Genomic DNA, 55,427 nt, shown 5'->3' with positions numbered 1-55,427 from the left:
GGCGATCAAAATCCTGCTGCGCAGCGGCGATCCGGTCCTGCGCGGCGGTGATGTCAGCCGATGTGCCGCGATAGCTGGATTGCAGCGTGGCGACATTGACCTGAGCGGCGGCAATCGCGGCATTGGCCTGTTCTACGGCAATTCGATAAGGAGCAGGGTCGATGCGGAACAACAGATCGCCAGCCTTGACGCGCTGATTCTCCTTGACCGCAACGTCAACGATCCGGCCGGCGACATCGGCGGAGACGGCGACTTTGTCCTGCTGAACATAGGCATTGTCGGTCGACACGAATTGGCCCGACGTCAGCCAGAGGTAGCCGGCAATCGCGGCAATGATCAGCGGCACCGCGATCAATGCTGCCGTCCGCCGCCACTTGCCCGGCGCCACCACGGGCGTTGTCTTCTGAGCGGCGAGATTCTGGGCGGTCAGATTTCGGGCGGGATCGGCTTCAGCCATGTTGTGCCTCTTGGGTGTCGTCAGTTTCAGCCAGATTGGCGCGAATGTCGTTGAGGGTGGCGATGAACGCTGCTTGGCGTGTCGGATCGATGCCAGCGAGCGCGGAATCGAACATGGCATCAGCAATGGTACGCAGCTGATCGATCAACGGGCGCGCGGAGTCGGTGAGATAGATTTGCCAAGCCCGGCGATCATGCGGGTCGCGGCGACGCTCGACATGGCCGGCTTCCTCAAGCCGATCGACCATCCGGCATAAGGTAATTGGTTCGACTTCCAGTAGCTCGGCGAGCTTGCCCTGGTTGATGCCTTCATTGCGGATGAGCGTTGTCAGCGTACGCCACTGCGCGCGGGTAACGCCGATCGCGCGGGCACGCTCGTCAAAACGCCGACGCATCAGGCGCGACACATCGCTGATCAGGAAGCCGATACTGTCCGTCATATGGCGCATATAGTAAGTAGGCTTATTAATAACAATACATACTAATGGCGGTAGCAGTGCCTTTGCGGCAAGAGCGCTGGATATTCATTGCGGAACCGAACGATTTGCCGCACGTTGAGGCGGTCGATTGCCCCAGATGTGCCGGGGCCTGATTGCCGACAGGGGCCAACAATCATTCTCACCAAGCCAACCGTGAAATTGCCTTTTTTGGACGGTGATCAACCGGGTGTCGCGCTGATCCGCGATTTTGATTGGGGCAGCACGGCGCTGGGCCCGATCATGCACTGGTCTGCGCCGCTGCGGACCGTTGTGGGGATGCTGTGCCGGGCGCCCAATCCACTGGCATTATTGTGGGGGGCAGACGGCATTATGATTTATAATGACGCCTATGCCGTCATCGCTGGCAAGCGCCACCCGGCAATGCTGGGCAGCAAAGTCCGCGAAGCTTGGCCGGAAGCTGCCGACTTTAACGATCATATTATGACCGAGGGGCTGGCAGGGCGATCGCTGTACTATCGCGATCTCGCCATGGATATTGAGCGCAATGGGGAACGCGAACAGGCATGGTTCAACCTGGATTATGCGCCGGTATGGGGCGACGATGACTGCCCTGCCGGGGTGATCGCTTTCGTCGCCGAAACAACGAGCCGAATCAAGGATAACGCTGCGCTGCGCGAGACCGAAAATGCGCTGCGGATTGCCAATGATACGCTGGAAGCCCAGGTCAATGCGCGCATGGCCGAACTCCAGGCAAAAGAAGCGCGGTTGCGTACCGTGTTCGAAACCAGCTTTGGTTTTCAGGGGCTGCTCGATCCCGATGGCCGGTTGCTCGATGCCAACGCAACGTCGCTGACGGCGATCGACGCTGCGTTAGATGATATTGCTGGTCTCTCCTTTTGGGAGACCCCCTGGTTTGCCGGTACGCCGGGAATGGACGAAACGATCCGCGACGCGGTGGCGCTTGTTGCGCGCGGTGACGTGGTGCGCCAGGAATTGCTGATCAATCTGCCGGTTGGCGGCTGGCGCTGGTTTGATTTTGTCCTGCGACCGATTTTTTCGACGCAAGGTGACGTCATCGCGATCGTCCCCGAAGCGCTTGAGACGACGGAGCGCCGCGCTGCCGAAGAAGCGCTGCGGCAATCGCAAAAGCTGGAGGCGATGGGGCAACTCACCGGCGGTGTCGCGCATGATTTCAACAATTTGCTTACGCCCATCATCGGCACGCTTGATTTGCTCAGCCGCCGCGAAATCGGCGGGGAGCGGGAACAGCGGCTGATTGGCGGCGGGCTGCAATCGGCAGAGCGCGCCAAGATGCTGGTGCAGCGGTTGCTGGCCTTTGCCCGGCGCCAGCCGCTTCAGCCGCAGCCCGTTGACGTGGCCGCGCTGATCGCTTCGATGAGCGATTTGATTGCCAGCACATCGGGGCCGCGCATCCACATCGCCATGGATATTGCAGCGTGGCTGCCGGCAGCCACGGCAGAGGTCAACCAGCTGGAAATGGCCTTGCTCAACCTGGCTGTGAACGCACGCGATGCGATGCCGGAGGGCGGCACGCTGACCATCGCCGCAGCAACGGCGGACATCATCGAAGGCGCGGTTCCCGGCCTGGCGGCGGGGCGCTATGTGAAAATTACCGTCAGCGACACCGGCACCGGCATGGACGAGCATACCAAGCGGCACGCGATCGAACCGTTTTTCTCGACCAAGGGCATTGGCAAGGGCACCGGGCTTGGTCTGTCGATGGTGCATGGGCTTGCCTCTCAGCTTGGCGGCGCGCTCAACATTTCAAGCAAGTTGGGGCTGGGGACAAGCATCGAGCTGCTGTTACCAGCCACGGCAGCGTCAGTAGTGCCGATCGACCAACCGACCGATCCTGCTAACGCCGCCATTGGGGCCGGCACCGTTTTGCTGGTCGATGATGAAGATCCGGTGCGGCAGACGACCGCTGAAATGCTCATCGAGCTTGGCTATCAGGTGATCGAAGCCCATTCCGGCGAGGCAGCGATTGAGCTGATCGATCAGCATGCCATCGATATGATCGTCACTGATCATTTGATGGGCGGCATGACCGGGACGGCATTGATCGAGCACGTTCGCCAAACCGCACCGGACCTGCCAGTGCTGGTGATTTCCGGCTATGCGGATGCCGCTGGAATCGCTGCGGATGTGCCGCGCCTGACCAAGCCATTTCGCAGCGCCGAACTTGCCGCCATGCTGGCGACGATCCAGCAGCGCTGACCGGCTTTGTCCAAGACAGCGATGCAGCAGCGGTTCGATTTTCGGACGAAGCTACACCCTACCGCATAACGACCAGTGGATTCGCCCGCAGTCTTGTCCTAATGACCATCGCCGTGCCGTCGATTCATGCCCTTGCCAATCCTGCGCGCTTCCTGAAGCTAGCGCGCCCCCTGACCCCGGCGTTGTTCTGGGCAGGGGCGTTGTTGATCGCCTTTGGCAGCTGGGCTGGCCTGACGCAGACGCCGCCCGATTACCTGCAGGGCGAAACGGTGCGCATCCTGTACATCCATGTGCCAACCGCTTGGCTGGGCATGGCCGGGTGGAGCGGCATTGCCGTGTCGAGCCTGACTTTTCTGATCTGGCGGCATCCGCTGGCCATGCTTGCCGCGCGCGCCATGGCGCTGCCCGGCGCGTTGTTTGCAGGCCTTTGCCTGGCGACCGGATCGATCTGGGGCCGGCCGACCTGGGGGACCTGGTGGGAGTGGGATGGGCGGCTGACATCGATGCTGCTGCTGTTTTTCGTCTATCTGGGCTTTATGGGGCTGGCGCGCGCCGATGCCGATCGCGGTGGCGATGGCCGCATCCCGGCGCTTTATGGTGTTGCTGGTTCAGTGTTGCTGCCAATCATTCGCTATTCGGTGGTGTGGTGGAATACGCTGCATCAGGGCCAGAGCATCGGCATCAACAAGCAGACGATCGATGGATCGCTGATCTGGCCGCTCTGGTATACGCTGGGCGGCTTTACCTTGTTCTTCGCGGCGATCGTGCTGATGCGGATGCGCGCTTCGCTGGCGCTGACCAAGGCAGAAGCGCGGATGCGGCGGATGGCGAATAGCGGGGAAATGGCCGCATGAACCCCTGGCCATTCGTTACCGCCGCATATGCGATCACGCTGACCGCCACGGCGGTGATCGCGCTTATCAGTTGGTTGGCGATGCGTAACGCCGAAAAGGGCAGCAAATGAAGGCGAAGCATCATCGACTGACATTGGGGCTGCTCGCGCTCGCCGCGATCGGCGGGGCAAGCGGGTTGGCGCTGTCAGCGTTGAAGGATCAGGCGGCATTTTTCTATGCGCCGGGCGATGTCGCCACAAAGGGGCTGCCGCTTGGTCGCGGCGTGCGGCTGGGCGGGATGGTTGAAGGCGGATCGATCAAAAAGCAGGCCGATGGCGTCACGATTCGCTTCCTGGTGACCGACGGCAAGGCGACCGTGCCGGTGACCTTCAAGGGCATCACGCCCGATCTGTTCAAGGAAAGGTCCGGCGTCGTCGCCGAGGGCGAATTTCAGGCCGATGGCAGCTTTGTCGCCAGCAACCTGCTCGCCAAGCATGACGAACGCTATATGCCGCCCGAAATGGCGGGCAAAATGGCTGCCAATATGCCCGCCAAGCTGCCAGCCGGGAAAATGCCACCACAATGATTGCTGAAGCGGGGCTCGCCGCACTCTGGATCGCCGCCGCGCTTGCGGCATTGCAATTTGTCCTGGCTGCACTCGGGGTCGCGCGCGGCGATCCTGATGTAATGCGCGCGGTGCGACCTGTTGCAGTGGTGCAGGGCCTGGTCGTGCTTGGCGCATTGGCGGCGCTGATGTGGCTATTCGTCCAGTCGGATATGTCGGTGTTGCTGGTTGCCACCAACAGCCATTCAGCCAAGCCGTTGATTTACAAGATCGCGGGTACCTGGGGCAATCATGAAGGATCGATGCTGCTTTGGGTGACGATCCTGGGGCTCGCTGGTGGCGCGGTGGCACTCCTCGAACATCGGCTGAAGATCGCGACGCTGGTTGCAACGCTTGGCGCGCAGGCGCTGATTGCGCTGGGTTTTTATGCCTTTCTGTTGTTTTCTTCCAACCCGTTTTCGCGGCTGAATCCGGCGCCAGTGGACGGCAACGGGCTGAACCCACTGCTGCAAGATCCTGGCCTCGCCTTCCATCCGCCCACCTTGTACATCGGCTATGTCGGCATTTCGGTGGCGTTTTCCTTCGCGGTTGGCGCGATGGTGACGCGCGATGTCGGCCCCGCCTTTGCGCGCGCGATGCGGCCCTGGGTGCTGGGGGCTTGGATATTCCTGACGCTTGGTATCACGGCCGGCAGCTATTGGGCTTATTATGAGCTTGGCTGGGGCGGCTGGTGGTTTTGGGACCCGGTTGAAAATGCGTCGCTGATGCCGTGGCTTGCGGCGACCGCTTTGCTCCATTCGGTGACGGTGCTGGCGACACGCGATGGGTTGCGGGCCTGGACGATCATGCTGGCCGTCGTTGCCTTTTCAATGTCGATGATTGGCACCTTCCTGGTGCGATCGGGGATTTTGACGAGCGTCCACGCCTTTGCCGTCGATCCGGAGCGCGGTAGTTTCATCCTGGCGTTGCTCGCCCTCTATATCGGTGGCGCGCTGGCGCTGTTCGCGCTGCGGGTGGGCACGATCCGGTCGGGCAATACTTTTGAACTGGTCAGCCGCGAAGGCGCGCTGGTTGCGAACAACCTGCTGCTGTCGGTCATTTTGGGGATTGTGCTGATCGGCACGCTGTACCCGATTGTGGCGGCGGGCCTGTTCGGGCTGCAACTGTCGATTGGCCCGCCCTTCTTCAACAAGGCGGCGGGGCCGGTGGCACTAGCGCTGGTCGCGATCATGGCGGCCGGGCCGCTGGTGCGCTGGCGCCGTGATGAGGCTGGCGCGGTGGTGTTCCGCATGATTGTGCCGATCGCGATTGCCGCAGTTGCGTTGATCGCGCTGGTCGTCTTTGCCGCGAACGCTGGTGTCTTGCCGATCCTGGGGCTGGCCCTTGCGGCCGGGCTGGCGGTGGCGAGCTTGGCGCCGCTGTGGAAGCGCAATCTGCGCCGCACACCAATGTTCACTTATGGCATGGTCTTGTCGCATCTTGGCATTGCCGTCAGCCTGGCGGGCATGGCGTCCGAAACTGCCTTCACTCAGCAGACGTTGGTGGCCGCCAGCATCGGCGAGCCGCAACGGGTTGGGCCCTATACGGTGACCTTGCAGGGGATCACGCCTGTGATTGGTCCGAACTGGTCGGCGCTGCAGGCGCGCCTGAAGATTCAGCGCGATGGTGGGGCGCCCTTTACGATGACCCCGCAATCGCGCTTCTTTTCAAATCCCGTAACCGTCACCAGCGAATCCGCGATCGCGACTGTGTTTGATGGTCAGCTCTATACCGTGCTCGGTCAGCCCGATCCTGCGGGGCGCTGGCAATTGCGGCTGTGGTGGAAGCCATTTGTGACGCTGATCTGGCTGGGCGGTGCGCTGGTTGCGCTGGGCGGCGCGCTGTCGCTGATCGGGCGGGTCAGCCGTGATCGCAAAACAGCATTGCGCGAGCTTTGGGCATGAAGCGCGTGGTGCTCTGGCTGCCGCTGGCGCTGTTCGCCGGGCTGTTCATCGTTGCCGGTTACGCGCTCTACAAGCCAGCCGACCGCACCGTGCGATCGGCCATGATCGGTCGTTCCGTCCCAGAGTTCAAGTTGGCCCCGATCATTCCTGGAAAGCCGGGCGTCGAGACCGCTATCTTCCACCAGGGCCAGCCAAGGCTGATTAATGTCTTTGCGAGCTGGTGCGTTCCTTGTGCGGCTGAAGCACCGGCGCTCGCGCGGCTGAAGGCGATGGGGGTGGCGATCGATGCCGTGGCGATCCGTGACCAGCCCGATGATTTGCGCGGTTTCTTGGCGCGCTACGGCGATCCGTTTGAACGCATTGGTGACGATCCCGAAAGCGCGGTGCAGCTGGCGCTTGGTTCGGCTGGGGTGCCCGAAACCTTCGTGGTCGATGGCCAGGGCAAAATTTTGCTGCAGCATGTCGGCGAAATTCGCGATGAGGATATCCCCAAGATCCTTGAAGCCATGGGCAAATCATCATGATGCGCTGGTTTCTGGCCTTGTTGCTGATCGCCATTAGTGGTCCCGCACTGGCGGATTCGGCGCGCCCACCGGCGCGGCTTGCCGATACCCAATTGCCCGATCCGAAACAGGAAGCCGAAGCGCAAAAGCTGATGGTCACGCTGCGGTGCCTGGTCTGCCAGGGTCAATCGATCGCGGACAGTAATGCCGAGATGGCGGGGGATATGCGCGCGCTGGTCCGCCGACAAATTTCGGATGGATCGAGCCCAGCCCAGGTCCGTGACTGGCTGATCGCGCGCTATGGCGATTATGTCACCTATGATCCGCCGCTATCGAGCGCGACCTTGCCGCTCTGGATTGCGCCAATCGCCTTTATCGCGATTGGGCTGCTGCTGGCGCGGGCGAGCTTCAAACGGCGAAAGCGGGTCTGATGGGCTGGGTAATGCTGCTGCTGATCGGGTTGGCGTCCGGAGTGTTGCTCTGGCGGCTGTCGCTGCCGCGACTGGTCTGGACAATGGCCGGGGCCGCGTTGCTGTTCGGTGCCACGGGCTATGCGTTGCAGGGCACGCCGACCCTGCCCGCCAGCCCGGCCAAGCCGCAATCAAACAAGCTGGATGTCGCTGCGGACATTGTCGAGCTGCGCGGGGCGTTTTTCGGTCGGTACACTGCTGACGCCGCCTATCAGACAGCGGCCGATGCGATGATCCGCATCAGCGACCCCGCCAGCGCCGTAAAGGTCACGCTGGGGGGCATTAATCGCAACCCGCGCAGTCCTTCTTTGTGGACTGAACTGGGCAGTGTGCTCGTCACGCATGATGCCGGTAATGTCTCGCCCGCTGCGCTGTTTGCGTTCCGCCGCGCGATGATTTTGGCCCCACGCCATCCCGGTCCGCCATTCTTTCTGGGGCTCGGTTATGCGCAATCGGGCCAGCTCGAAAATGCCCGGATTTGGTGGCAACGTTCGCTGCAGCTCACTCCGCCAGGGGCCAGCTATCGCAACGCGATTGCCGAGCGGCTGATGCTGCTCGATCAGTTTATTGCGATGAACAAGGCGCAGCAACAGCAATAACCTGCCTAACCGAACGGGCGGTTGAGCTTCACGATCGCACTATTAAGCCAGGCGGCGAAGGTGACCCAGGCGAGATAGGGCATGACAAGCGCGCTGGCGAAGGGCGAGATCGGCCAGAGCAGGGTAACGAGCAGCACCAGCGATACCCACAGGAACACCACTTCCACCAGCGCCCAATCGGGTCGCTGCGCGCGGAAGAAGAGCGGGCTCCACAGAAAATGGCAGACTGCATTGGTGCTGAACAGGCAGATCACACGCGCCTGCTCAGGCCGCGTGTCGGCGGCATACCAGGCGGTAATTGCCGACCAGGCGGCCAGGCCCAGGATGATACTCCAAGCCGGACCGAACAGCCAGTTGGGCGGTTGCAGGCTGGGCTTTTTCAGATTGTGATACCAGGGGCCGATCGGCGTCATCAGGCCGCCCGCGCCGCCCAAGAAGACGGCGACGCCAATCGCGATGATGACAGGAATTTCCATAAGCTGCTGGCCGGTCCGTATTGTGGAGTGTCAAACTCCTGTTACACGCAAAGGATGCGTGCGTCCTTTCCATTCTCCGCCATCGTCGGCCAAGACGAAATGAAACTTGCCCTGCTGATCGCTGCGATCGATGCGCGGATTGGCGGGGTGATGGTGTTTGGTGACCGCGGCACTGGCAAGTCGACGGCGGTGCGTGCGCTCGCCGCGCTGCTGCCGCCAATGCCCGTGGTGGCGGGGTGCCGCTATAACTGCGCGCCGGGCCAGTCGGTTTGCCCGACGCCCGAAACCCACTTGCCCGGCAAGGCGACCGCGCCGGTGCCGTTTGTCGATCTGCCGTTGGGCGCGACCGAGGACCGGGTGGTCGGCGCGCTCGATCTGGAAAAGGCGCTGGCGCATGGCGAAAAGGCGTTCGAGCCAGGGCTGCTCGCGCGCGCGCACCGGGGGTTTCTCTATATCGATGAGATTAACCTGCTTGAGGATCATATCGTCGATCTGCTGCTCGACGTGGCGGCATCCGGCGAAAATGTGGTCGAGCGCGAGGGGTTGAGCGTGCGGCATGCGGCGCGCTTCGTGCTGGTCGGCAGCGGCAACCCCGAAGAAGGCGAATTGCGGCCGCAGCTGCTCGACCGGTTCGGGCTGTCGGTCGAAGTGCGTACGCCGCAAGATTTGAAGCAGCGCGTCGAGATTTTGAAGCGCTGCGATGCGTTCGAGCGCACGCCCGATGAATTTGCTGAGCTATGGTCGAAAGCCGAGCGCAAAACGCTGAAGCGGATCGCCAAGGGCAAGGAGTTGCTGGCGAGCGTGACGATGCCCGACGCGGTCCTCACGCGCGCATCGGAGCTGTGCATGGTGGTGGGCGCGGATGGCCTGCGTGGCGAGCTCACGCTGATGCGTTCGGCGCGTGCGCTGGCAGCGCTGGAGGGCGATGAGATCGTCACCGAGGTGCATTTGAAGCGGGTCGCGCCGCTCGCGTTGCGCCACCGGCTGCGGCGTAATGTTCTTGATGAGACCGGCTCGACCGCGCGGATTGAGCGCGCGATGGAAACGATGTTCGCGGCATGACCGACACGGGCGAGATGTCGTCCGCGGTTTTGGCGCCCGATATCTGGTCGGATGCACTGCTGGCGGCGCGGCTGTGCGCTGTTGATCCTCGGCTTGGCGGGCTGGTGCTGCGCGGCGGCGGCGAGGCGCGCGATGCGGTAGTTGCGGCCCTTATGGCCGGGCTGGGCGACGGCGCGCCGATCAAACGCCTCCCCGCGCATATCGATGACGAACGGCTGCTCGGCGGGCTTGATCTGGGGGCGACGCTCTCGACCGGGCGCGCGGTGTCGCGCACGGGCGTGCTGGCGGAGGCCAATGGCGGGCTGCTGATCGTGCCGATGGCCGAGCGGCTGGCGGAGTCGGTCGCGGCACCCATAGCGGCGGCGCTCGATACCGGCGAAGTGATTGCCGAGCGCGAGGGGATGACGTTGCGCTCCCCGGCGCGCTTTGCGGTGGTCGCGCTGGATGATGGCGTGGAGCCGGACGAGCGGCCTCCAGTAGCGCTGGCGGAGCGACTGGCGTTTTGGCTGGACCTGGGGGAGGTGCGCCCGCTCAAAACGCTTCCCGGCGCTATCGATCAAGGGAAAGATTTGGGTGCAGTGGCGCCGCCCGCGACCGATGTGCTGGAGGCAATTGCTGTTACTACGCTGGCTTTGGGTATCGATTCCGGGCGCGCGCCGATCTTTGCATTGCGGGCAGCGCGGGCATCGGCGGTGCTGCACGGGCGGTCGGTGATCGGCGAGGATGATGTGATGATCGCCGCGCGCCTTGTGCTCGGCCCGCGCGCGACGCGGATGCCACCGCCGCCTGAGGCTGAGCCAGCGCCCGAGACCGAGGCACCGCCGCCGCCGCCGTCCGACAGCGATACCAGCGAGCAAGAAAGTAGTGAACCGCAGCCACTGGAGGATGTGGTGCTGGAAGCGGCGCTCGCCTCGTTGCCCAAGGATGTACTCGCGCAGATTGCTGCGGGCAGCGGCAGGCGAGCCCCAAAGGCAGGCGGGCAGGGCAAGGGCGCCAAGCAACGCTCCGCGACGCGTGGTCGGCCCGTGGGCGTGCGGGCGGGCATCCCGCGCGGCGGCTTGCGGCTGAGCCTGATCGATACCTTGCGCGCCGCCGCCCCCTGGCAGCGGGTGCGCGGTGCGGACGCGAGCCGCGTGCAGGTGCGGCTCGACGATCTCCGCATCCGGCGGTTCGAAAAGAAGATGGAGGCGACAACGATCTTTGCGGTCGATGCGTCGGGGTCATCGGCGATGGCGCGGCTGGCTGAGGCCAAGGGGGCGGTCGAACTGCTGCTGGCCGAGGCTTATGTGAAGCGCGCGCAGGTGGCGCTGGTGGCGTTTCGCGGGACCGAGGCCGAGTTGATCCTGCCACCGACGCGCTCGCTGGCGCGGGCGCGCAAATCGCTGGGCGCGCTACCGGGCGGGGGTGGCACGCCGCTCGCCGCCGGGCTTAACGCTGCGCGCGAATTGGGCGAGGCAGCGCGCAAGCGGGGACGCACGCCGTTTCTGGTGATCCTGACCGATGGCCGCGCCAATATCGCCGCCGACGGATCGATGGTGCGGCAAGCGGCGGAGGATGATGCCGAGGCGGCGGCGCGCGCGATCGGCCTGTCGGGGATCGCCTCTGCCTTTGTCGATATTTCCGCGCGACCGCGGCCGGAGGGGGCGACGATCGCCGCTGCGATGCGCGCACGCTATCTGCCGCTGCCACGAGCGGATGCGCGGACAATGCACGCGGCGGTGAAGGGGGTTCAGGATGCTGAGCGATAAGCCGCGCTGGGAGGCCGAAGGACGCGACTGGCCCAACCGTGAGGTGAGCCGCTTTGTCGATGTCGGGCGGTTGCGTTGGCATGTGCAGGTCACCGGAAGCGGCCCCGTGCTGCTGCTGCTCCACGGCACAGGGGCGGCAACGCATAGCTGGCGGACGATGCTGCCGCTGCTGGCCGAGCATTTTACCGTCGTGGCGCCCGATCTGCCGGGGCATGGCTTTACGACTGGGCGGCCAATGGGCGGGCTGGCGATGCCCTCAATGGCCAAGGCGGTGGGCGAGTTGATGGCGGCGCTGGAGATGCCACCCGCGCTGATCGTCGGCCATTCGGCGGGGGCAGCGATTGCGATCCGGATGGTGCTGGATGGGTTCGCGGCACCCAGGGGCGTGATCGGGCTCAATTCGGCGCTGCTGCCCTTTCCGGGGCTGGCGGCCAAGCTGTTCCCGACGCTGGCGCGGATGCTGTTCGTCAACCCGTTCGCGCCGCATATCTTTGCCGGCATTGCGCGGCAGCGCGGCGAGGCGGGGCGGTTTCTGGCGCGATCAACGGGCTCCACGATCGATGCGGCGGGGGCGGATTTTTACGGGCGGCTGTTCGCAACGCCGGGGCATTGCGCGGGCGCGATCACGATGATGGCCGACTGGGACCTGGAATCGCTGGCGCGCGACCTGCCCAAGCTGGCGGTGCCGCTGCTGCTGATCCACGGCGCGGGCGATTCGGCGATCCCGGCGGCGACTGCCGAGGGTGCGGCGGCGCTGGTGCCTGGCGCGATGCTCGAGACGCTGCCGGGGCTGGGGCATCTGGCGCATGAAGAAGCGCCCGAGCGAGTGGCGGCGATGATCGGGGCGTTTGCTGGCGGGGTTGGATTGGTTTCGTAAACCAAACACATCGTCACCCCGGGCTGGACCCGGGGTCCCGCTTCTTCTTCTGCTTCTTCCTCAAGCAAGCATGTCGAAAAGATCCAGCCAGTCAGGATTGCCTTGCTAAATCAACGCGAATTTCCATTCGCGTCGCCAGCGTTTGACGCGCTTTTCATGTTCAATGCAGGCAAGGATATCGTCGCCGCGCTCGGCCCAGACGAGCCGGGTCAGCACATATCTCGCGCAGAAATCAGAACCGTCGCCAGATCGGTGCTGATCGATTCGTGCGGCGAGGTGGGAGGTAACGCCAACATACATCGTGCCCCGATAGTGATCGGCCATGATGTAAACCCAGCCGCCCTTCGTTTCGCGCTCCATCTCCGTCGGATGAGAAAAGCGGGACCCCGGGTCAAGCCCGGGGTGACGAGTGGGGGGGGAAGGAGCGGGATTCGCCCACTTGCGGACATAGCCGACGCCGGCCACCATTGCTTAATGGATCGAGCCGACTTCCTGCGCACCCAGACGCCACACCTCATTGCGGACGTTCGGATGTTCGAAACCGTCGAAGGCGGTCGGAAAGGGCCAGCCTATCCGGGCTGGGGGTGTCCCTGCGTATTGTCAAAGGCGGAGCCGCTAACAGGCTACGATGCGTGGCCTATTCTCGGTGGCGACAACCTTTTGCCGGGCGAGAAACGCCGGTTGGGCTTTTATTTCCTCTCTCACGATGAGGTTGTCCGACTCATACGCAACGCGGGTCACTTTTACCTCTGGGAGGGCGGCTTCATCGGCGAAGCGACGGTGGTCAATGAGAATGACCGCTAACCACGCAATCCCCGCCATTCGCAATTCGTAGCGTCACCGCGTAAAACGCCCACCAGCGTCGCCATCCTGTTCAGGAACTACCTATGATCCACGACCATATGGGCCTGCTCGAAATGGGCCTCGTCTTCGGCGGCGTTATCCTCTTCCTTGCCTATCAATATTGGGCGACGACGCGCTCGATCCGGCGCGACAGGGATGACGGCGAGACATAGCTGGCGAGCCTTCTAGCGAGACCCGTTTGTCCTGAGTAGCCATTGAGCTTGTCGAAATGGCGTATCGAAGGACAGCGTTCGGGGCACTGCCCTTCGATACGCGTCTTCGACAGGCTCAGCCCCTACTCAGGGCGAACGGGTTTAGTTGTTGGCAGCACCGTTTGTGGCGCTAATCTCTCAATAAATCGCCCGTGGCATCCGGAATGGCAGCATCGCCTGCACGATCGGCGAGCGGAACCGCCCTAGCGACAAGCTCTCATGCACCGCGTGCACATCCTCGCCGAACAGCCGCGTGTCGAGCGCGGAGCGGGCGTAGAAAGGGGCATCGACCCAGGTTTTGGTCACCTTGGCCTTGTGGCCAGCGTCCACGCGAGTCAGGCGGTCGATCATCCAGCCGGAGCGGGGGAGGCGGAGCGACGGGGGCGCTGCGACATCGGTCCAGCGGCCCTGGCGGTCCATCTTCAGCGCCAGATCGAACGGCGTGCCGTCTCGCCGCGTGCCTTCATAGAGCACGGCGACATCGTTCTTCAGATGCGCACGCGACCAGTGCCAGTCGTTGAAGCCGTCCTCGAGCGCCTCTTCGCCGAAGTTCGAATCGAAATAGCCGCTGCCGTTCCAGCTGATGCCGGGGTTGGCCATGTCGACCTCGACGCGCGAGCGCGGCGCTACGGGGTGCCAGCGGTGCTTTCCCGCCGCATCGAGGCAAAAGCCGGTGGTGCCGATCATCTCCGGGTAAACTCGGACCTGCCCGCGCACCGGATAGGGCAAAGGGGCCGAGGTTTCGTTGATGTCGATGACCAGGCAATCGCCGTCCCAATGCAGGCCGCTGGGGCCGACCTGGAAAGTATCCGCATCGCGGCGGACCTGGTGCCAGGGGCGTTCGGTCATCGCCCAAGCATTGCCGCGCGGGCCGTTCAGCGAGACATTGATGGCGCAGTGATTCTCCGGGCTGCGACGCCCGCTGAGCTTATAATAGGGCGAAAAGACGCTGCCGATAAAGGCGATGATTGTCAGGCCGAAGCGGCCGTCGTCGCTGCAGGCGTCGATATACCACCAGGCATAGCCGTTCGCATCGACCTCGACATCGAACCGTGGTCCTTGAGCAGGATATCGACGGCATGGCCGCCGCTGAGCGCTGCCATCGGGACGCCCGCGCCCGGATGGGTGCTCCCGCCCGCGCAATAAATGCCAGGGATCAGTGTCCGGGCGCCTTGCCGGCGGAAGGACGCCGCCCATCCGTGCGAGGCCCGTCCATAAAGGGCTCCACCCGTCGAGGGAAACAGGGCCTCGAACGTTGCCGGAGTCGACAGCACCGTTGCTGCTGGGGGCAGTTCCAGTGATAGGCCCGCCCGCCCCGTAATCTCCAGCATCCGCGATTGGCATTGATCGATCTCCGCTTCGGTAAATCCTGGCCCGTCGCCATTGGCGGGGGCGTTGACGAGTATCTGCAGACGTTCGCGCCCCGATGGCCCCCCACCCCGATCAACGCCCTGATCGTCGCGGTCCTGCGCGCAGATATAGACGGTGGGGTAAGACGGCAGCTTGCCGGCGGCGAGCGCGTCGAACTCGGCCGGATAATCGTCCGAGAAGAAGACATTATGGTGCGACAGCGGAAAGCCGCTCGTCTTGCTATGTGCGGTCCACACCAGCGCACTATGTGATCGCTGGGCTGGCGTCATCCCGGTCACCGCGCCGCGTGCTGCAGCCCCGAAGCGGCCATCGGCAATGGCAGACGGATCAGCGTTGCAAACGATCGAATGGGCGGTCAGGCGTTCACCTGTCGCCAGCCGGACGCCAGCGGCGCGGCCGTGTTCGACCAATATCTCCGCGACCGGGGCATTGTACCGGAACTGCGCGCCACGCTCCACCGCCAGCCGCTCCAGCGCGCGGGCAAGGGCATGCATGCCGCCGTCGAGCAGCCAGACACCGCGCGCCTCGACATGAGCGATCAGCATCAGCGTGCCGGGGCAGAGAAACGGGGAGGAGCCGCAATAGGTGGCATAGCGCCCGAACAACTGGCGCAGGCGGGGATCGCGAAAATGGTCGCCGAGCGAGGCCCACAGCGTCTGGAACGGTCGCGTAGTAAGAAGGTCTGCAAACCGCACCTTGCCCATTTCCCAGGCGAGCCGGGTCGGACTGCCGCGCTGGCTGCGCATGAACGGCTTGTCGAGCGAGGTGAAGATCTGTTTCGCCTCGGCACAAAAGCGCCGATACCCCGCTGCCTCTTGGGGGCCGGCAAAGGCGGCGATGGCGTCTTCACTCGCGGTGCGATCAGCGAACAGATCGAGACGATCATTGCCCCAGGCGTGGCGCGCGAGCGTGGTTGATGTGGTCAGCGTGAGGTAATCGTCGAGCGATGCACCACAGCTGTCAAAGATGGCGTCAAACACGTCGCGCATCGTGAAAACGGTTGGTCCACCGTCAATCTGCGCGCCGCCCGAATCGACCTGGCGCATCTTACCGCCAGGGGCTGCTGTCGCTTCGAGCACCGTAACGTCAAAGCCGCGTGCAGCCAGCAGGGCGGCGCTGGTCAACCCGCCCACACCGGCGCCGATCACGATGACCCTTTCGCGCTGCATGCCGGCCTTTCTTCGGTTGAGCGAATTTAAGTCGATTGACGCACCCCCATCAACCGTCCAACTATTTGGACATATGAAACTGTCCAGAACCAAAGACAATAGCCCTTGGCGGGAACGCTGGGTGGCGGCGCGCAATCGCGTGCTTGCCGATCCGGGTTTCCAGCGCTTTGCCGCCCGCTTCCCACTGACCCGGCCGATCGTGCGGAGCAAGGCGCGGATCATGTTCGATCGCGTGGCGGGCTTCACCTATTCGCAAGTGATCGCCGCCAGTATCGAATTGCGCCTACTCGATCTTTTGGCTGATGGCGCCCGAAATCTGGCGGACATTGCCGTATCAATCGATGTCCCAATCGAGGGCACCGATCGGTTGCTGCGCGCAGCCGCATCGATCGGGCTGGTCGAGCGGATTGCTGAGGATCGCTGGGCGCTGGGCGGAGAGGGCGCGGCGCTGCGCGGCAATGGCGGCATTGCCGAAATGGTGGCGCATCACCGGCTGCTTTATGCCGATCTTGCTGATCCCGTTGCGTTGCTGCGGCGTGGCGCAGGCGGCGGGCAGCTTTCAAATTATTGGACCTATGCCGAATCGGAAGGGCAGGGGGACGGTGATCAAGTGGCGGCCTATTCCGGGCTGATGGCCGCATCCCAGCCGCTGATCGCTACCCATGTGATCGACAGCTATGGGTTTGGGCGGCACCGGCGGATGCTTGACGTTGGCGGCGGGCAGGGGGCGTTTATTGCAGCGGTCGCCGCAAGGGTGCCGGGGATTGAGCTGGCGTTGTTTGATCTGCCTGCCGTTGGCGAACGCGCGCGGCGGGCGCTTGATGCCGCAGGTCATGGCCCGCGCGTGACGATCCATGGCGGCAACTTCCTGGCTGATTCGCTGCCCGGCGGGCATGATCTCGTCACCCTCATTCGCGTGCTGCACGATCATGATGATGCGCCAGCCCTGCAATTGCTGCGCAACATCCATGCCGCGCTGCCGCCGGGCGGGCGCCTGTTGATTGCCGAGCCGATGGCCGAAACCCCGGGGGCTGAGGCCGCAGGGGATGGCTATTTCGGCATGTATCTCTGGGCCATGGGATCGGGCCGGCCACGCAGCAAGAAGGCGATCGCCGCGATGCTGCGGCAAGCCGGATTCAGCGCCACCAGCAACGTCGCAACCCCCCTGCCGCTGACCGTAAGTGCGATTGTAGCGAGTCGTTGACGCACAAAGCGTCCAGAACAGTTGACAATAAAAAGTGTCCATATAGTGTGACACTCGTGATGCCCGAACCAGTCAGTTGAGAGCATCAACAGGGGAGTAAATGGTGGAAACGCTGGCGGTTATATTGGAGGCACCTGAGACGCTCTCGTTGCGTCGCATGGCGCTTAATCCAATGACGGCGGGCGATCTGCTGGTCGAAGTGGCCTGGAGCGGCATTAGCTCCGGCACTGAAAAACTCCTCTGGTCTGGGAAGATGCCAGCCTTTCCCGGCATGGGTTATCCCCTTGTTCCTGGCTATGAATCCGTTGGTCGCGTGATCGATGCCGGCGCAGAAGCGCAATCGCGAATCGGTGAGTGGGTGTTTGTGCCGGGTGCCAATTGCTACACGCACGCTCGCGGCCTGTTTGGCGGCACGGCGCGCCGAGTCATCCTGCCGGCGGCTCGAGCGATGCCGGTTGACGAATCGCTGGGCGAAGCGGGCATTCTGATCGCGCTGGCCGCGACTGCCTATCACGCTATTGCCGGGGGTGCCGCACCCGAACTGATTGTTGGACATGGCATTTTGGGCCGATTGATCGCGCGAATCACGGTTGCCTGCGGGGCGCCGCCGCCGACGGTGTGGGAAACCGCCGCCGAACGCCGGATTGGCGATTTCGGCTATCGCGTGATCGATCCGTCAGAGGACGAGCGCAAGGATTACAAGACGATCTGCGATGCAAGCGGCGCGGGCAGCATCCTTGATTCGCTGATTTCACGGCTCGCCAAGGGCGGCGAGATTGTCCTCGCCGGTTTCTATGACAAGCTGACCTTCTCGTTTCCGCCGGCCTTTATGCGCGAAGCGCGGCTGCGGATTTCCACTGAATTCGTGATCGACGATCTGCGCGCCACCGCAAAGCTCGTTGATAGCGGTGCGCTCAGCCTTGGCGGGCTGGTGACGCATGTGCGCCCGGCTGGCGAGGCCACCGAAGCTTATCCTGCCGCTTTTGGCGATCCTGAATGCCTGAAAATGGTACTCGATTGGAGAAGTGAATGACGATGCTCGACCTAGGCGCGCTGCGCGACGAGGCGAACCAGGAGCCCGATCCGGTCCACACCGGTGAAGTGACCAAGGAAACGCAGATCATTGCCATTTACGGCAAAGGCGGTTCCGGCAAGTCCTTCGCGCTCGCTAATCTCAGCTACATGATGGCGCAGCAGGGCAAACGCGTGCTGCTGATCGGTTGTGATCCCAAGAGCGATACGACCAGCCTGTTGTTCGGTGGCAAATCAACCCCGACGATCATCGAGACGAGCTCGGCCAAGAAGCTGGCGGGCGAAGAAATTGGCATTGAGGACGTCTGCTTCCAGCGCGACGGTGTGTTTGCGATGGAGCTGGGCGGGCCAGAAGTCGGTCGCGGTTGCGGCGGGCGTGGCATCATCCACGGGTTCGAGACGCTGGAAAAGCTCGGCTTCCACGAATGGGGCTTTGATTACGTCCTGCTCGATTTCCTGGGGGACGTTGTCTGCGGCGGCTTCGGCCTGCCGATCGCGCGCGACATGTGCCAGAAGGTGATCGTCGTCGCGTCAAACGACCTGCAGTCGCTCTATGTCGCCAACAATGTCTGCAAGGCGGTCGAATATTTCCGCAAGATGGGCGGCAATGTCGGCGTCGCCGGCATGATCCTCAACAAGGATGATGGCACTGGCGAGGCCAATGCCTTTGCCGAGGCGGTCGGCATTCCAGTGCTGACCGCGATCCCGGCCAACGAGGACATCCGCAAGAAGAGCGCGAACTATCAAATCATCGGCAAGCCCGGTGGCCAATGGGCGAGCCTGTTTGAAGAACTGGCGATCAACGTGGCGGAAGCGCCGCCGCTGCGCCCGACGCCGCTCGATCAGGATGGCTTGCTCAACCTGTTCAGCGCCGATGTGACGGGCGCCGATTTCACGCTGAAGCCCGCCAGCCAGGCCGATATGCGCGGTGTCGACTTCGTCGTGAAGCCCTCCCTCGAAGTCGTTTACGACGCGGTTTGACAGTGGATCTGGAAAACCCCTCCCGCGAGACTGATCGCATCGACCTTAGCGCTGCTGAAGCGCAGGGTGCCGGTTGCCATGCTGGCGCCGAGACGATGCATGAGGCCGCGTCAAAGGCCGGTAAGAGCGAGGTTTTGGAGCGCTATGCGGCGGATTATCCCAAGGGGCCGCATGATCAGCCGCAATCGATGTGCCCGGCGTTTGGGTCGCTTCGGGTTGGCCTTCGCATGCGCCGGACCGCCACTGTTCTCTCGGGTTCGGCCTGCTGCGTTTATGGGCTGACCTTTACGTCGCACTTTTATGGCGCGCGGCGGACCGTGGGTTATGTGCCGTTCAGTTCCGAAACGCTCGTCACGGGCAAGCTGTTCGAGGATATCCGCGAAGCGGTCCACGATCTCGCCGATCCGGCGCTGTACGACACGATCATCGTCACCAATCTCTGCGTGCCGACGGCCTCTGGCGTACCGCTGCAATTGCTGCCTGATCAGATCAACGGTGTGCGGGTGATCGGCATTGACGTGCCCGGTTTCGGCGTGCCGACGCATGCTGAGGCAAAGGATGTGCTGGCAGGCGCGATGCTCTCTTATGCGCGCAAGGAAGCCGAGCTTGGCCCGGTTGCCGCGCCTAAACAACGGCCTGATCGCCCGACAGTAACGTTGTTGGGAGAGATGTTCCCGGCCGACCCGCCCGGCATCGGTATCATGCTTGAACCGCTGGGCTTGGCCGCTGGCCCGGTCGTCCCCACGCGTGAATGGCGCGAGCTCTATTCGGCGCTGGATTGCGCTGTGGTTGCGGCGATTCATCCTTTCTATACCGCCAGCGTGCGCGAGTTTGAGGCGGCGGGACGCAGTGTTGTCGGTTCGGCTCCGGTCGGGCGCGACGGTACTGCGGCCTGGCTGGACGCAATTGGTGCCGCCTGTGGCATTGCGCAGGACAAGATCGACGCATCGAAGAACAAGTTCCTGCCCGCCATCGCCGGGGCGCTTGCCGCCAAGCCGATCAAGGGGCGGATTACGGTGTCGGGCTATGAAGGGTCCGAGCTGCTGGTCGCCCGGCTGTTGATCGAAAGCGGTGCCGAGGTGCCCTATGTCGGCACCGCAGCGCCGCGCACGCGCTGGTCGGATCCGGACCGGGAATGGCTGGAAGCGCATGGCTGTCGAGTCCAGTATCGCGCAAGCCTGGAACAGGATATTGCGGCGATTGGGGAATATGGCCCCGATCTGGCGATTGGCACCACGCCGGTGGTGCAGCATGCCAAGCAGAAATCGATCCCATCGCTCTATTTCACCAATCTGATCTCAGCGCGCCCGTTGATGGGGCCGGCCGGGGCAGGGAGCCTGGCGATGGTCGTCAATGCCGCGCTCGCCAATCAGAGCCGGATGGACAAGATGACCGCCTTTTTTGACGGCGTTGGCACTGGGCATACCGCGGGCATCTGGGAAAACACGCCTGAGGATCGCCCCGAGTTCAAAGCGAAATACGCCGCCAAGCGGATCGCGATGGCCAAGGCCGAGGAGCATATCGGCACATGATGGGCCTCAACTCAATCCTCCCCGGGACGGGGAGGTGGCGCGAAGCGTCGGAGGGGGTTTTCCTCTTCGCGCAACGCTTGCGGCCCGCCCCCTCCACCATGCTGCGCATGGTCCCCCTCCCCGTAAACGGGGAGGAATTATGACGCTCGTTCTCGATCATGACCGCGCCGGCGGCTATTGGGGGGCGGTCTACGCCTTCACTGCGATCAAGGGATTGCAGGTCATCATTGATGGCCCCGTCGGCTGCGAAAATCTGCCGGTTACCTCAGTGCTGCATTATACTGACGGCCTGCCGCCGCACGAATTGCCGATCGTTGTCACAGGACTTGGCGAGCAGGAACTTGGCCGCGACGGTACCGAAGGCGCGATGAAGCGGGCGTGGAAGACGCTTGATCCTGATCTGCCCGCTGTGGTGGTGACGGGGTCAATCGCCGAGATGATCGGCGGTGGCGTTACGCCGGAAGGCACCAATATTCAGCGCTTCCTGCCGCGCACGATCGATGAGGATCAGTGGCAATCGGGCGACCGCGCGCTGACCTGGCTCTGGACGCAGTTCGGGCCGAAGAAGGTGCCGACGCTGAAGGAATTGCGGGAGGGCGAAAAGCCCCGCGTCAATATCATCGGGCCGATGTATGGCACGTTCAATATGCCGTCCGACCTTGCCGAAATCCGGCGACTGGTTGAGGGCATTGGCGCGCAGATCAACATGGTCTTCCCGCTCGGCAGTCACCTGGCTGACGTCAAGAAGCTCGCCAACGCCCATGTCAATGTTTGCATGTACCGCGAATTCGGGCGCGGGCTGTGTGAAGCGCTTGAGCGGCCCTATCTGCAGGCACCGATCGGGCTGGAAAGCACGACATTGTTCCTGCGCAAGCTCGGCGAGCTGACCGGGCTAGATCCCGAGCCGTTCATTGAGCGTGAGAAGCATACGACCATCAAACCCCTCTGGGATTTGTGGCGCTCGGTCACGCAGGATTTTTTCGCGACCGCGAGCTTCGCTGTTGTGGCGACGGAAACCTATGAACGCGGCATCCGTAATTTCCTTGAAAGCGACATGGGGCTACCGTGCAATTTCTCCTTTCGCCGGACGGCGGGGGTGAAGCCCGATAATGCCGCCGTGCTTGAGGCGATCCGGACGAATCCGCCGCTGATCATGTTCGGCAGCTATAACGAACGGATGTATCTGGCCGAAACGGGTGGGCGGAGCATTTACGTGCCCGTTTCCTTCCCAGGGGCCGCGATCCGGCGTCACACCGGCACACCCTATATGGGCTATTCGGGCGCGACTTACCTGATCCAGGAAGTCTGCAACGCACTGTTCGATGCGCTGTTCAATATCATTCCATTGGCTGGCCAGCTCGACCAGGTCGAAGCGACCCCGGCGCGGATGGAACGTGAGCTGATGTGGGAAGACGAGGCCAAGGCCGAGCTTGACGCGGTTGTCGAGCGTGAACCGGTACTGGTGCGTATTTCCGCTGCCAAACGCATTCGTGACGCTGCTGAGCGCGGCGCGCGACGGGCGGGCGAGAACAAGGTGAGCGCAGCGCGGCTGGCCGACGCGATTACCGAAAGCAGGGGCGGATGACGGCTCTGCACACCAATTTCCGCAGCATGCGGACAAACCAATCTTCGTGGTGCTTCGCGCTGCGTGGATGCCGTCGGGGGACGCGTGCCGCGCGCCTGATCTCGCCGGGTCGAACGAAGATGAAGGAACGAACGAAATGAGCGACGATAGAATGGGGCCGGGTACCTACCTGACGCCCGACGAAGCGAAAGAATTTCACAAGCTGTTCGTGGTCAGCATGGGGTTCTTCACCATTGTGGCCATCATTGCCCACTTCCTCGTTTGGCAGTGGCGGCCATGGTTCCCGGGCACGCCTGGCTATGATGCCAAGACCGCGCTCGTGGTTCCCGCCCAGGCGCCGATCCACTCGGCTAGCGTTTAATAAGGAGAATATGCCATGTGGAGAATGTGGGTAACTTTTGATCCGCGCAGGGTCCTGACGGCGCTGGCAGTGTTTCTGTTCACGCTTGCGATCCTGATTCATTTCATCCTGCTGAGCACCAATCGCTATAATTGGCTCGAAGCACCAAATCCGCCTGCAGCGACGGCCGCAGCGGCAGTGACCCCGGCACCGGCGGCGTCCTGACAAAACGTGCAGTGACAACTCGATTGTCACGAAGTTGACAGTTGAGGCGGACGTGACCTGATTGGCGTGCAAGCGCCCAGGTCCGTCCAGTCCTCAACACGATGAATTCATGCCATCCCGCCGAAGACCGACGGGTGAAGGAGCTGTTCCATGGCACTCTTGAGCTTTGAGCGGAAATATCGGGTGAGGGGGGGCACGCTGGTTGGCGGTGACCTGTTCGATTTCTGGATCGGCCCCTTTTATGTCGGTTTTTTCGGCGTCACGACGGCGTTTTTCGCCAGTCTCGGCACCGCGCTGATCCTATATGGCGCCTCACTGGGACCGACCTGGAACCCGTGGCTGATCAGCATTGCGCCGCCCGACATTAGTTATGGCCTTGGCTTCGCCCCATTAAAGGAGGGCGGCCTGTGGCAGATCATCACGATCTGCGCGATCGGGGCGTTTTGTTCCTGGGCGCTGCGCGAAGTGGAGATTTGTCGAAAGCTGGGCATGGGCTATCATGTGCCCATCGCTTTTGGCTTCGCCATTTTTGCCTATGTCAGCCTGGTGGTGATCCGGCCGTTCTTGCTGGGGGCATGGGGCTTCGGCTTCCCTTATGGCATTTTCAGCCATCTCGATTGGGTGTCGAACACCGGCTACCAATATCTGCACTTCCATTATAATCCGGCCCATATGATTGCGGTCAGCTTCTTCTTCACGACGACGCTGGCGCTGGCACTTCATGGTGGCCTGGTGCTCTCTGCGGTGAACCCGCAAAAGGGTGAAGATGTGAAGTCGCCCGAATATGAAGACGCCTTTTTCCGCGACACGATCGGTTACTCGGTCGGCACGCTCGGCATTCACCGTGTCGGCTTGTTCCTCGCGCTTTCGGCGGGCTTCTGGAGTGCTATCTGCATCATCATCAGTGGCCCGCTATGGACGCGCGGCTGGCCTGAATGGTGGACGTGGTGGCTCAATCTGCCGATCTGGGCTTGAGGGGAGCACACAACATGGCAACCTATCAGAATATCTTTAATCAGGTGCAGTTGCGCGGGCCGGCCGAAATGGGCCCGCCCACCAACGATCCCCACGAAATCCGCAGCAATACCGGCGGCTTCTTTTATTGGCTGGGCAAGATCGGCAATGCGCAGATCGGCCCCATTTATCTCGGCTGGCTCGGCACGCTCTCGCTGCTGTTTGGCCTGATCGCTTTCGAGATCATCGGTCTCAACATGTTGGCCTCGGTCGGCTGGAGTCCCATCCAGTTCGTCCGCCAGCTCTTCTGGCTGTCGCTTGAGCCGCCTGCACCCAAATATGGTTTCCAGCCAATGGTGCCGCTCGCTGAAGGGGGCTGGTTCATCATCACCGGCTTTTTCTTCAGCGCTTCGGTGCTGCTCTGGTGGGCACGGACCTATCGCCGGGCGCTCGCGCTTGGCATGGGCACCCATGTCTCCTGGGCGTTCCTCAGCGCGATCTGGCTGATGCTGGTGCTTGGTTTCATTCGGCCGATGCTGATGGGCAGCTGGTCCGAAGCGGTACCTTATGGGATCTTCCCGCATCTGGATTGGACCGCCGCCTTCTCGATCCGCTACGGCAACCTCTTTTACAACCCGTTCCACGCGCTCTCGATCGCCTTCCTTTATGGGTCGACGCTCCTGTTCGCGATGCACGGCGCGACCATCCTGGCCGTTGGTCGGTATGGCGGTGAGCGTGAAATTGAGCAAATCACCGATCGTGGTACTGCATCCGAACGCGCCGCCTTGTTCTGGCGCTGGACGATGGGGTTCAACGCCACGATGGAATCGATCCACCGCTGGGCCTGGTGGTTTGCAGTGCTGACAACGCTTACGGGCGGCATCGGCATTCTGCTGACGGGCACTGTCGTTGATAACTGGTATCTCTGGGCTCAGCAGCATGGTTATGCGCCTGCTTATCCCTCAACCGGTGTCGTCGATCCAGCAACTCTGCCGGGAGCACCGCAATGATCCGCGTCGCCACCATTACCAAAGCAGCTCTGGCTGGATCGCTCATGCTGGTGCTTACCGGTTGCGAGATCGGCCCCAAAAAGATCGAGCAAACGGGCTTTCGTGGCACTGGCGGTGATCAGATCACCGCTGTCAACCGGCTGGTCGACCAGCCGGTGCCCGCGCCACCCTATGAGACGCCAGATGATAGCGGGCCCCGCGCCGGTGAAACCTATCAGAACGTCAAGGTGCTGAACAATGTCAGCGCGGAACAGTTCAACCATCTGATGGCCGCGATCACCACTTGGATCGCACCACCGGAACAGGGCTGTAATTACTGCCATAATCCAGAAAACATGGCGTCGGACGAAGTCTATACCAAGGTTGTCGCCCGGCGGATGTTGCAGATGACGATCAACATCAACCAGAACTGGAAGCCGCACGTCAAGGAAACGGGCGTCACCTGCTATACTTGCCATAAGGGCAATGCCGTCCCCAAAAATGTCTGGGCAATGGCGGATGCACCGGCAGGTACGCCGATCCGGACGATGAGCAACAAGCATGGGCAGAACACGCCAGCAGCAACCGTTGCCTTTACGTCGCTGCCTTATGATCCGTTCACGACCTATCTTGGCGCCAAGAATAACATCCGCGTCCAGAGCGCCAGCGCGTTGCGCGGGCCGACCCCTGGGCCGTCGATTGCCAAGACCGAAAAGACTTATGCATTGATGATGCACATGTCTTCGGCGCTGAACGTCAATTGCACCTATTGTCATAACACAGACTCGTTCTCGAGCTGGGATAACAGTCGGCCGCAGCGTGTCGGCGCTTGGTATGGCATCCGGATGGTTGGCGAGATCAACAACAAGTATATTGCGTCACTTGCCTCGGTTTTCCCGGCCAACCGCAAGGGGCCTTATGGCGATGTCCTCAAGGCGAATTGCACAACCTGCCACCAGGGCCTCAACAAGCCGCTGGGTGGGGTGAGCATGGTGAAGGATTATCCGGCACTGATGGGGACAACCGCAGCGGCACCGGCAACGGCGGTGCCGTTGCCGGCGGCAACACCGACGGTTTCCGCACCGGTGACAGCGGCTGCCGACGGTAACGTCGCGGCACCAGCCTCTGGCCAATGATTGCTGGCCCCGCCCCCGGCAACGGGGCGGGGCAGCTTTCCGGCGCAAGGTGTTGCAGCGCCGAGGCCGCAGTTGAATTTCCTTGCGATTGCCCGTGTGGCAGGCGACGATCCCCTGATTAATTTCAGGGGATTTTTTATGCGTTCGATGCTCGCATTGCTGCTGATCACCACCGCTCTGCCAGCGACTTCAGCGATTGCGCAAGATGCCGCAGCCGTGCCTGCAGGTCCCAACCGTCTTTTCACCGGCGAAGACTTGTTTGCTCTTGAACAGGCAGCAGATCCGCAGATCAGCCCCGACGGCAGCGTAATCGCCTATGTGCGCCAAAGTGCCGATATCATGACCGATCGGTTGCGCTCGACGATCTGGCTGGTCGATGCCCGCACGGGGGCCCAATCGCCGCTGGTCGCTGGGCCAGGCAATCATAGCCGCCCGCGCTGGTCGCCCGATGGCCGTCGGCTTGCCTTTGTGTCAGCAGTGGACGGCAAGGCCCCGCAGTTGTTTGTGCGCTGGCTTGGTTCTGGTGAAACCGCGCGCATCACCGGCTTGCCGGATAGCCCAAGCGACCTTGCTTGGTCGCCCGCCGGGGATCGTATCGCCTTTGTCATGACCGTGCCCGGCGCGCCGGCCAAGCTCGGCAATGCCCCGGCCAAGCCCGAGGGCGCTGCCTGGGCCGAACCGCTGGAGGTGATCGACCGGGTCACCTACCGCGCTGATGGCGGCGGCAATATCAAGGCCGGTTATGATCATCTCTTCCTGGTCCCCGCCGATGGTGGCGCGCCACAGCAGCTCACCTTTGGCGCGGTGAATGACGCGGGCCCCCTTTCCTGGACGCCTGATGGCAAGCGCATCCTGTTTGGCGCGGTGCGATCGGCCGATTGGGAGCGCGAGCCGAACAATAGCGAGATCTACGCCGTGGATGTCGCCAGTGGTAGTGTGACGGCGCTTACGAGCCGCTATGGACCCGATTTCGCGCCGGTGGTCTCGCCGGATGGCCGGCAGATCGCCTGGCTTGGCTATGCCGACAAGCGGGCAAGCAATGCCAATGATGAGCTTTCGGTGATGTCGATCGACGGGACCGGCGCACGCACGCTGACCGCCGGGCTCGATCGCAGCATTGATGGGGCGGTTTGGGCCAAGGATAGCCGCTCGTTGATCATTTCCTATGACGATCATGGCGTCAAACAAGTGGCCAGGGTCAGCTTGGACGGGCGGGTGACGACGGTTGTGCGTGGGCTGGCGGGCGGCGGGCTTGACCGGCCCTATTCTGGCGGCAGCTTCTCTGTCTCCAATGGCGGACGGATTGCCTATAGCGGCGGCACAGCGGCGCATCCGGCGGATGTTTATGTCAGCAATGGCGGGGCGGGCACGCGGCTAACGGCGCTCAATGAAGCGATGCTGGCGCGCAAGACGCTGGCGCCGGTCCGTCAAATGAATTTGCGCGCGCCCGATGGCACCGCGATCGAGGCGTGGCTCGCGACTCCGCCCGGCTATGTTGAGGGGCGGCGCGTGCCGCTGATCCTGGAGATTCACGGCGGGCCGCACAGCGCCTATGGCCCCAGTTTCTCCACGGATGTCCAGCTGTACGCGGCGGGCGGCTATGCCGTGCTGTATGTCAATCCGCGCGGCAGCACCTCTTATGGTGCCGGCTTTGCTAACCTGATCGACAAGAAATATCCCGGCGGTGACTATGACGATTTGATCGCGGCGGTCGATGCCGCGATTGCGATGGGCGTGGCGGACCCCGACAATCTGTTCGTGACGGGTGGGTCAGGCGGGGGCGTGCTGACAGCATGGATCGTCGGCAAGACCGATCGCTTCAAAGCTGCAGCCACGCAAAAGCCGGTGATCAACTGGATCAGCGAGGCGCTGACGATGGACAATACCGGCTTCACCTCGCGCTATTGGTTCAGCAAGGAGCCGTGGGAAGACCCAATGGCCTATTGGAACAGATCACCTCTCAGCCTGGTCGGCAATGTCAAAACGCCGACGATGGTGGTGGTGGGCGCTGAGGACTATCGAACCCCGGTTAGCGAGTCGGAGCAATATTATGCCGCGTTGCAGATCCGCGGTGTGCCCACGGCGCTGGTGAAATTGCCTGGCGCAAGCCATGGCGGGTTTACCGCGCGACCGTCGCAATCGGCGGCAAAGGCGTCGGCGATCCTGGCGTGGTTCGAGAAATATCGGGTAAAGCCGAAGGCGAATTGAAACCGGCTTGCGGCCGGGTTTTTGTGCCTTCCGATCAAGCACAGGAGTTGCCATGAACAGGATCGTGCGGACCGCCGCCAGCTTGGTGGCCGGGTGTCTGGTCGCTGTGGTCATCGCTCAAACCGGGAATGCGGCTGCCCGCAGTTTTTGGCCTGACTATGCCGCTGCAGAGCCGACAAAGGCCTATAGCTTGGCCATGCTGGTGGCGAGATTGGCGGTTGGCGCGCTCTGCACGGCGGTGGCTGGCTGCGTCACGACAATCGTTGCCAGAGATGGGCGGGCGGCATGGCTGCTGGGCGGTATACTTCTGGCGATCTCCCTTCCAATCCATCTCTTAAGGGTCTGGGCGGATTATCCGGCTTGGTATCATATCGTGTATCTGGGCTATCTGGTGCCGATCGCTGGGCTGGCGGGATTGGCCATGCAGCGCCTCTCTCTGCGGCAGGTGCGACCGCAGCCGCGCGTCACCCATTGACTCGAATACCGGATCAGCCGGTCGCCCAGCGAAAGGCGCGGTTGATCTCTGCCGGGATGTTCGCGTCATAGCATTTGCCGTGCGACAGGATGATCCGTTTGGGCGCCCATGCCAGCATTTGCACCGCGGCAGCGCGCACGCGATCCCGATGGCGGCGTGCGGGAAGACGGATGTCGATTGAGGTCTTGCCGCCCGGGCCAATCGAGCCGCCGGCGCGCAGGATCAGGCGGGTGATCGGATTGACGACGCGATCGGCCTCAAAATTCTGCATCAGGTCAGTCACGATCACGGTCGACGTCGGCCGGTGGAAAAAGATCGTTTCGATAAAACCGCCAAGATCAACCTGAATCTGGTCGATCTCTTCAGCCCAGGCCGCAGGCGCGGCGTCACCCAATGCGTGGGCAGGGCTGGGTAGCGTCGTGAAGCGTGGTGGCAGATCAGGCGACAAATGGCATTCGGCACGCGGGTTGGCCGCCGCCCAGTCGGCAATATGGGTGTAATGGAAGCTGTTGGGGGCGACGATCCAGCGAATTTCGCCCAAAGCCGCCAGCTGTGCTGCAAGCGCGGCGCTGAAATCACATGGGGAGTGAAGCCACAACGCCCCACCGATGCGGATCACGGTCATCCGGGTGGGGCAGGGCAATGTCAGTCCTGCCAGCCGATACCCAACTTCAGGTCCGTCGACGATCCACAGATTTTCGTCGAGCCGTAGCGGCTGTGATTGTGGCTGATATGGTCGATAGCCGGGGCTGCTCATCGTTGCAGACCCCGGCCAGACGAAAGAATCAGGCCGCCATTGCCCGACGGGCCAGTTCGCATTTCGACCAGATTTCGGACAGCGCGTTGACGAGCCGGTCGATATCGCCATCGGTATGGACGGGCGAAGGCGTAATGCGCAGCCGCTCCGTGCCGACAGGTACGGTCGGATAGTTGATCGGCTGCACATAGATGCCGTGATGCTCCATCAGCCAGTCGCTGATCATCTTGCACTTGTGCGCATCGCCCACCATCACCGGGATGATATGGCTGGGGTTTTCCATTGTCGGAATGCCGATAGCGTCGAGCCGACGGCGAACCTGGGCGACGCGCTCCTGGTGGCGCTCGCGCTCGATCGAGCTGCGCTTCAGATGCTTGATGCTGGCACAGGCACCCGCGGCAATGGCGGGCGGCAGCGCGGTTGAGAAGATGAAACCGCTGGCAAAGCTGCGGACGTAATCGCACAGATTCTTCGACGCTGCGATATAGCCGCCCATCACGCCGAACGCCTTGCCCAACGTGCCCTCAATCACGTCGATCCGGTCCATCAGGCCTTCACGCTCGGCAATGCCGCCGCCGCGTGGGCCATAAAGGCCAACGGCATGGACTTCATCGATATAAGAAAGCGCGCCGTGCTTTTCGCAAACGTCGAGGATTTCCGCGATCGGGCCGATATCCCCGTCCATCGAATAGACGCTTTCGAAGGCGACAAGCTTGGGCCGACCGGGTTCGACCATGCTGAGCAGCCGGTCGAGATCGGCGGGGTCGCTATGCTTGAATCGGTGGCACTCGGCGCGGCTGTGGCGCATGCCCTCAATCATCGAGGCATGGTTGAGCGAATCGGAGAAGATTACGCAGTTCGGCAGTCGCGCGGCAAGCGTCGACAGCGCCGCCCAGTTCGACACATAGCCCGAGGTAAACAGCAACGCTGCTTCCTTGCCGTGCAGATCGGCGAGTTCGGCTTCGAGCAGCACGTGATGATGGTTGGTGCCGGAGATGTTGCGCGTGCCCCCTGCACCCGCGCCACAGCTGTCCAGCGTGTCGTGCATCGCGGCGAGCACAGCAGGGTGCTGGCCCATGCCGAGATAATCGTTCGAACACCAGACGGTGACTTCTTTCACGCCGTCTTCGGTATGATGTTTCGCGCGCGGGAAGGCCCCAGCCTTGCGCTCTAGCTCAGCGAAGGTCCGGTAGCGGCCATCGTCCTTGAGCGTATCGAGCTCGGCCTGGAAAAATGCCTCATAGTCCATCAAATACCCCTCCCCGAAATCCTAATCTATTATGGCGGCTTTTGCCGCACTTGGTGGCGCCGGCTTAGACGCTGAAGCCCAGCGCCACATCTTCGCATCGCGAACTGGCAGTACCAGGAAAATATGCTCTACCAACCCCAAAGCCGCAAGCCCCGCGAGCAACGTGGCGGTCACTGCCGGGCCACTCGCGGCTGGTGCTGCTTCAGCGCTTACCCAGGCCCAGATCGCTGTGGCGGCACAGCCGATCACAGAGATGGGATAGAGCGCGCTGATCGACTTTTTACCGAAATAGCTTTTGAGATAGGCCAGATGCGCTGGAAAAATCTCGTCGCTCAAATTCGGCACGCCAAAGAACAGGTTGAACTTGGCGCTGAGCCGCAGGCCAAAGAGCAAAGCGAAGGTGAGCGGTGCCGATTGGTTGGGCTGGCCCCAAGTGATCGCCACGAGCAGCAGCAGATTGGCGGCGATCGCGATTTCGTGATGAATCACAGTGTTGGTCGCTGCCTTGAAGCGGTCCCAGCCAACAAGGCCAGGGGGGCAGGGAGTCTTGAGCGGGCCGGCGACGAAGCCCATCAGGAAGCCCATTTCATGCCAGCCCCAGATCAGGATCGCCGCGGCAAAGCCAACATAGGCACCCGACCAGCTGGTATCACCGCTCTGCCACCACACCACCGCCATGGCGATCATCGCGACCAGCCCGGCGAGACGGTGGCTCGTCTTGAAGGTCGATTGCGGTCGGCTATCGAGCCACACCACGGCGCCCGTGCCAATGAACCACATCAACAATGCAAAAAAGAGCGGCGGGATGGTCACCAGGCGGGCACCAGCCGAACATTGGCGGGCAGTGCGTTCTTGTCGACTGGATGCAGATAAAGGCGGGCGAAGTTGACCCCAGCCGCGCCGACCAACCCGATTTTCTTGATCGCGCCGATGATCCCGCCCTGCGCTTTGGCATCGTCGATTGCCAAAGCAATCTTGCGCATCCGCTCAAGCCCGGCGCGGAAGGCAGGGCTGTCGGTTTGTAGCGTCATGGGGAAGACCTGCTTGGTAATTTCCGAGCAAACGCGGAAGACCTGGAAATCATAATCCTTGGGATCAATGCCCAGCGCCTTGTGGAATTGCGGGCGATTATGATCGCGAACATACATCGTCGTATAAACGGCGACCAGGAAGAAGCGGACCCACAGCTTGTTGAGACCGGTGAGCAGCTTGGGATCGTTGCGCATCAGCAGCGCAAAGGCCTCGCCATGGCGGAACTCGTCATTGCACCATTCTTCGAACCAATTGAAGATCGGGTGGAAGCGCAGTTCGGGATGGCGCGCGAGATGCCGGAAGATCGTGATATAACGCGCATAACCAATTTTTTCAGATAGATAGGTCGCGTAGAAAATGAACTTCGGGCGAAAATAGGTGTATTTTTTGGTCTTGGTCAGAAAGCCGAGATCGACGCCAATCCCGGCATCCTTCAGCGTATCATTGATGAAACCGGCGTGGCGGCTCTCATCGCGGCTCATCAGGCGAAAGAGCTGCTTGATATCGGGGTTTTTGGCGCGTTTCTGAATCTCGGCATAGAGGATGCAGCCGGAAAATTCTGCAGTCAGCGAGCTCACCAGGAAATCGATGAATTCTTCGCGCAGGCCATCGGGGAGGCTTTCGATCACCCCGTCAAACTGGCTGGTGCGCTTGAAATGCAGTTTGTTGGGATCAGCGACCATTTCGGCGATCAGCTTATCCCATTCGGCGCGAACCGGCGTGACGTCGATCTTGTCCATCGCCACGAAATCGGTGGTGTAAAAACGCGGGCTCAGCACCGTGTTTTCCTTGGCAATCGCCATCGTATCTGGCGCAGCCTTGATCGGTGTGACGGCGTTCATACGGTCCTCCGCGGCGTGAAGCTGACTTCATAAAGTTCGGTCATTTCAAAATGACCGGCGAATTTGGTCCAGAGCCGTTCGATCGCGGTGGCGCGCTCGACCGTCGCAATCCGGTCAAACGTCGCGCTTTGGCCGAACGGGATCATGATCGGATCGCCATGCACCAGCACCTTGTCGCCCGGATTGATTGCAACGCCGCCGTCAAGTTCGACATGCGCGTGAAAATGCTCGTGGCTGTTTTCAATTTCGATCCGGCACGGTGTGTCAAACCGTGTCCGCGAAAAGCTTATCACCGGGCAGTCTCCGGGCGGGTGAGCAGATCAAGGAACGTTGCACGGTTCGTCGATCCAAAGGAATTAAGCTCGATTGAACGCCCTGTAACGGTATCCGTCAATGATAATTCGCCGTCTTTCCACAGCGTGAGATCAAATGGCGGTGTGGAGGTAATGCCCTGCATGCGCCGCTCCCGCGCAAGGCCGCGCATCACGCCGCGAATGAAGCCGCTATTGGTGCCGGGTTCGAGCAACAATGCCGTGCCGCCAGTGGTGACATCCTCAATCACCACCGCACCATCGGCGCGATCGGAAAAGCGCAGCTGGCGGCTGGCGATGGGTGCCACTTTCTGTTCTGCGCGCATCAGCACGGGGGATGCCGCGGGCGGCAATTGCATGATTCGCGCGGCGCTAGTGATCGCGATCGACGAAACCACCAGAAAACCGGCCATGATCAGCGCGCCCTTGGGAACGTCAACATGATGGGAATGCGGGGCGGTGGTCATGCGGCGACTGCCTGTTCTTCTGCCTGGGCGCGACGCGCGGCGGCTTCAATGGGGACGACGCGACCGTCGGTCTGGATCGACAGGCAGGCGCGCGCGAGCAGCGTCGCAACGGCATCGACATCGGGCACAGCGCGCATCATTGGCTGCGGTTCAACATAATGCCAGGCGCGGGCATGAGGCCACAGTGCCGCATAGCCAAGCCGCTGTTCGCTGTTCAGCTTAATCGCCAGATCGCCGGTGCCGTTTGCGCGTTGGCGCAGATCGACATTACCGATAATCCCGAGCGGCAGATTGATGCACTTGGGGAGCGCAACGCCGAAGCGGAGCACAACGCGACGATCGGTGAGCGTATAGATCGTCGACCGTGCCACGGCCCAGGCGAGCAGGTGCAGCAGCGCCAGGCCAACGATCATCCCGCCGATGGTGATTGCAACGCCGGCCAGATCAGATGGGGCTTCAACCCCGCGCCACAGCGCTGCACCAAGGGCGAATACCGTCAGCGCAGCGAAATAGGCGGCAACCGTGCCGGTGTGAAAAGCCGTCCGGGCCAGCACGCGCCAATTGGGCGCGCCCTGCCAGATGATCGTCTCGCCCTTGGGGAGCAGGCCCGGCAGACCCGGAACCGGCTCCATTTCATATTCCGTCATCATATCAGGGGCTCCGAACGATCGGCGGTCGCATAGAGATAGCCGCCGCCGAAATAGGCCTGAACGCGCTCCTCTTCGTACAGGGTGATGACGCCAGTGCCTTCGATGGCCGGGGCATCGGCGAACTGGGCAGCGGTGATCGCTGTGGTGGTGACAGTCTGGCGGAAACGGCTGACCGAGGCGACCGTCATCGGCATCAGCACTTGGCGGGCACCGGTATCGACCTGGAGATAGCGGATCATGCGATCGGCCTTGTCGATCCAGATATCGCTGACCGTGCCTGCTTTTTTGCCATCATAAGCGACAACGGCATAACCGCGTGGGTCTGCATCCTTGCGTTCAAGGAAGAAGCCTTCGGCGGTGCTCAGCGGCACGATGCGGGCATGGCCTTCCCAATCGAGATCGGGGCGTTTGGCGCGCTCAGCAAAGGCTGCCGGGCCGACGCCATCGACCAGCGGGTTGCCGGTTGGCTCGATCGGGGCACCTGCGAACCAATCGGACTTGCGCGCGCCGGGCACCTGCACAGGCTCACGGCCCTTGGTGGGGGCGGTGACAGTGCCATGGCCGAAGGGCAGCTTGAAGCTCTTGGTCGGTGCGGTCAGGATCAACCCGCCTTCACCTTCAAGTCGGCCAGTCAGCTCATGCTCCAGGGGGTAGCCCTCGCGGCGATCCTCCCGGCGCAGATAGATGACCAACCCCAGGAAAAAGAGGAAAAAGGCGTTGAGAACGATCAGCGCCACGTCGATCCCTTGTGTGACTTGTAAGTGCATCAGAACTATCCTTCACATATCCGTCAAATGGGGAATTCGGTAAGGCCGAAGCGTGGTGCGGGCTTGGCTTCCCGACCACGAACCAGCGGCCCGAGTGCCACCAGAGTCGCCAACAACAACAAAATTTCAAAGCAATAGACAAACGCATAGCCCGTCGTCGGTGCTGCCAGCGTTGCACCAAGTTCGCGCGCCGTTGCCGCTGACGAGATCAGATCCCGCGCAAAAGCGCCGATCGCGATCGCGAGGCCACCACAGGTCGCCTGCACCGCGCCCCAGGCACCGAGCGCAAGGCCGCTATGTCCTTCATCGGAGATGCTCATGGCCGCAGTGAGGGTGCCGACCGAAAACAGTCCAGCACCAAAGCCGATGATCGTCGCGCCAATTGCCAGCAAGGCGGGCACACCCATCGGTCCAGCGAAAATAACGAACAGAAAGGCCCCGATACCGGCAGTCGCGCCGAAGCCGGCCAGCCGATGCGGCTCTCCCCCCTTGCTGAGCGCGCGGGCGGCAAGCGAAAAGCCAGTGAGCATCCCGAGCGCCCAAAGCGCGGTCAGCGACGTGGTCGCGCCCACGGACAGGCCCAGAATCTGGCCACCATAAGGCTCCAGCAGCACGTCCTGCATGCTGAACGCTGCCGAACCAAGGCCCACCGAGACCAGCAGCCGCATCGTCTTGGGGCGGGCAATGAAGATCTTCCAAACCTGCTTGAAGCTGGGCGCGTTGCCGCGCTCGGTCGTCGCCGCGCGGTTGCGCGCTTCCTGCTTCCACAGGGCGATGATGTTGAGCACCACCGTCAGCACCGACACCGTCGACACAATCTGGACCAGCCGGGTGGCGGAGAAATCCTTCAGCAACTGGCCAAAAACCAATGCACTGATCATCATGCCGAGCAGCAGCATCACGTAAAGCAACGCGACGACACGCGGCCGGGTTTCGTCGGTGGCGAGATCGGTGGCAAGCGCCAGGCCAGCGGTTTGCGTGGTGTGCATGCCGGCGCCGATGAACAGAAACGCCAATGCGGCCGCAATCTGGCCGCTGAACGCAGGGCCTTGGCCACCGCCCGACATGACAAGCAGCGCGAAAGGCAGAATCGCAAATCCGCCGAACTGCAGCAGCGTCCCGAACCAGATATAGGGTACCCGCTTCCAGCCGAGCAGCGAGCGGTGATTATCCGATTTATGGCCGATCAGCGCGCGCAGCGGCGCGAATAACAATGGCAGCGAGACCATCGCCGCAACGACCGACGCCGACATGCCAAGTTCGACGATCATCACCCGGTTGAGCGTACCCGTCAGCAGCACAGCGGCCATACCGACCGAGACCTGGAACAGCGACAGGCGCAGCAAGCGGCTGAGCGGCAATTCTTTGGTCGCCGCATCTGCAAAAGGCAGGAATTTGGTGCCCGCCTGCATCCAGAACTGAGTCGTGCGGCCAGCCTTCATGCCGTCAACACCTCCAGGGCATGGCTGGTATAAAATCCCCCTGAAACCTTGCGATCCCGGCCAAGTTCGGCGGTCGGCATTGCGTTTTTGATCAAGGTACGGATCAGCCGTTCACGGACCGGGATGATCGCAGGCGAGCGATCGCTGCTCGGGAACAGCCGGCCCATGCCGAGCGCGACCATCAGCAGCGGAGTCTGTGGCGCGAAGGTGAAGACTATCGATCCACTGGTGCGATCCGATAGGCTGCGCAGCACTTCGACGATGTCGAACGCTTTGTAGTGGATGAGCGAATCCATCGCGACGACATGGTCGAACCGACCCAGCGACGGATCGAGCATGTCGCCGACGCGCCAATCGATGTTGAGCTCCGCTGGCGCACGCTTGCGGGCGATCTCGACCAGGCTGCCAGCGACATCGATCGCGACGACTTCTGCGCCACGTTGCGCTGCTTCCACGGCCAGCGCACCGGTGCCGCAACCAGCATCGAGCAGTCGCTTGCCGGTCATGTCGGCGGGCAGCCACGACAGCAAGGTATCGCGCATTTCATTGCGACCGGCCCGCACGGTCGCGCGAACGCCGCTGACCGGCGCATCGCTGGTCAGCTGTTCCCAGGCCTTGCTCGCGGTCTTGTCGAAATAGGTTTCGAGCTTGCCGCGATAGTCAGAATAGGTCGCTGTCTGCGTCATTCGAACCCCAGAAATTCAAAAATATCGCGGTCCTTCATCGGCATCGCTTCAAGCGGATCGGTCCCGGCCCAAAGCTGGGCGGCGAGCCGCTTATATTCGAGGCAGGCTGCATCGACGGCGGGCGACGAGGGCATTTCGAACAAGGTGCACTTCTTCAGCCGCGAGCGACGAATCTCGTCGAGGTCTGGGAAATGCGCGAGGCGCTTCAGGCCCGTGGCCTCGTTGAAACGGTCGATCTCGTCGGTCGCGGCGGAACGATTGGCGATCACGCCGGCCATGCGGACGTCATAGTTTTTCGACTTCGCCTTGATGGCAGCAACAATGCGGTTCATCGCGAAAATGCTGTCGAAATCATTGGCGGCAACCACCACCGCGCGCTCGGCATGCTGCAAGGGGGCGGCGAAGCCACCGCACACTACGTCCCCCAGCACGTCGAAGATCACGACGTCGGTTTCTTCGAGCAGATGGTGCTGCTTGAGCAATTTCACCGTCTGGCCGACGACATAACCGCCGCAGCCGGTGCCGGCGGGCGGGCCGCCCGCTTCGACGCACATCACGCCGTTATAGCCCTCGAACATATAGTCTTCTGGGCGGAGTTCCTCGGCATGAAACTCGACGGTTTCGAGCACGTCGATCACCGTCGGCATCAGCTTTTTGGTGAGGGTAAAGGTGCTGTCATGCTTGGGGTCGCAGCCAATTTGCAGCACGCGCTTGCCGAGCAGCGAGAAGGCAGCGGACAGGTTCGACGAGGTCGTCGACTTACCGATGCCGCCCTTGCCATAAACCGCGAAGACCTTCGCATTGCCGATGCGGTCGGCGGGGTCCATGCGGACCTGGACGGAGCCTTCGCCGTCGGCGCCGCGAACTGGTGGGTCGAGAAGGGCCATGTGTTTGTTTCCTTAAGCCGCGACAGCCACGACACCCTCGAGACGATCCTCGAGTTCGTCGCTGGCGGCGTGGAGGGCTGCGAGCGTAGCTTCGTCTGGTGACCAGTAATTGCGTTCAACCGCCTCGATCAGGCGATTGGCGACACGCGCCGAGGCGCGCGGGTTGAGCGCGGCGATGCGCTCGCGCATTTCAGCGTCAAGCACATAGGTTTCGCTGATGCGTTGATAGACCCAAGGGTCGACCTCGCCCGTCGTTGCAGACCAGCCCATTGTCGTGGTGACATGGCCTTCGATCGTGCGGACGCCCTCATAGCCGTGCTTGAGCAGGCCTTCGGTCCAGACCGGGTTGAGGATCCGGGTGCGGGTTTCGAGCGCGACCTGTTCCTGGAGGCTGCGGACCTTGCCAGAGCCTTGCGTTTGGTCGCCGATATAGACGGGGGCGGTGGCACCACCCTTGGCACGGGTGACGGCACGGCTGATGCCGCCCAACGTATCGACATATTGGTCGATCGTGGTGATGCCGAGTTCGACGCTTTCGAGGTTCTGATAGGCGCAATCGACGGTCTTGAGCGCGGAGGCGAGGATTGCGGCCTGGCGGACGGGCACGCCCTTGACGCCGTACGCAAAGCCCTTTTGCCGCTCGAAACTGTCAGCGAGTTCATTGGGGTCGGTCCAGGCGCCGTCGTCGATCAGCAGATTGACGTTGGCACCATAAGCACCCTCGGCGTTCGAGAAGACGCGCAAGGCGGCGGTTTCGAGGTCGCAGCCATGTTCTGCCTGATGCGCGAGCGCGTGGCGACGGACAAAGTTCATCTCCTCGGGCTCGTCGGCCTGGGCGGCGAGCAACGCGGCTTCTGCCATCATGCGGGTTTGCAGCGGCAGGAGATCGCGGAACACGCCCGACAGGGTCACGATCACGTCGATGCGTGGGCGGCCGAGCTCTTCGAGCGGGATGAGTTCGGCCCCGGCGAGGCGGTTATAGCTGTCGAAGCGCGGGCGTGCGCCGATCAGCGCCAGCACCTGGGCGATCTGCGCGCCCTCGCTCTTCAGGTTGTCGGTGCCCCACAGCACCATGGCGACGGTTTCGGGTAGATGCCCTGAGTCCGCAACGCTGCGATCGACCAGCCGCTGGGCCTGTTCCGCACCGTCCTTGACTGCAAAGGCAGAGGGCAGGCGGAAGGGATCAAAGCCGTGGATGTTGCGCCCGGTCGGCAGGATTTCGGGCGCACGCAAGATGTCGCCGCCTGAGACCGGGTGGATATAGCTGCCGTTCAGCGCGCGGACGATGCCGTCAAGCTCATGGTTGGTCGCGAGCGCCTTGTCGAGCGCGGCCATGTCCTTGAGCAGCGGGGTGTCCGCCTTAAGCTTGCCGTCCACGAGCGCCTCGACCGTGTCGCGGCTGAGTGGCTGGTCGCGGCCTTCCGCCGAAGCAAGGATCATGTCGATCCGCTCTTCGCGGGTCGCGGCGAGGCCGGCGACATGGAGCCCTTGCGGGATAAGTTCGCGCTCAATTTCATAGAGCTTGGCGGCGAGCGTGGTGACGTCGCTGCCGTCAAGGTCGAGCGCCTCGGCCTGCACCGCGATCATTTCCGCGAGCGGTTCGGCTTGCTCGTCGCCGGGCTCCAGACTGCGCCAGCGATCAACCGATGCCTTCAGGTCGGCCAACCCCTTATAGACGCCCGAATTGGTGAGGGCAGGCGTCAGATAGCTGACCAGGGTCGCACCCGAACGCCGCTTGGCGAGCACACCTTCGGACGGGTTGTTGGCGGCGTAGAGATAGATGTTGGGCAGGTCGCCAATCAGGCGATCGGGCCAGCAATCGGCAGTGAGGCCGGTCTGTTTGCCGGGCATGAATTCAAGGCTGCCATGCGTGCCGAAATGCAGCACGGCATGCGCTTTGAAATCCTCGCGCAGCCAGCGATAGAAAGCGGCAAAGGCATGCGTCGGAGCAAAGCGGCCTTCGAACAGCAACCGCATTGGATCGCCCTCTATGCCGAGCGCGGGCTGGATGCCGATGAACACATTGCCGAACTGCGCGCCGAGGATCTGCACCGAGGTGCCATCCGACTGCAGCTTGCCGGGGGCGGGGCCCCAAGCGGCTTCGATTTCATTCAGCCAGGTTTCGCGGGCGACGATCGTATCGGCGCTGACCTTGGCATGGACATTGGCTTCGGTGCCATAGCGTGCCGCATTGCCGCCAAGGATCGCCTCGCGCAGATCATCGACAGTGGCGGGGATTTCAACGTCATAGCCTTCGGTTGCCAGCCGGGTGAGGGTGGCATGAAGCGATTCGAACACCGCCAGGAACTGCGCGGTGCCGGCAGCACCGGCATTAGGCGGGAAGTTGAACAGCACGATCGCGACTCGGCGATTGACCTCTGCCGAGCGGCGCAGTTCGATCATCTTGAGCACACGGCCGGCGAGTGCCTCGGCGCGTTCGCCGCAGCTTTCCATCTGGCGGACGGCGCCCGTTGCCGGGAAGGTGCAGCCACGCTGGCATCCGGTGCAGGCGGTGTCGGTCCCGTCCGAGCGGCCGCCGAACACCATCGGCTGCGTGCCGCCGTCAAGCTCGGGGATCGCGATCATCATCGTCGATTCGAGTGGGAGCAGGCCCTGGCGGTTGGCACCCCAGGCTTGCAGCGTCTGGAACTCGACCGGATGTGCGGCAATGTAAGGGCGATCGAGCTTGGTCAGGATCGCTTCTGCCGCAGCGGTGTCGTTATAGGCAGGCCCGCCGACCAGGCTGAACCCGGTCAGGTTGATAACGGCATCGACGGTAGACTTGCCGTCTTTCATGAAGAGTTGTTCGATTGCCGGGCGACCATCGAGCCCACCGGCGAAGGCGGGGATCACATCGAGCCCGCGTGCTTCGAGCGCGGCGATCACGCCGTCATAATGCGCGGCGTCCTTGGCAAGAACATAGGAGCGCAGCATCAGCACACCGACGGTGCCCTTGGTGCCGCGACGGCGCGGCAGATCGGACAGCTTGGCCGACATCCGCGCGGGAATAGCTGGATGATAGATGCCAACTTCGGGATAGTCGCGCGGGGCCGCCGCCTTCATCTTGCCGCGTAGACCAGCCCGCTCACCAGCGGCATAGCGGTCGATCAGCGCGCGGATGAGATCGACGATATTGTCGTCGCTGCCCGCCAGCCAATATTGCAGCGTCAGGAAATAGGCGCGCACATCCTGCGCGGTGCCGGGAACGAACTTCAGCAGCTTGGGCAGGCGGCGCAGCATTGCCATCTGGCCCTTGCCGGATGATGCGCCCGGCTTACCGGTGCCGCGCAGCTTCTTGATCATTGCAAGCGCGCCAGTGGCGGGCTTGTCCATGCTGTAATCGCCCATCCGCGTCAGCTTGACGATGTCAGCGGCGGACATCAGCCCGACAATAGCATCACAGCTATCGCGCCGAGCCTGCAGCGCGGGGAGGACGGCGCGGATATGGTCTTCCAGGAACAGCATCGTCACCAGGATGATGTCACCCTGGGCGATATCGGCACGGGCGGCATCGAGTGCGCCGGCCTTTTCTTCCCAATCGGCGGCCGCGTGAAAGTGGATGGTGACGCCCGGATTGGCTCGTTCGAATTGCTGTTGTGCGCGTTGAAATGCCCCCGACAGGTGATTGTCGAGCGTGATCACCACAACGCGAACCGGCGTGATCTGGGCGGGGGCATTAGCGCGCATAATGAGCCTTCGCGTCATAGAGCGTGTCGATCGTAATGGCGGCTAGGCCGTGCTCGGTGGCATAGCGCTCGGTATTGCGGCGTGCCTTGCCGCGGACGAAAAATGGAATTTTCATCAATTCCTTTTCGGCCTCAGCGCTCCAGCCGCGCGCCGCGATGACTTCAGGTTCGGCGACAGGCGGAAGCGACGCCTGATCCTCGATTTCAGGTGCGCTTTGCTCTGCCTTCGGCGCGGCACTGCCATGACCCAAATGACTGGCACCCGCGCTGTCGCTGAATTCGAAATCGTCGCGGAACATCGTCAGCAGATGTTCCTCCAGCCCCATCACCAACGGATGGACCCAGGTGTCGAACAGCACATTTGCGCCTTCGAACCCCATTTGTGGGGAGTAGCGCGCTGGGAAATCCTGGACATGGACGGGGGCCGAGATGACCGCGCAGGGGATGCGCAGCCGCTTGGCAATGTGGCGCTCCATCTGCGTGCCGAGGACGAGTTCGGGCTGGAGCGCGGCGATCGCGTCCTCGACCTCCAGATAATCGTCGGTGATCAGCGGCTCGACGCCATAAAGCTTGGCGGCATCGCGCAGGTCGCGCGCGAATTCGCGATTGTAGCAGCCCAGGCCGACGACCTCGAAGCCAAGTTCGTCGCGCGCCACGCGGGCGGCGGCGATGGCATGACTCGCATCACCGAAAATGAAGACGCGCTTGGCAGTGAGATAGGTCGAATCGACCGAGCGGCTCCACCAGGGCATGTTTGATTTGTCTAGCGCCAAGGCGGGATCGACGCCCGCGAGCGCCGCGACTTCGTTGACAAAATCGCGAGTCGCACCGTGACCGATCGGAATCGTGCGGACGGTCTTTTGTCCAAAGGTCTTTTCCAGCCAGCGCACCGCCGTGTCGGCGATTTCCGGGTAGAGCAGGATGTTGAAATCAGCCGCACCAATCCGCTTGATGTCGGCTGGGCTGGCGCCGAGCGGGGCGACCAGATTGATGTCGATCCCCATCGATGTGAGCAGGCGCGTGATCTCGATAATGTCGTCGCGGTGGCGGAACCCCAGTGCGGTGGGGCCGAGCAGGTTGACGCTTGGGCGGCGGCCTTCGCGCGGGGCGGGGCGGACATCCTTGTCGGCGATCGCGCGGACCAACTGGTAAAAGGTTTCAGCGGCGCCCCAGTTTTCCTTGCGCTGATAGCTGGGCAATTCGAGCGCGACGACGGGGATCGGCAGGCGCATCGCATCGGCCAGCCCTGCGGGATCGTCCTGAATCAGCTCGGCAGTGCACGACGCGCCGACTAACATTGCCTGCGGCTGGTAGCGCTCGAACGCGTCGCGCGCGGCCGACTGGAAAAGCTCGGCGGTGTCTTTGCCCAGATCGCGTGCCTGGAAGGTGGTGTAGGTAACCGGCGGGCGGTGATTGCGCCGTTCAATCATCGTGAACAGCAGATCGGCGTAGGTATCGCCCTGCGGCGCGTGCAGGACGTAATGCACGCCCTTCATCGCAGTCGCGATCCGCATTGCCCCGACATGGGGCGGTCCTTCATAGGTCCAGACGGTCAGCTGCATCGCGTCAGACCTTCAACACATCGCGCCGCCGCAGCGGGCGCGCAAAAAGTTCGGCAAGATCGCCAGCCTGGTCGAAGCCGTGGATCGGCGAAAAGACGAGTTCGATCGCCCATTTCGTCGTCAGTCCTTCGGCTTCGAGCGGGTTGGCGAGGCCAAGGCCGCAAACGGTGATGTCTGGCTTTGCGGCGCGGACGCGGTCGAGCTGCTTATCGACGTCTTGGCCTTCACTGATCACGGTTGCGGACGGCAGCAGCGCCAGATCCTGGGCCAGATGGCGGCGGTGGAGATAGGGTGTGCCAACTTCGATCGGCACCATGCCCAGTTCCTGGCTCAGGAAGCGCGCCAGCGGCACTTCAAGCTGCGAGTCGGGCATGAAGAAGATGCTCTTGCCTTCGAGCTTCGCGCGGCAATGTTCGATCGCGCGTTTGGCGCGCTCGCGACCGGGGGCGATCACCCGGTGGAATTCCATTTCATCGACGCCGAAGGCGACGGCGGCAGCGTGCAACCAGCTCGTCGTGCCTTCGGCGCCGAAGGGGAACATGGCATCGAGTCGCACCGCGCCGCGATCTTCGAGCGCGCGGGCGGTTTCACCCAGGAACGGTTGGGCAAGCAGATAGCGCGTATTGGGGCCGACGGGCGGCAGATGAACGGACTGGCGCGCGGGCAGCGAGCGCACCGTCTTGATCCCCAATTCCTTGAAGATACGCAGAAACTGGTCTTCGACAACATCGGGCAGCGCGCCGACGATCATCAATTCCTGCGGTGCATCGGCGGGCAGGGTGGGGAGTTCAGGGACCAGCGCGGCGAGGCAGGCGTCTTCGCCTTCGGTAAAAGTCGTTTCGATGCCGCTGCCCGAATAATTCAGGATGCGGACATTCGGCGCATGTTTGCCCTGCAGGCGCTGCGCGGCGCGCGACAGATCAAGCTTGATCACTTCCGACGGGCAGGAGCCAACCAGAAACAGCATCTTGATATCCGGCCGGCGCGTCAGCAACCGATCAACGACTCGGTCGAGCTCTTCGTTGCAGTCAGCCATGCCGGCGAGATCACGCTCTTCGATTATCGCTGTACCAAAACGGGGTTCAGCGAAAACCATCACGCCTGCCGCCGATTGCAGCAGATGCGCGCAGGTGCGGCTGCCGACGACAAGGAAGAACGCATCCTGCACCTTGCGGTGGAGCCAGATGATTCCGGTTAGCCCGCAGAAAACCTCGCGCTGGCCCCGTTCACGCAACACCGGCGCGCAATCCAGACCATTGGCAAGACCATTGGCCGATGCGGCGGGGCGCGGTGGGGTCAGCACAACGGTCATGCGGCCAATTTCTGCTGTGTGGGCAGCGAATCGGATGATGGCGCGGTCGATTGGGCAGCGTCATGAGTCGCCGCCTGCGCCTCTGCCTGCGATTGTAGTCTTGCTGCGCGCAGTTTCAGAATGAACTGGGTCGCGTTGACCACGTAAGTTGCATAGGCAGCAAGCGCGAGGATCATCCGATCCCGTTCGCTGCCCAGGCCCCCGATCAACATCACCAGATAGGCAGTGTGCAATGCAAGCACCAGGAAGCTGAACACATCTTCCCAGAAAAAGGCGTCTGCGAACAGCCACTTATCATAAACCACCTTTTCCCAAATCGAGCCAGTGATCATGATCGTGTAGAGCGCCATCGTCTTCACCACGATCGAGATAGTCGCGGCAAAGGCCCCGTCGCCGGTCTGCAAATACCGCACCACCAGCACCAGGCTGATGAGGAAGATAAGGAATTGAACGGGGGCAAGGATGCCCTGAATCAGCGTCCAGACAGATTGATCACGGCGAATGCGCTGTTCAGGCGTATAAAGTGGCATGGGCGCCATGGGGTGCAGCGACCGCCGAAAATTCTCGAACTGATGGTCGTACTGGGGGGTGTTCACCCGCATCGCTCCCCGGCGTTTGTCATCTGCCTCATTGGGGAGAGACTAAGGCAGCCCCCGTCAAAGTGTCAACACAAACTGACGTCCAAAAATTTTGACAGATGCTGCGCTGCGGCGTAGCTAGGCTGTTGTCAGACATCCCGAAACGGCATAGCTTATGATTCGCTGGGCTAAGAATAATCATAATGCCCCGCGTGCAAATCTGTCGTTTGCGCTCGATTTGGCGGGGAGCATTGGGGAATGGCTTCATTACTGGAATTTGGGGCCCAGCTTGCCTCAGTCTATCGCAAAAAATCCCCGATGCGAGACCCCAGTGCGCAGCCCGTTCAGCCGCCAAAACACGCCACGATCATGCACGATGGCGCTTCCCTTTCCAAGCTTGTCGAACGCGAAATCATCCCCCGACTGGTGGCGTCATATCCAGTGACAAGCACGCAGGCGACGCTGGGTGATTCTGACCAAATTACGGCCGAAGAAGTCGATGGCTTTGCCCCATTGTCGCTCCATGTCGAAGCTGATGCGTTGCTGGAATATGTTGAAGCGATCCTCCGTCGCGGCGTTGGCATTGATTCCATTCTTGTCGATCTGCTCGCCCCGGCGGCGCGGCGGCTCGGCGAATATTGGGAAGATGATCGCTGCGATTTCGTCGATGTCACGATGGGGCTGTGGCGGCTGCAGGAAATCGTCCATGAACTCGGTGCCCGGTTGCCGGTCGAACGCCAAGCGGGGCCAGGCCGTCGGGCTTTGTTCGCGTCCTTGGTTGGGGATCAACACAGCTTCGGCACGGTCGTGATCGAAGAGCTTTTCTGTCGTGAGGGCTGGCTGACGGACCGGATGGCTGAGGCGTCCACCCCTGATCTGCTTGAGCGTGTGGCCTGTGAGTGGTTTGACCTGATCGGATTGACGATCACATGTGACTGCCATATTGCGTCATTGCCTTCGATTATTGCTGCGTTGCGAAACGTGTCAAGAAACCCTCGTCTGTGCGTGATGGTTGGTGGCCGGATTTTCGCTGAAGATCCGGCACTCGCTATCCGGCTTGGTGCCAATGGTACGGCACCGGATGCGAAAGTTGCGGTCAAGGTCGCTGCTGAGCTGGTCGACGCGCTGATGACCGAGGCGGCGAACTAATAGTTTTTTCTACCCTTTCATGAGCGCAAGGAGTGCGGCGGCTCGTCGATGAACAAGCATCTCGCCCCTCCCAGGCCGCGCCCCTTTTCGCTACCCGATCAGATACCGGGCGCGCTGCCCGCCAACGTCGCTGCCGCCTTGCTCGGCTCCGTGGGCGATGTTGCCTTTGTGATTGATTCTGCCGGCATCGTCCTGGACGTGGCGATTGCCGAAACCGATCTATTGAACGCGGGCCTGGCCGATTGGGTCGGCAAGCCCTGGGCCGACAGTGTCACGACCGATAGCAAGACCAAGGTCTCCGATATGCTTGTCGCCGCGGCGGCGGGCGAGCCCGGTCGTTGGCGGCAGATCAACCATGCCTGCCCCGAAGGCGATCTGCCCGTGCGCTATATGATCGTCGGCCTGGGACGGGGTGGGCAGGTGATCGCGATCGGCCGTGACATGCGCGCCGCTGCAACGATGCAGCAGCGATTGTTGCAGACCCAGCAATCGCTTGAGCGTGATTATGTGCGGTTGCGTCAGGCGGAGACGCGCTATCGCTTGTTGTTTGATATGGCAGCCGAGCCCGTGCTGATCGTTGATGCGACGACCCGGCGGATCCGCGAAGCCAATCCGGCGGCGCATCGTTTGTTCGGCAGCAAGGAAGGCGCGCTAAGCGATCAGCTGGTCAGCGGACTGGTCGATCCCACAGACCGCGAAGCATTTGTCGCGCATCTTGGCGCGGCAGAAGCGGCCGATGACATCGCCCCGGTCGCGCTGCGGCTGAAAAATCAGGCGATCGACGCGAGTTTTTCCGCACGGTTGTTCCGTCAGGCGCGGACCGCTGTGCTGCTCGTTCGGATTACGGCCATCGATGCGCCGACCGAGGGGCATCAGCATGATGGCCAGCTTGTCGATGTAATCGAGCGGATGCCCGATGCCTTTGTACTGGTCGATCGCAATCTGGGCGTGATGACGGCCAATGCCGCTTTTGTCGAACTCACCGAAATGGCGTCGATGGATCGGCTGCGCGGCCTGAAGCTTGGCGATTGGCTTGGTCGGCCGGGGATCGACCTTGACCTGATCGTCGGCCAGCTGCGCGAGCATGGCGCGGTGCGTAATGTCGCGGCGGTGTTCCGGGGCGCAGCGGGCAACCAGGAAGAGGTGGAGGTGTCGGCAGTTGCGGCGCCGCTTGGCGATAGCGAATGCTATGGCTTTGCGATCCGCAATGTCGGTCGCCGCCTGCCTGAAACGCCAGCCAGTAACCAGCAATTGCCCCGCTCGGTTGAACAATTGACCGAATTGGTCGGGCGCATGTCGCTGAAGGATATCGTGCGTGAATCGACCGATCTGATCGAGCGGCTCTGTATTGAGGCGGCGCTCGCCTATACGTCTGACAATCGGGCGTCGGCGGCGGAAATTCTGGGGGTTAGCCGTCAGAGTCTGTATTCCAAATTGCACCGGCACGGGCTGGGCAATCTGGTCTCTGACAACAACTGAAAATCCCCTGCTAACCGGGCGACAAAAGTGACAATTTGGTTTGACACTCTGTAGTGTCAATCATAGCTTGCCGCGATGTCCACCCCTGCCATATTGAGTGCCAAGACTCGGCCACCGGCCCCCCGCGATGTGCTCGAACTGCTCAAGCCGATCACGTGGTTTCCGCCAATGTGGGCATTTATGTGCGGCTGCATTTCCTCCGGGGAATCGCTGGCTGATCGCTGGCCCTTCGTCATCATCGGTATTTTGCTGACTGGCCCGCTGGTGTGCGGCAACAGCCAGGCGATCAACGATTGGTTCGATCGGCATGTCGATGCGATCAACCAGCCCGAACGCCCGATCCCGTCGGGCAGGATCGCTGGCCAATGGGGTCTATGGATCGCGATTGGCGGCACGATATTGTCACTCGCGGTGTCGTTGGCGGCGGGCCAATGGGTATTCTACGCAACCTGCCTCGGCGTCGCCTGTGCCTGGGCCTATAGCGCGCCGCCGATGCGGCTGAAGATGAGCGGGATCTGGGGGCCGGGGGTCGTCGGGCTGACCTATGAAGGGCTGACCTGGTTTACCGGCGCGGCGGTGATGGCCGGCACCTTGCCGAGCACGCAAATCCTGATCGTGCTGACGCTGTATAGTCTGGGCGCGCACGGCATCATGACGCTTAACGATTTCAAGGCGGTGGAGGGCGATCGCAAGATGGGGGTCCGCTCCCTGCCGGCGATGCTGGGTGTTGATCGCGCGGCGCAGATTGCGTGCGTTGTCATGGCGCTGCCGCAGGCGGTGGTCGTGGTGTTGCTGATGCAATGGGGGCATGGCCTGGCCGCACTGATCGTCAGCGTATTGCTGCTTGCGCAGCTCTCGCTGATGCCGCGGCTGCTCTATGACCCGCTCAAATATACCCCCTGGTATAACGCGACCGGCACCAGCCTGTATGTGTTTGGGATGCTTGCAACCGCCTTTGGGCTTGGGGGAGCGGTGGGTTTATGAGCGCGAAGTTGCTGGGATGGCCGGGCATCATCCGGCTAGGGCTGGTGCAGAGTGCCATTGGCGCCATGGTGATGCTGGTGACCTCGCTGCTCAACCGCGTGATGGTGGTCGAATATGCCCTGCCAGCGGCGCTGCCGGCTGGCCTCGTCGCCTGGCATTATGCCGTGCAATTGTCCCGCCCGGCCTGGGGGCATGGTTCCGATCAGGGGCGGCGGCGGACGCCGTGGATCCTTTTTGGCATGGCCTTGCTCGCGCTTGGCGCATTGGTAGCGGTCGATTCGCTGCCAGCGATCGCGGCGGGCGGCGTTTTTGGTTATGTTTTGGCGATCATTGGTTTCAGCATGATCGGCGCTGGTGTTGGTGCGGCGGGTACGTCGCTGCTTGCCCTGCTGGCCAGCCAGGTCGCCCCGGCGCGGCGCGCGGCGGCGGCATCGATTACCTGGATTATGATGGTGTTCGGCATTGTTGTGACGGCCAATGTCGCTGGCGCGCTGATCGATCCCTTTTCCCTGCCGCGTCTGGCAATGGTGGCCAGCGGGGTCGCGCTGGCGGCGTTTGTCCTATCGTGGTTGGCGCTGCTCGGGATCGAGCAGCCCCGCGCGGCAATGCCCGCTGAAGAGAGCAGCGATGCGCCGGCGATCAGTTTCGGGGCGGCGCTGCGAGAGATGTTGGCGGAAACCGATGCCCGCCAGTTCACGATCTTCGTTTTCCTCTCGATGCTCGCTTATTCGATGCAGGACATGATCCTGGAGCCGTTTGCCGGCCTGTTGTTCAATTTCACGCCCGGCCAATCGACACAGCTTTCCGGCACGCAGCATAGTGGCGTGCTGTTCGGCATGATTCTGGTCGGCGTGCTGGGCAGCGCCTTTGGCGGCGGCACCCCGGCAAGCCTGCGACGCTGGATCATTGGTGGTTGTTTGGGGTCAGCATTGGCCTTGCTCGGGCTGGCAATGGCGGCGCAGGTCGGCGCCAGCTGGCCGCTCAAGGCAAACATCATGCTGCTCGGCTTTGCCAATGGCGTGTTCGCGGTGGCCGCGATTGGCGCCATGATGGGGCTTGCTGGTGCCCGGGGCCCGGCGCGTGCTGGTATTCGCATGGGCGTATGGGGGGCGGCGCAGGCCGTTGCCTTTGGTTCTGGCGGGTTGATTGGCGCGGTCGGTGTTGATCTTGGCCGTGCGTTGACGGGCGATACGCCGAATGCCTTCCTTGTCGTGTTTGCAAGCGAGGCGGGATTATTTGTGATTGCGGCGTGGCTGGCATTGGGTGTCACCCGCACGCGCACGCCAATCGATATTTCCATGCAGCAGGAGGCGATCGCATGAACAACCGATCATCCGTCGATTTCGATGTCGTTGTGGTGGGCGGAGGTCCGTCGGGATCGGTGGCCGCCACTGACCTGGCCCGTGCCGGGCGACATGTCTTGCTGCTCGATCGAGCGGGCCGGATCAAACCCTGTGGCGGCGCAATTCCGCCCCGGTTGATCAAGGATTTCGAGATTCCTGACCATCTGCTGGTCGCCAAGGCCACATCGGCCCGGATGATCGCGCCATCAGCCAAGCAGGTTGATATGCCGGTTGGCGACGGCTTTGTCGGCATGGTCGATCGCGACGTGTTTGACGAATGGCTGCGCGCGCGTGCTGCACTGACGGGTGCCGAACGCCGGACCGGCAATTTCGAGCGGGTCGATCGCGACCCGGATGGCTGCGCGGTGATTGTCTATACTGAGCGCCGTGGTGGTGAGGAACAGCGGGTCCGCACTCGCAGCGTGATTGGCGCAGACGGCGCACGTTCTGCCGTGGCCCGGCAGGAATTGCGCGGTGCCGAGCGTGTACCATGCGTTTTTGCCTATCATGAGATTGTGAAATCCCCGCCTGCCAGCAGCGAGTTCGATCCGTCGCGCTGCGACGTAATCTATCAGGGAAAATTCTCGCCTGATTTCTATGCCTGGGTATTTCCGCATGGCGAAACGTCGAGCATCGGCGTTGGCAGCGCACATAAGGGCTATGAACTGCGCGATGCGATCACCCGGTTGCGGGCGGATAACGGCATGGCGGACTGCGAGACGATCCGCCGCGAAGGGGCGCCGATCCCGCTCAAGCCGCTCAAGCGCTGGGACAATGGCCGCGACGTGCTGGTCGCCGGCGACGCCGCCGGGGTGGTGGCACCGGCTTCTGGCGAGGGGATTTATTACGCCATGGCCGCCGGTCGTTTCGCGGCGGAAGCGATTGAGGCTTATCTCGACACCGGCAAGGCGTCGGCCCTGAAACAGGCGCGCAAGAAGTTCATGCGTGCGCATGGCAAGGTGTTCCTGGTGCTGGGGATCATGCAGCATTTCTGGTACCGCAACGACAAGCGCCGCGAGCGTTTCGTCAAAATTTGCGAGGACAAGGATGTGCAGGAGCTGACCTGGCAGGCCTATATGAACAAGGAACTCGTTCGCAAAAAGCCAATGGCCCATTTCAAGATATTCATGAAGGATATGGGGCATTTGTTGGGATCGACGGCGTGAAACGATGAGCCGCGCCTGGGTATTCCCGGTCCTCACTGCCGCCCTGGCGACGGGCATTGTCGCGGTAATGGGATCGACGATCACGGTGACCGGGCCGTGGTATGATCAGCTTATCCAGCCGCGTTGGGCGCCGCCCGATCGTGCCTATGCGATTGCCTGGACGATCATCTACGCAATCAATGTTGTCGCGCTCGTTACTGGTTGGCATGCGATGCGGACCCGACGTGAGGCGGAAACCTTCATCGCGCTGTGGGCGACCAATGGCTTTCTCAACATCTTGTGGAGCTTGTTGTTCTTTCGGCTGCAACGCCCCGATTGGTCAGTCATCGAGGTGATCTTTCTGTGGCTCTCGGTCGGGTCGCTGATCGTCTATGGCTGGCGGCGATCGATGACGGCGTCAATCGTGCTGGTCCCCTATTTGTTGTGGGTGACCTTTGCGGGCTACCTCAACATGGCGGTGGTCCGGCTGAACGGCCCATTTCCTTGACCGAAGGCGCAATGGCGGCGTTGTTTGCCAATGGGCTTGCTGCAGATATCATTTTGGTCGTGATCGCCGGTGAAGCGATTTGGTTGCGCTTGCTACGACGTTGGGTGTTGCTCGCAATTCTGTGTCGGCTCATGCCCGGCATTTTGATGATGGTGGCGTTACGGGCCGCGCTGACGGGCCAGAGCTGGCAATGGATCGCGCTTCCACTGACATTGTCCTTCCCGTTTCATCTCGCCGATCTTCACTTTGGGCCTGGACGACGGGCAAAAAAATAGGCGGGCCCGTTAGCAGGCCCGCCTATAATCGTTGGTAGGCGTTTTACTTTTGCGCCGAGAGATAAGCGATCACATCCGCGCGTTTCTGCGCATCGGGCAGGCCGGGATAGGTCATCTTGGTGCCAGGCACGATCCGCTGCGGCTTTTCCAGATATTGGAACAGCTTTTCAGGCGACCAGGTGATGCCGCTATTCTTGTTCGCCGTTGAATAGGTATAGTTGGCAATAGTGCCCGCGGTGCGGCCAACGACGGCGTGCAGCGACGGCCCGATCTTGTTCACGCCCGCTTCAACCGCATGGCAAATCTTGCAGGCAGCAAAGGTTGCTTCGCCCTTCGCGGCATCGCCGGTGAAGGACGCGAACTTGGTGCCGTCCACGGTATCAACATTGTCGACCGCCGGTGCAGCGGCAGCGGCCGGAGCGGGGGCAGCGGCTGGGGCTGCTTCGGGTGCGGCGGTCGTTGCTTCAGCGGCTGGTGCTTCGGCTGTTTCGGTGGTTGGCTTGGACGAGCATGCCGCCAGCGCCAACGCGGAGATGGCAACGCCAAGGGCGATTTTGCCAGCGCGATTCATAGAGTTCGAGTCCATCAATTCCTGCTCCTGTATCGAGTGCCGGGATGGCCCGGCCAGCCCGACAGTCCGCGAATCAAGGTCGCTTATGCCAAGGGGTGATTACACGGAAAATCATACGTGTAACATTGCCATTGTGTGACTTTTGACGAAGGGCAAGGCCAACCGGGACCAAATCCCGTATCAATCGTTGTGCCCGAATGAAAAAAATTTGGTTCATCAGCAATGCGAGCTCAGGATCAGCCAGTCCGGATAAAGTGGCGGCGCTGGTCGAGCTGTTTGCGGGCAAGGGCTGGCATCTGATCGGGCACAGCCATTTCCCTCATGATATGCTGCCCGATGCTGCAACGCTGGATGCCGCTGGGGTTGATACCGTCATTCTGTATGCCGGTGACGGCACGATCAACGCGGCGATTGGGGCGCTGCGGGGCTGGAACGGTGCCTTTTTGATGCTGCCTGGCGGCACGATGAACTTGCTGGTCAAGGCGCTGCACGGCGATGGCGATCCGGCGGCGATTGTCGCTGCAAGCATGACGCAGAGCATATTGGTGGCGCTGCCCTTCGTCGCGGGCGGCGAATATCGGGCCTATGTCGCGCTGATCGTCGGGCCTGCGACAAGTTGGTTCCGCGCGCGCGAGCAGGTCCGCGCCGGGAGAATTGGCGGGCTGGGGCGGGCGATCGGCCATGCCTGGGCGCGCACCTTTGGGCGCGGCATACGGCTCGGCGGGGCGTATGGGCTGCCAGCAGGCGCGCAGGCTGTGCTGATTTCGCCCAAGGGCGCGCAATTGCGGCTGGCGGCAGTTGATGCGCGCGACTGGCGTTCGATTGCGGTGCTCGGCTGGGACTGGCTAACCGGCGACTGGCTGGCCGCCGCCGCCGTGACGGAGAGTGTTGCACCGACGGTCTCGATTGAGGGGGACAGACCCGTGCAGGCACTGTTTGACGGTGAGCCACAGCTGCTGTCACCAGGCGTGCAGATCAGCGCTGGCCAAACGCGGGCGCAGTTCATCTGCACCAAAATGCCCGCATGATCAGGCTGTTTCATGTCAGTGACATTCACTTCGGCGCTGAAGACAGCGCGGCGCTGGCCTGGTTTGCCGATTGCGTGCACCGCGAGCAGCCCGATGCGGTCATCGTCACCGGCGACGTGACGATGCGCGCCCGCGCCCGCGAATTTGCGGCCGCCGGGGCGTGGTTGAGCGGGCTAGGCTGCCCGGTGACGGTTGAGGTCGGCAATCACGATTTGCCCTATTTCAACCCCCTTGCCCGTGCCTTTCGGCCCTATGCGCGCCATGATCGGCTGGCGCGGATGATTGATAGGCCGCTGGCCATTGCTGGCATCCATATTGTGCCGCTGCGGACGACAGCGCGTTTCCAGTGGCGGCTGAATTGGTCAAAGGGGAGGGTTAGCCAAGAGCAGCTATCGCGCGCGCTGGCCCGGATCGAAAGCGCGCCTGCAGGGGCGACGATATTGGTTGTCGCCCACCATCCGCTGATGGAGATGGGGACCCAGGGCACGGCGCGCACGCGGGGTGGCGCAGCGGCGCTGACGGCGCTGGCAACGGCGGGCGCGCAGGCGGTGCTAACGGGCCATGTCCATGATGCTTTCGATGTCGCTTATCCCGTATTGCACCGGACTGTGCGGCTGATCGGGGCGGGGACATTGTCTGAGCGCGTTCGCGATAGCCGGCCCTCTTTCAACGCCCTAAGGATCGACTCCGGTCAGTTGGATGTCAGCGTGCGGGAGATGGCGTAGCGGGCAATCGTCGTGCAGCGGATGGTTCAGCGCAACCAGCGGCGCATCTGCGGGAAGCGCGCCGCACCGGTCGATGCCGCCACCTGCGCATTGGCGGCCATGCCGAACCATTCGAGCATCGGCACCCCGAAATACTGACCGTTGCCGAAATTCTCGGCAATGCTGCTGCCGCCGCCGCGATAGCCATCATCGTGGAAGACAATCGCCGGATCGATATCAATCGCGCGGAGCGCCGCATAGGACCAGGCGATCGCCGCCATTTCCTCCGCCGGATCGCCCGACACCTGTTCGAGCGTCGGGCGGATCGCCGGGTCAGTCACGGCAATATGGCCCGCTTCATGGAGCAGGTCGCCGGGGTGCGTCAGCCGGTCGGGATCATAAACAATACCACCGTCGCGCACGGTGAGCCCGGGCATGAAGCTGTCCTCAGCGACGGGCCCGATGCGCACGGCGATGCCAATGCTTTCGATAAAGCCGATCAGGCGCTGAGTTAGAGAATCGTTCACGGCAATGACGTTAGTCGATTGCGGCGCAACGAAAAAGGGCGGCCCGGCTTCCGGACCGCCCTTTCGCGTAACGAAGGTCTTGAAAAATTACCGCTTCGAGAACTGGAAGCTGCGGCGGGCCTTGGCCTTGCCGTACTTCTTGCGCTCGACCGTGCGGCTGTCGCGGGTCAGGAAGCCTGCTGCCTTTACCGGCGCGCGCAGGATCGGCTCATACTTGGTCAGCGCCTGGCTGATGCCATGCTTGACCGCGCCGGCCTGGCCCGAAAGGCCGCCGCCCTTGACCGTGCAGATCACGTCATATTGGCCGGTCCGCTCGGCAACGCCGAAGGGCTGGTTGATGACGAGACGCAGCGTCGGACGGGCGAAATAGACTTCCTGGTCGCGACCGTTGATAACGATCTTGCCCGAACCCGGCTTGATCCAGACGCGCGCGACCGCATCCTTGCGGCGACCGGTCGCATAAGCGCGGCCCTGCTTGTCGATGATCTGCTCGCGCAGTGGCATCGGCTCTGGCTTGGGGCCGGAATTGTTGACGGGCAGGGCATCGCCCATGGCGGCGTCGCGTGGCGCCTGCGGCGCACCGCCGGCAAGCGAACCCAGATCGGAAAGCGACTGACGATTATCGGACATTAGTTGCCCACCTTATTCTTGCGGTTCATGCTCGCGATGTCGAGAACCTGCGGGTTCTGGGCTTCGTGCGGATGATTGGGGCCAGCGAAAACGCGCAGGTTGCGCATCTGGTCACGACCCAGCGGGCCGCGCGGGATCATGCGTTCGATCGCCTTTTCCAGCACGCGCTCCGGAAAGCGGCCTTCGAGCACCTTGCCCGCTGCCACGCCCTTGATGCCGCCGGCATAGCCGGTGTGCTTGTAATAGATCTTGTCCTTAAGCTTCTTGCCGGTGAACCGGATCTTGTCCGCGTTGATGACGATGACATTGTCACCGCAATCGACATGCGGGGTGAAGCTCGGCTTGTGCTTGCCGCGCAGGACATTGGCGATGATCGTCGCCGCGCGACCG

At 62.3% G+C, this 55,427-nt stretch carries 58 protein-coding genes (1 of these 58 running past the window's edge); 33 read left to right on the top strand and 25 right to left on the bottom strand.

All coding sequences use genetic code 11. The features are described 5' to 3' along the window. Together B7Y43_RS09725 and B7Y43_RS09720 are read right to left on the bottom strand one after the other, a co-directional pair. Window positions 1-457: the 5' end (the start) of an HlyD family secretion protein gene (locus B7Y43_RS09725; protein ID WP_374131446.1), read on the bottom strand. The gene continues 626 nt to the left of window position 1, outside the view; only the first 457 of its 1,083 coding nucleotides appear in the window; the start codon lies at window positions 455-457; its stop codon lies off the left edge, out of view. Next, a complete protein-coding gene (locus B7Y43_RS09720) occupies window positions 450-896 on the bottom strand; it encodes a MarR family winged helix-turn-helix transcriptional regulator (protein ID WP_374131445.1) in 447 nt (148 codons plus the stop codon). Before B7Y43_RS09720 ends, B7Y43_RS09725 begins: the two co-directional genes overlap by 8 nt. A 192-nt stretch (window positions 897-1,088) precedes the next feature. Between B7Y43_RS09720 and B7Y43_RS09715 the strand changes: the two genes are divergently transcribed. The 7 genes from B7Y43_RS09715 to B7Y43_RS09685 all read left to right on the top strand — a co-directional run bounded on the left by B7Y43_RS09715 (window position 1,089) and on the right by B7Y43_RS09685 (window position 8,047). Further along, window positions 1,089-3,134 carry a response regulator gene (locus B7Y43_RS09715; protein ID WP_374131444.1) on the top strand — a complete coding sequence of 682 codons (2,046 nt, stop codon included), beginning with the start codon at window positions 1,089-1,091 and terminating at the stop codon, window positions 3,132-3,134. Between the two features lie 101 nt (window positions 3,135-3,235). Beyond that, window positions 3,236-3,988 carry a heme ABC transporter permease CcmC gene (gene ccmC, locus B7Y43_RS09710; protein ID WP_374131443.1) on the top strand — a complete coding sequence of 251 codons (753 nt, stop codon included), beginning with the start codon at window positions 3,236-3,238 and terminating at the stop codon, window positions 3,986-3,988. 106 nt (window positions 3,989-4,094) lie between these two features. Then, entirely contained in the window at window positions 4,095-4,553 is a 459-nt protein-coding gene (ccmE, locus tag B7Y43_RS09705) for a cytochrome c maturation protein CcmE (protein WP_374131442.1), read from the top strand. Next, window positions 4,550-6,475: a heme lyase CcmF/NrfE family subunit gene (locus B7Y43_RS09700; protein ID WP_374131441.1), complete on the top strand. Its 1,926-nt coding sequence runs from the start codon at window positions 4,550-4,552 to the stop codon at window positions 6,473-6,475. Before ccmE ends, B7Y43_RS09700 begins: the two co-directional genes overlap by 4 nt. After that, window positions 6,472-6,999 (top strand): DsbE family thiol:disulfide interchange protein, encoded by a 528-nt coding sequence (locus B7Y43_RS09695; protein WP_374131440.1) that lies wholly within the window; start codon window positions 6,472-6,474, stop codon window positions 6,997-6,999. Before B7Y43_RS09700 ends, B7Y43_RS09695 begins: the two co-directional genes overlap by 4 nt. Further along, window positions 6,999-7,409 carry a cytochrome c-type biogenesis protein gene (locus tag B7Y43_RS09690; protein ID WP_374131567.1) on the top strand — a complete coding sequence of 137 codons (411 nt, stop codon included), beginning with the start codon at window positions 6,999-7,001 and terminating at the stop codon, window positions 7,407-7,409. Before B7Y43_RS09695 ends, B7Y43_RS09690 begins: the two co-directional genes overlap by 1 nt. Then, window positions 7,409-8,047 (top strand): tetratricopeptide repeat protein, encoded by a 639-nt coding sequence (locus tag B7Y43_RS09685; RefSeq protein ID WP_374131439.1) that lies wholly within the window; start codon window positions 7,409-7,411, stop codon window positions 8,045-8,047. Before B7Y43_RS09690 ends, B7Y43_RS09685 begins: the two co-directional genes overlap by 1 nt. Window positions 8,048-8,052: 5 nt before the next feature. On the opposite strand, the gene B7Y43_RS09680 is transcribed toward B7Y43_RS09685, so the two are convergent. Next, a complete protein-coding gene (locus B7Y43_RS09680; protein ID WP_374131438.1) occupies window positions 8,053-8,523 on the bottom strand; it encodes a TspO/MBR family protein in 471 nt (156 codons plus the stop codon). 54 nt (window positions 8,524-8,577) lie between these two features. Here B7Y43_RS09680 and bchI point away from each other — a divergent pair, with 54 nt between their 5' ends. The 3 genes from bchI to bchO are packed head-to-tail and all read left to right on the top strand — an operon-like array spanning window position 8,578 to window position 12,210. Next, a complete protein-coding gene (gene bchI, locus B7Y43_RS09675) occupies window positions 8,578-9,585 on the top strand; it encodes an ATP-binding protein (protein WP_374131437.1) in 1,008 nt (335 codons plus the stop codon). After that, on the top strand, window positions 9,582-11,333 hold the full coding sequence (locus B7Y43_RS09670) for a magnesium chelatase subunit D (protein ID WP_374131436.1): 1,752 nt from the start codon (window positions 9,582-9,584) through the stop codon (window positions 11,331-11,333). Before bchI ends, B7Y43_RS09670 begins: the two co-directional genes overlap by 4 nt. Then, entirely contained in the window at window positions 11,320-12,210 is an 891-nt protein-coding gene (gene bchO / locus B7Y43_RS09665) for an alpha/beta fold hydrolase BchO (RefSeq protein ID WP_374131435.1), read from the top strand. The genes B7Y43_RS09670 and bchO overlap by 14 nt, the downstream gene beginning before the upstream one ends. Before the next feature lie 105 nt (window positions 12,211-12,315). On the opposite strand, the gene B7Y43_RS09660 is transcribed toward bchO, so the two are convergent. Further along, window positions 12,316-12,570, bottom strand: a complete 255-nt coding sequence (locus B7Y43_RS09660; RefSeq protein ID WP_374131434.1) for a GIY-YIG nuclease family protein — start codon at window positions 12,568-12,570, stop codon at window positions 12,316-12,318. A 171-nt stretch (window positions 12,571-12,741) separates the two neighbouring features. Between B7Y43_RS09660 and B7Y43_RS09655 the strand changes: the two genes are divergently transcribed. Both B7Y43_RS09655 and B7Y43_RS09650 read left to right on the top strand, forming a co-directional pair. Further along, entirely contained in the window at window positions 12,742-13,014 is a 273-nt protein-coding gene (locus B7Y43_RS09655; RefSeq protein WP_374131433.1) for a hypothetical protein, read from the top strand. 83 nt (window positions 13,015-13,097) lie between these two features. Further along, window positions 13,098-13,226 (top strand): hypothetical protein, encoded by a 129-nt coding sequence (locus B7Y43_RS09650; RefSeq protein WP_374131432.1) that lies wholly within the window; start codon window positions 13,098-13,100, stop codon window positions 13,224-13,226. 177 nt (window positions 13,227-13,403) lie between these two features. On the opposite strand, the gene B7Y43_RS09645 is transcribed toward B7Y43_RS09650, so the two are convergent. Both B7Y43_RS09645 and crtD read right to left on the bottom strand, forming a co-directional pair. Beyond that, window positions 13,404-14,114, bottom strand: a complete 711-nt coding sequence (locus tag B7Y43_RS09645; protein ID WP_374131431.1) for a hydratase — start codon at window positions 14,112-14,114, stop codon at window positions 13,404-13,406. Window positions 14,115-14,236: 122 nt separating this feature from the next. Continuing rightward, complete coding sequence (crtD, locus tag B7Y43_RS09640) at window positions 14,237-15,805, bottom strand: NAD(P)/FAD-dependent oxidoreductase (RefSeq protein WP_374131430.1); 1,569 nt, start codon at window positions 15,803-15,805, stop codon at window positions 14,237-14,239. Window positions 15,806-15,878: 73 nt separating this feature from the next. Here crtD and B7Y43_RS09635 point away from each other — a divergent pair, with 73 nt between their 5' ends. The 12 genes from B7Y43_RS09635 to B7Y43_RS09580 all read left to right on the top strand — a co-directional run bounded on the left by B7Y43_RS09635 (window position 15,879) and on the right by B7Y43_RS09580 (window position 28,466). Further along, the gene (locus B7Y43_RS09635; protein ID WP_374131429.1) at window positions 15,879-17,009 is read left to right on the top strand and encodes a methyltransferase; all 1,131 of its coding nucleotides are present in this window, start codon (window positions 15,879-15,881) and stop codon (window positions 17,007-17,009) included. A gap of 103 nt (window positions 17,010-17,112) precedes the next feature. Then, on the top strand, window positions 17,113-18,042 hold the full coding sequence (gene bchC, locus B7Y43_RS09630) for a chlorophyll synthesis pathway protein BchC (protein WP_374131566.1): 930 nt from the start codon (window positions 17,113-17,115) through the stop codon (window positions 18,040-18,042). Further along, entirely contained in the window at window positions 18,039-19,022 is a 984-nt protein-coding gene (locus B7Y43_RS09625) for a chlorophyllide a reductase iron protein subunit X (RefSeq protein WP_374131428.1), read from the top strand. Before bchC ends, B7Y43_RS09625 begins: the two co-directional genes overlap by 4 nt. A gap of 95 nt (window positions 19,023-19,117) precedes the next feature. Beyond that, the gene (bchY, locus tag B7Y43_RS09620; protein WP_374131565.1) at window positions 19,118-20,554 is read left to right on the top strand and encodes a chlorophyllide a reductase subunit Y; all 1,437 of its coding nucleotides are present in this window, start codon (window positions 19,118-19,120) and stop codon (window positions 20,552-20,554) included. 139 nt (window positions 20,555-20,693) lie between these two features. Continuing rightward, window positions 20,694-22,139 (top strand): chlorophyllide a reductase subunit Z, encoded by a 1,446-nt coding sequence (gene bchZ / locus B7Y43_RS09615; RefSeq protein WP_374131427.1) that lies wholly within the window; start codon window positions 20,694-20,696, stop codon window positions 22,137-22,139. Between the two features lie 136 nt (window positions 22,140-22,275). Next, a complete protein-coding gene (pufB, locus tag B7Y43_RS09610; protein ID WP_374131426.1) occupies window positions 22,276-22,500 on the top strand; it encodes a light-harvesting protein in 225 nt (74 codons plus the stop codon). A 15-nt stretch (window positions 22,501-22,515) separates the two neighbouring features. Next, window positions 22,516-22,704 (top strand): light-harvesting protein, encoded by a 189-nt coding sequence (gene pufA, locus B7Y43_RS09605; protein WP_374131425.1) that lies wholly within the window; start codon window positions 22,516-22,518, stop codon window positions 22,702-22,704. Window positions 22,705-22,854: 150 nt separating this feature from the next. Next, window positions 22,855-23,679: a photosynthetic reaction center subunit L gene (gene pufL, locus B7Y43_RS09600; RefSeq protein WP_374131424.1), complete on the top strand. Its 825-nt coding sequence runs from the start codon at window positions 22,855-22,857 to the stop codon at window positions 23,677-23,679. 14 nt (window positions 23,680-23,693) lie between these two features. Further along, window positions 23,694-24,668 (top strand): photosynthetic reaction center subunit M, encoded by a 975-nt coding sequence (pufM, locus tag B7Y43_RS09595; protein ID WP_374131423.1) that lies wholly within the window; start codon window positions 23,694-23,696, stop codon window positions 24,666-24,668. Further along, on the top strand, window positions 24,665-25,783 hold the full coding sequence (gene pufC / locus B7Y43_RS09590) for a photosynthetic reaction center cytochrome PufC (RefSeq protein WP_374131422.1): 1,119 nt from the start codon (window positions 24,665-24,667) through the stop codon (window positions 25,781-25,783). The genes pufM and pufC overlap by 4 nt, the downstream gene beginning before the upstream one ends. Window positions 25,784-25,921: 138 nt before the next feature. Continuing rightward, the gene (locus tag B7Y43_RS09585; RefSeq protein WP_374131421.1) at window positions 25,922-27,991 is read left to right on the top strand and encodes a S9 family peptidase; all 2,070 of its coding nucleotides are present in this window, start codon (window positions 25,922-25,924) and stop codon (window positions 27,989-27,991) included. A gap of 52 nt (window positions 27,992-28,043) precedes the next feature. Beyond that, entirely contained in the window at window positions 28,044-28,466 is a 423-nt protein-coding gene (locus B7Y43_RS09580) for a hypothetical protein (protein ID WP_374131420.1), read from the top strand. A gap of 13 nt (window positions 28,467-28,479) precedes the next feature. On the opposite strand, the gene B7Y43_RS09575 is transcribed toward B7Y43_RS09580, so the two are convergent. From B7Y43_RS09575 to bchF, 15 genes are read right to left on the bottom strand one after another with little or no spacing between them, the layout of a single operon-like run. Beyond that, on the bottom strand, window positions 28,480-29,223 hold the full coding sequence (locus B7Y43_RS09575) for a DUF4336 domain-containing protein (protein WP_374131419.1): 744 nt from the start codon (window positions 29,221-29,223) through the stop codon (window positions 28,480-28,482). Window positions 29,224-29,251: 28 nt separating this feature from the next. Continuing rightward, window positions 29,252-30,472 carry a 5-aminolevulinate synthase gene (hemA, locus tag B7Y43_RS09570; protein WP_374131418.1) on the bottom strand — a complete coding sequence of 407 codons (1,221 nt, stop codon included), beginning with the start codon at window positions 30,470-30,472 and terminating at the stop codon, window positions 29,252-29,254. Window positions 30,473-30,493: 21 nt separating this feature from the next. Further along, a complete protein-coding gene (gene puhE / locus B7Y43_RS09565) occupies window positions 30,494-31,285 on the bottom strand; it encodes a DUF3623 domain-containing protein (protein ID WP_374131417.1) in 792 nt (263 codons plus the stop codon). Beyond that, a complete protein-coding gene (gene acsF / locus B7Y43_RS09560; protein WP_374131416.1) occupies window positions 31,282-32,346 on the bottom strand; it encodes a magnesium-protoporphyrin IX monomethyl ester (oxidative) cyclase in 1,065 nt (354 codons plus the stop codon). The genes puhE and acsF overlap by 4 nt, the downstream gene beginning before the upstream one ends. Then, window positions 32,343-32,639 carry a hypothetical protein gene (locus B7Y43_RS09555; protein WP_374131415.1) on the bottom strand — a complete coding sequence of 99 codons (297 nt, stop codon included), beginning with the start codon at window positions 32,637-32,639 and terminating at the stop codon, window positions 32,343-32,345. Before B7Y43_RS09555 ends, acsF begins: the two co-directional genes overlap by 4 nt. Continuing rightward, on the bottom strand, window positions 32,636-33,124 hold the full coding sequence (gene puhC / locus B7Y43_RS09550; protein ID WP_374131414.1) for a photosynthetic complex assembly protein PuhC: 489 nt from the start codon (window positions 33,122-33,124) through the stop codon (window positions 32,636-32,638). Before puhC ends, B7Y43_RS09555 begins: the two co-directional genes overlap by 4 nt. Next, window positions 33,121-33,774, bottom strand: coding sequence for a photosynthetic complex putative assembly protein PuhB (gene puhB, locus B7Y43_RS09545; protein WP_374131413.1), 654 nt, complete (start codon window positions 33,772-33,774; stop codon window positions 33,121-33,123). The genes puhC and puhB overlap by 4 nt, the downstream gene beginning before the upstream one ends. Beyond that, window positions 33,771-34,541, bottom strand: coding sequence for a photosynthetic reaction center subunit H (gene puhA / locus B7Y43_RS09540; protein ID WP_374131412.1), 771 nt, complete (start codon window positions 34,539-34,541; stop codon window positions 33,771-33,773). Before puhA ends, puhB begins: the two co-directional genes overlap by 4 nt. A 23-nt stretch (window positions 34,542-34,564) precedes the next feature. Further along, entirely contained in the window at window positions 34,565-35,983 is a 1,419-nt protein-coding gene (locus B7Y43_RS09535; protein ID WP_374131411.1) for a BCD family MFS transporter, read from the bottom strand. After that, window positions 35,980-36,669 (bottom strand): magnesium protoporphyrin IX methyltransferase, encoded by a 690-nt coding sequence (gene bchM, locus B7Y43_RS09530; protein WP_374131410.1) that lies wholly within the window; start codon window positions 36,667-36,669, stop codon window positions 35,980-35,982. The genes B7Y43_RS09535 and bchM overlap by 4 nt, the downstream gene beginning before the upstream one ends. After that, on the bottom strand, window positions 36,666-37,556 hold the full coding sequence (gene bchL / locus B7Y43_RS09525) for a ferredoxin:protochlorophyllide reductase (ATP-dependent) iron-sulfur ATP-binding protein (protein WP_374131409.1): 891 nt from the start codon (window positions 37,554-37,556) through the stop codon (window positions 36,666-36,668). The genes bchM and bchL overlap by 4 nt, the downstream gene beginning before the upstream one ends. A 12-nt stretch (window positions 37,557-37,568) precedes the next feature. Continuing rightward, window positions 37,569-41,243 carry a magnesium chelatase subunit H gene (locus B7Y43_RS09520; RefSeq protein WP_374131408.1) on the bottom strand — a complete coding sequence of 1,225 codons (3,675 nt, stop codon included), beginning with the start codon at window positions 41,241-41,243 and terminating at the stop codon, window positions 37,569-37,571. Beyond that, window positions 41,233-42,804, bottom strand: coding sequence for a ferredoxin:protochlorophyllide reductase (ATP-dependent) subunit B (gene bchB, locus B7Y43_RS09515; protein WP_374131407.1), 1,572 nt, complete (start codon window positions 42,802-42,804; stop codon window positions 41,233-41,235). The genes B7Y43_RS09520 and bchB overlap by 11 nt, the downstream gene beginning before the upstream one ends. A gap of 4 nt (window positions 42,805-42,808) precedes the next feature. After that, window positions 42,809-44,116, bottom strand: coding sequence for a ferredoxin:protochlorophyllide reductase (ATP-dependent) subunit N (locus tag B7Y43_RS09510; protein WP_374131406.1), 1,308 nt, complete (start codon window positions 44,114-44,116; stop codon window positions 42,809-42,811). Then, window positions 44,113-44,655: a 2-vinyl bacteriochlorophyllide hydratase gene (gene bchF / locus B7Y43_RS09505; RefSeq protein ID WP_374131564.1), complete on the bottom strand. Its 543-nt coding sequence runs from the start codon at window positions 44,653-44,655 to the stop codon at window positions 44,113-44,115. Before bchF ends, B7Y43_RS09510 begins: the two co-directional genes overlap by 4 nt. Window positions 44,656-45,012: 357 nt before the next feature. Between bchF and B7Y43_RS09500 the strand changes: the two genes are divergently transcribed. The 7 genes from B7Y43_RS09500 to B7Y43_RS09470 all read left to right on the top strand — a co-directional run bounded on the left by B7Y43_RS09500 (window position 45,013) and on the right by B7Y43_RS09470 (window position 51,577). Beyond that, the gene (locus B7Y43_RS09500; RefSeq protein ID WP_374131405.1) at window positions 45,013-45,843 is read left to right on the top strand and encodes a B12-binding domain-containing protein; all 831 of its coding nucleotides are present in this window, start codon (window positions 45,013-45,015) and stop codon (window positions 45,841-45,843) included. 48 nt (window positions 45,844-45,891) lie between these two features. Then, window positions 45,892-47,322 (top strand): transcriptional regulator PpsR, encoded by a 1,431-nt coding sequence (gene ppsR / locus B7Y43_RS09495; RefSeq protein ID WP_374131404.1) that lies wholly within the window; start codon window positions 45,892-45,894, stop codon window positions 47,320-47,322. 75 nt (window positions 47,323-47,397) lie between these two features. Further along, entirely contained in the window at window positions 47,398-48,306 is a 909-nt protein-coding gene (chlG, locus tag B7Y43_RS09490; RefSeq protein ID WP_374131403.1) for a chlorophyll synthase ChlG, read from the top strand. Continuing rightward, window positions 48,303-49,628, top strand: coding sequence for a BCD family MFS transporter (locus B7Y43_RS09485; RefSeq protein WP_374131402.1), 1,326 nt, complete (start codon window positions 48,303-48,305; stop codon window positions 49,626-49,628). Before chlG ends, B7Y43_RS09485 begins: the two co-directional genes overlap by 4 nt. Beyond that, window positions 49,625-50,815 carry a geranylgeranyl diphosphate reductase gene (locus B7Y43_RS09480; RefSeq protein WP_374131401.1) on the top strand — a complete coding sequence of 397 codons (1,191 nt, stop codon included), beginning with the start codon at window positions 49,625-49,627 and terminating at the stop codon, window positions 50,813-50,815. Before B7Y43_RS09485 ends, B7Y43_RS09480 begins: the two co-directional genes overlap by 4 nt. Window positions 50,816-50,819: 4 nt before the next feature. Next, window positions 50,820-51,302, top strand: a complete 483-nt coding sequence (locus B7Y43_RS09475) for a TspO/MBR family protein (RefSeq protein WP_374131400.1) — start codon at window positions 50,820-50,822, stop codon at window positions 51,300-51,302. Continuing rightward, window positions 51,299-51,577 (top strand): hypothetical protein, encoded by a 279-nt coding sequence (locus B7Y43_RS09470; protein ID WP_374131399.1) that lies wholly within the window; start codon window positions 51,299-51,301, stop codon window positions 51,575-51,577. Before B7Y43_RS09475 ends, B7Y43_RS09470 begins: the two co-directional genes overlap by 4 nt. Before the next feature lie 43 nt (window positions 51,578-51,620). Here B7Y43_RS09470 and B7Y43_RS09465 read toward each other — a convergent pair whose 3' ends face one another. Continuing rightward, window positions 51,621-52,163, bottom strand: coding sequence for a cytochrome c family protein (locus tag B7Y43_RS09465; protein WP_374131398.1), 543 nt, complete (start codon window positions 52,161-52,163; stop codon window positions 51,621-51,623). A 182-nt stretch (window positions 52,164-52,345) separates the two neighbouring features. Here B7Y43_RS09465 and B7Y43_RS09460 point away from each other — a divergent pair, with 182 nt between their 5' ends. Together B7Y43_RS09460 and B7Y43_RS09455 are read left to right on the top strand one after the other, a co-directional pair. After that, window positions 52,346-53,176, top strand: coding sequence for a diacylglycerol kinase family protein (locus B7Y43_RS09460; protein WP_374131397.1), 831 nt, complete (start codon window positions 52,346-52,348; stop codon window positions 53,174-53,176). Then, window positions 53,173-53,901 carry a metallophosphoesterase gene (locus B7Y43_RS09455; protein WP_374131396.1) on the top strand — a complete coding sequence of 243 codons (729 nt, stop codon included), beginning with the start codon at window positions 53,173-53,175 and terminating at the stop codon, window positions 53,899-53,901. The genes B7Y43_RS09460 and B7Y43_RS09455 overlap by 4 nt, the downstream gene beginning before the upstream one ends. Before the next feature lie 26 nt (window positions 53,902-53,927). Here B7Y43_RS09455 and B7Y43_RS09450 read toward each other — a convergent pair whose 3' ends face one another. The 3 genes from B7Y43_RS09450 to rplM all read right to left on the bottom strand — a co-directional run. Beyond that, on the bottom strand, window positions 53,928-54,407 hold the full coding sequence (locus B7Y43_RS09450; protein WP_374131395.1) for a hypothetical protein: 480 nt from the start codon (window positions 54,405-54,407) through the stop codon (window positions 53,928-53,930). Window positions 54,408-54,494: 87 nt separating this feature from the next. Then, window positions 54,495-55,037 carry a 30S ribosomal protein S9 gene (gene rpsI / locus B7Y43_RS09445; RefSeq protein ID WP_374131394.1) on the bottom strand — a complete coding sequence of 181 codons (543 nt, stop codon included), beginning with the start codon at window positions 55,035-55,037 and terminating at the stop codon, window positions 54,495-54,497. Next, the coding region (rplM, locus tag B7Y43_RS09440) for a 50S ribosomal protein L13 (RefSeq protein ID WP_374131393.1) at window positions 55,037-55,427 on the bottom strand (391 nt) is incomplete at its 5' end. The genes rpsI and rplM, both read right to left, overlap by 1 nt.

This window comes from Sphingomonas sp. 28-62-20 (assembly GCF_002281505.1).
This window is presented reverse-complemented; position numbering and strand designations above follow the sequence as displayed.

Bases quoted from the DNA above. Each gene is read 5' to 3' on its own strand.
- B7Y43_RS09720 (WP_374131445.1), bottom strand. From the start codon at position 896: ATGACGGACAGTATCGGCTTCCTGATCAGCGATGTGTCGCGCCTGATG.
- ccmC (WP_374131443.1), top strand. From the start codon at position 3,236: ATGACCATCGCCGTGCCGTCGATTCATGCCCTTGCCAATCCTGCGCGC.
- ccmE (WP_374131442.1), top strand. From the start codon at position 4,095: ATGAAGGCGAAGCATCATCGACTGACATTGGGGCTGCTCGCGCTCGCC.
- B7Y43_RS09700 (WP_374131441.1), top strand. From the start codon at position 4,550: ATGATTGCTGAAGCGGGGCTCGCCGCACTCTGGATCGCCGCCGCGCTT.
- B7Y43_RS09695 (WP_374131440.1), top strand. From the start codon at position 6,472: ATGAAGCGCGTGGTGCTCTGGCTGCCGCTGGCGCTGTTCGCCGGGCTG.
- B7Y43_RS09690 (WP_374131567.1), top strand. From the start codon at position 6,999: ATGCGCTGGTTTCTGGCCTTGTTGCTGATCGCCATTAGTGGTCCCGCA.
- B7Y43_RS09685 (WP_374131439.1), top strand. From the start codon at position 7,409: ATGGGCTGGGTAATGCTGCTGCTGATCGGGTTGGCGTCCGGAGTGTTG.
- B7Y43_RS09680 (WP_374131438.1), bottom strand. From the start codon at position 8,523: ATGGAAATTCCTGTCATCATCGCGATTGGCGTCGCCGTCTTCTTGGGC.
- bchI (WP_374131437.1), top strand. From the start codon at position 8,578: ATGCGTGCGTCCTTTCCATTCTCCGCCATCGTCGGCCAAGACGAAATG.
- B7Y43_RS09670 (WP_374131436.1), top strand. From the start codon at position 9,582: ATGACCGACACGGGCGAGATGTCGTCCGCGGTTTTGGCGCCCGATATC.
- bchO (WP_374131435.1), top strand. From the start codon at position 11,320: ATGCTGAGCGATAAGCCGCGCTGGGAGGCCGAAGGACGCGACTGGCCC.
- B7Y43_RS09660 (WP_374131434.1), bottom strand. From the start codon at position 12,570: ATGGAGCGCGAAACGAAGGGCGGCTGGGTTTACATCATGGCCGATCAC.
- B7Y43_RS09655 (WP_374131433.1), top strand. From the start codon at position 12,742: ATGTTCGAAACCGTCGAAGGCGGTCGGAAAGGGCCAGCCTATCCGGGC.
- B7Y43_RS09650 (WP_374131432.1), top strand. From the start codon at position 13,098: ATGATCCACGACCATATGGGCCTGCTCGAAATGGGCCTCGTCTTCGGC.
- B7Y43_RS09645 (WP_374131431.1), bottom strand. From the start codon at position 14,114: ATGACCGAACGCCCCTGGCACCAGGTCCGCCGCGATGCGGATACTTTC.
- crtD (WP_374131430.1), bottom strand. From the start codon at position 15,805: ATGCAGCGCGAAAGGGTCATCGTGATCGGCGCCGGTGTGGGCGGGTTG.
- B7Y43_RS09635 (WP_374131429.1), top strand. From the start codon at position 15,879: ATGAAACTGTCCAGAACCAAAGACAATAGCCCTTGGCGGGAACGCTGG.
- B7Y43_RS09625 (WP_374131428.1), top strand. From the start codon at position 18,039: ATGACGATGCTCGACCTAGGCGCGCTGCGCGACGAGGCGAACCAGGAG.
- bchY (WP_374131565.1), top strand. From the start codon at position 19,118: ATGCATGAGGCCGCGTCAAAGGCCGGTAAGAGCGAGGTTTTGGAGCGC.
- bchZ (WP_374131427.1), top strand. From the start codon at position 20,694: ATGACGCTCGTTCTCGATCATGACCGCGCCGGCGGCTATTGGGGGGCG.
- pufB (WP_374131426.1), top strand. From the start codon at position 22,276: ATGAGCGACGATAGAATGGGGCCGGGTACCTACCTGACGCCCGACGAA.
- pufA (WP_374131425.1), top strand. From the start codon at position 22,516: ATGTGGAGAATGTGGGTAACTTTTGATCCGCGCAGGGTCCTGACGGCG.
- pufL (WP_374131424.1), top strand. From the start codon at position 22,855: ATGGCACTCTTGAGCTTTGAGCGGAAATATCGGGTGAGGGGGGGCACG.
- pufM (WP_374131423.1), top strand. From the start codon at position 23,694: ATGGCAACCTATCAGAATATCTTTAATCAGGTGCAGTTGCGCGGGCCG.
- pufC (WP_374131422.1), top strand. From the start codon at position 24,665: ATGATCCGCGTCGCCACCATTACCAAAGCAGCTCTGGCTGGATCGCTC.
- B7Y43_RS09585 (WP_374131421.1), top strand. From the start codon at position 25,922: ATGCGTTCGATGCTCGCATTGCTGCTGATCACCACCGCTCTGCCAGCG.
- B7Y43_RS09580 (WP_374131420.1), top strand. From the start codon at position 28,044: ATGAACAGGATCGTGCGGACCGCCGCCAGCTTGGTGGCCGGGTGTCTG.
- B7Y43_RS09575 (WP_374131419.1), bottom strand. From the start codon at position 29,223: ATGAGCAGCCCCGGCTATCGACCATATCAGCCACAATCACAGCCGCTA.
- hemA (WP_374131418.1), bottom strand. From the start codon at position 30,472: ATGGACTATGAGGCATTTTTCCAGGCCGAGCTCGATACGCTCAAGGAC.
- acsF (WP_374131416.1), bottom strand. From the start codon at position 32,346: ATGAACGCCGTCACACCGATCAAGGCTGCGCCAGATACGATGGCGATT.
- puhC (WP_374131414.1), bottom strand. From the start codon at position 33,124: ATGACCACCGCCCCGCATTCCCATCATGTTGACGTTCCCAAGGGCGCG.
- puhB (WP_374131413.1), bottom strand. From the start codon at position 33,774: ATGATGACGGAATATGAAATGGAGCCGGTTCCGGGTCTGCCGGGCCTG.
- puhA (WP_374131412.1), bottom strand. From the start codon at position 34,541: ATGCACTTACAAGTCACACAAGGGATCGACGTGGCGCTGATCGTTCTC.
- B7Y43_RS09535 (WP_374131411.1), bottom strand. From the start codon at position 35,983: ATGAAGGCTGGCCGCACGACTCAGTTCTGGATGCAGGCGGGCACCAAA.
- bchM (WP_374131410.1), bottom strand. From the start codon at position 36,669: ATGACGCAGACAGCGACCTATTCTGACTATCGCGGCAAGCTCGAAACC.
- bchL (WP_374131409.1), bottom strand. From the start codon at position 37,556: ATGGCCCTTCTCGACCCACCAGTTCGCGGCGCCGACGGCGAAGGCTCC.
- B7Y43_RS09520 (WP_374131408.1), bottom strand. From the start codon at position 41,243: ATGCGCGCTAATGCCCCCGCCCAGATCACGCCGGTTCGCGTTGTGGTG.
- bchB (WP_374131407.1), bottom strand. From the start codon at position 42,804: ATGCAGCTGACCGTCTGGACCTATGAAGGACCGCCCCATGTCGGGGCA.
- B7Y43_RS09510 (WP_374131406.1), bottom strand. From the start codon at position 44,116: ATGACCGTTGTGCTGACCCCACCGCGCCCCGCCGCATCGGCCAATGGT.
- bchF (WP_374131564.1), bottom strand. From the start codon at position 44,655: ATGGCGCCCATGCCACTTTATACGCCTGAACAGCGCATTCGCCGTGAT.
- B7Y43_RS09500 (WP_374131405.1), top strand. From the start codon at position 45,013: ATGCGAGACCCCAGTGCGCAGCCCGTTCAGCCGCCAAAACACGCCACG.
- ppsR (WP_374131404.1), top strand. From the start codon at position 45,892: ATGAACAAGCATCTCGCCCCTCCCAGGCCGCGCCCCTTTTCGCTACCC.
- chlG (WP_374131403.1), top strand. From the start codon at position 47,398: ATGTCCACCCCTGCCATATTGAGTGCCAAGACTCGGCCACCGGCCCCC.
- B7Y43_RS09485 (WP_374131402.1), top strand. From the start codon at position 48,303: ATGAGCGCGAAGTTGCTGGGATGGCCGGGCATCATCCGGCTAGGGCTG.
- B7Y43_RS09480 (WP_374131401.1), top strand. From the start codon at position 49,625: ATGAACAACCGATCATCCGTCGATTTCGATGTCGTTGTGGTGGGCGGA.
- B7Y43_RS09475 (WP_374131400.1), top strand. From the start codon at position 50,820: ATGAGCCGCGCCTGGGTATTCCCGGTCCTCACTGCCGCCCTGGCGACG.
- B7Y43_RS09465 (WP_374131398.1), bottom strand. From the start codon at position 52,163: ATGGACTCGAACTCTATGAATCGCGCTGGCAAAATCGCCCTTGGCGTT.
- B7Y43_RS09460 (WP_374131397.1), top strand. From the start codon at position 52,346: ATGAAAAAAATTTGGTTCATCAGCAATGCGAGCTCAGGATCAGCCAGT.
- B7Y43_RS09455 (WP_374131396.1), top strand. From the start codon at position 53,173: ATGATCAGGCTGTTTCATGTCAGTGACATTCACTTCGGCGCTGAAGAC.
- rpsI (WP_374131394.1), bottom strand. From the start codon at position 55,037: ATGTCCGATAATCGTCAGTCGCTTTCCGATCTGGGTTCGCTTGCCGGC.